The sequence below is a fragment of the Streptomyces sp. NPDC005496 genome (assembly GCF_042872045.1).
In the GTDB taxonomy this organism is placed as follows: Bacteria; Actinomycetota; Actinomycetes; order Streptomycetales; family Streptomycetaceae; genus Streptomyces.
Genome location: NZ_JBIAJQ010000004.1, coordinates 790,652 through 842,185, shown reverse-complemented (window position 1 = coordinate 842,185; position 51,534 = coordinate 790,652). Strand labels below are relative to the sequence as shown.

The 51,534-nt window shown below is 72.6% G+C and carries 55 protein-coding genes and 1 riboswitch (1 of these 56 running past the window's edge); of the genes, 22 read left to right on the top strand and 33 right to left on the bottom strand.

What is annotated here, in order from left to right:
- Positions 1 to 405 precede the first annotated feature (405 nt).
- From ACFYQQ_RS16060 to ACFYQQ_RS16040, 5 genes are all read right to left on the bottom strand, one after another.
- Positions 406 to 1,419, bottom strand: a complete 1,014-nt coding sequence (locus tag ACFYQQ_RS16060; RefSeq protein WP_355780461.1) for a hemolysin family protein — start codon at positions 1,417 to 1,419, stop codon at positions 406 to 408.
- The gene (locus tag ACFYQQ_RS16055; protein ID WP_355780458.1) at positions 1,416 to 2,756 is read right to left on the bottom strand and encodes a hemolysin family protein; all 1,341 of its coding nucleotides are present in this window, start codon (positions 2,754 to 2,756) and stop codon (positions 1,416 to 1,418) included. Before ACFYQQ_RS16055 ends, ACFYQQ_RS16060 begins: the two co-directional genes overlap by 4 nt.
- Positions 2,757 to 2,925: 169 nt before the next feature.
- A complete protein-coding gene (locus ACFYQQ_RS16050; RefSeq protein ID WP_355780455.1) occupies positions 2,926 to 3,351 on the bottom strand; it encodes a GNAT family N-acetyltransferase in 426 nt (141 codons plus the stop codon).
- Between the two features lie 271 nt (positions 3,352 to 3,622).
- Positions 3,623 to 6,190, bottom strand: a complete 2,568-nt coding sequence (locus tag ACFYQQ_RS16045; protein ID WP_355780451.1) for an ABC transporter permease — start codon at positions 6,188 to 6,190, stop codon at positions 3,623 to 3,625.
- Positions 6,191 to 6,197: 7 nt separating this feature from the next.
- Entirely contained in the window at positions 6,198 to 7,103 is a 906-nt protein-coding gene (locus tag ACFYQQ_RS16040; protein ID WP_355780448.1) for an ABC transporter ATP-binding protein, read from the bottom strand.
- 204 nt (positions 7,104 to 7,307) lie between these two features.
- Here ACFYQQ_RS16040 and ACFYQQ_RS16035 point away from each other — a divergent pair, with 204 nt between their 5' ends.
- Positions 7,308 to 7,547: a toxin-antitoxin system HicB family antitoxin gene (locus ACFYQQ_RS16035; protein ID WP_355780445.1), complete on the top strand. Its 240-nt coding sequence runs from the start codon at positions 7,308 to 7,310 to the stop codon at positions 7,545 to 7,547.
- 4 nt (positions 7,548 to 7,551) lie between these two features.
- The gene (locus tag ACFYQQ_RS16030; protein WP_355780443.1) at positions 7,552 to 7,926 is read left to right on the top strand and encodes a fic family toxin-antitoxin system, toxin component; all 375 of its coding nucleotides are present in this window, start codon (positions 7,552 to 7,554) and stop codon (positions 7,924 to 7,926) included.
- Positions 7,927 to 8,120: 194 nt separating this feature from the next.
- Here ACFYQQ_RS16030 and bioD read toward each other — a convergent pair whose 3' ends face one another.
- The 3 genes from bioD to bioB are packed head-to-tail and all read right to left on the bottom strand — an operon-like array spanning position 8,121 to position 11,344.
- Positions 8,121 to 8,846: a dethiobiotin synthase gene (gene bioD, locus ACFYQQ_RS16025; RefSeq protein WP_356164642.1), complete on the bottom strand. Its 726-nt coding sequence runs from the start codon at positions 8,844 to 8,846 to the stop codon at positions 8,121 to 8,123.
- 1 nt (position 8,847) lies between these two features.
- Positions 8,848 to 10,128, bottom strand: coding sequence for an adenosylmethionine--8-amino-7-oxononanoate transaminase (locus ACFYQQ_RS16020; protein ID WP_388904777.1), 1,281 nt, complete (start codon positions 10,126 to 10,128; stop codon positions 8,848 to 8,850).
- Positions 10,121 to 11,344 (bottom strand): biotin synthase BioB, encoded by a 1,224-nt coding sequence (gene bioB, locus ACFYQQ_RS16015; protein ID WP_355787406.1) that lies wholly within the window; start codon positions 11,342 to 11,344, stop codon positions 10,121 to 10,123. The genes ACFYQQ_RS16020 and bioB overlap by 8 nt, the downstream gene beginning before the upstream one ends.
- Positions 11,345 to 11,506: 162 nt before the next feature.
- Between bioB and ACFYQQ_RS16010 the strand changes: the two genes are divergently transcribed.
- Positions 11,507 to 12,640, top strand: a complete 1,134-nt coding sequence (locus tag ACFYQQ_RS16010) for an 8-amino-7-oxononanoate synthase (RefSeq protein ID WP_355787409.1) — start codon at positions 11,507 to 11,509, stop codon at positions 12,638 to 12,640.
- Between the two features lie 45 nt (positions 12,641 to 12,685).
- Here the strand turns inward: ACFYQQ_RS16010 and ACFYQQ_RS16005 are convergent, their stop codons facing one another.
- Together ACFYQQ_RS16005 and ACFYQQ_RS16000 are read right to left on the bottom strand one after the other, a co-directional pair.
- A complete protein-coding gene (locus ACFYQQ_RS16005) occupies positions 12,686 to 12,910 on the bottom strand; it encodes a DUF397 domain-containing protein (protein WP_355787412.1) in 225 nt (74 codons plus the stop codon).
- A 9-nt stretch (positions 12,911 to 12,919) separates the two neighbouring features.
- Positions 12,920 to 13,777: a helix-turn-helix transcriptional regulator gene (locus ACFYQQ_RS16000; protein ID WP_355787415.1), complete on the bottom strand. Its 858-nt coding sequence runs from the start codon at positions 13,775 to 13,777 to the stop codon at positions 12,920 to 12,922.
- Positions 13,778 to 14,026: 249 nt separating this feature from the next.
- On the opposite strand from ACFYQQ_RS16000, the gene ACFYQQ_RS15995 reads away from it, so the two are divergent.
- On the top strand, positions 14,027 to 14,479 hold the full coding sequence (locus ACFYQQ_RS15995) for an ATP-binding protein (protein WP_355787418.1): 453 nt from the start codon (positions 14,027 to 14,029) through the stop codon (positions 14,477 to 14,479).
- Between the two features lie 84 nt (positions 14,480 to 14,563).
- Here ACFYQQ_RS15995 and ACFYQQ_RS15990 read toward each other — a convergent pair whose 3' ends face one another.
- From ACFYQQ_RS15990 to ACFYQQ_RS15975, 4 genes are all read right to left on the bottom strand, one after another.
- Positions 14,564 to 15,097 (bottom strand): DUF6328 family protein, encoded by a 534-nt coding sequence (locus tag ACFYQQ_RS15990; protein ID WP_355787420.1) that lies wholly within the window; start codon positions 15,095 to 15,097, stop codon positions 14,564 to 14,566.
- Between the two features lie 79 nt (positions 15,098 to 15,176).
- Positions 15,177 to 15,650, bottom strand: a complete 474-nt coding sequence (locus ACFYQQ_RS15985) for a C40 family peptidase (RefSeq protein ID WP_355787422.1) — start codon at positions 15,648 to 15,650, stop codon at positions 15,177 to 15,179.
- A gap of 3 nt (positions 15,651 to 15,653) precedes the next feature.
- Positions 15,654 to 15,850, bottom strand: a riboswitch (cyclic di-AMP (ydaO/yuaA leader).
- A gap of 335 nt (positions 15,851 to 16,185) precedes the next feature.
- Positions 16,186 to 16,494 carry a hypothetical protein gene (locus tag ACFYQQ_RS15980; RefSeq protein WP_356164631.1) on the bottom strand — a complete coding sequence of 103 codons (309 nt, stop codon included), beginning with the start codon at positions 16,492 to 16,494 and terminating at the stop codon, positions 16,186 to 16,188.
- Between the two features lie 7 nt (positions 16,495 to 16,501).
- Positions 16,502 to 17,137 (bottom strand): ATP-dependent Clp protease proteolytic subunit, encoded by a 636-nt coding sequence (locus tag ACFYQQ_RS15975; protein ID WP_356164629.1) that lies wholly within the window; start codon positions 17,135 to 17,137, stop codon positions 16,502 to 16,504.
- Positions 17,138 to 17,304: 167 nt separating this feature from the next.
- Here ACFYQQ_RS15975 and ACFYQQ_RS15970 point away from each other — a divergent pair, with 167 nt between their 5' ends.
- A complete protein-coding gene (locus ACFYQQ_RS15970) occupies positions 17,305 to 17,580 on the top strand; it encodes a type II toxin-antitoxin system Phd/YefM family antitoxin (RefSeq protein WP_355779370.1) in 276 nt (91 codons plus the stop codon).
- A 745-nt stretch (positions 17,581 to 18,325) separates the two neighbouring features.
- On the opposite strand, the gene ACFYQQ_RS15965 is transcribed toward ACFYQQ_RS15970, so the two are convergent.
- Positions 18,326 to 19,354, bottom strand: coding sequence for an ABC transporter permease (locus tag ACFYQQ_RS15965; RefSeq protein ID WP_356164627.1), 1,029 nt, complete (start codon positions 19,352 to 19,354; stop codon positions 18,326 to 18,328).
- A gap of 156 nt (positions 19,355 to 19,510) precedes the next feature.
- Between ACFYQQ_RS15965 and ACFYQQ_RS15960 the strand changes: the two genes are divergently transcribed.
- From ACFYQQ_RS15960 to ACFYQQ_RS15925, 8 genes are all read left to right on the top strand, one after another.
- Positions 19,511 to 20,140 carry a TetR/AcrR family transcriptional regulator gene (locus tag ACFYQQ_RS15960; protein WP_355785195.1) on the top strand — a complete coding sequence of 210 codons (630 nt, stop codon included), beginning with the start codon at positions 19,511 to 19,513 and terminating at the stop codon, positions 20,138 to 20,140.
- Positions 20,141 to 20,329: 189 nt separating this feature from the next.
- Positions 20,330 to 20,632 (top strand): urease subunit gamma, encoded by a 303-nt coding sequence (locus ACFYQQ_RS15955; protein WP_028808600.1) that lies wholly within the window; start codon positions 20,330 to 20,332, stop codon positions 20,630 to 20,632.
- Between the two features lie 15 nt (positions 20,633 to 20,647).
- Positions 20,648 to 20,959, top strand: coding sequence for an urease subunit beta (locus ACFYQQ_RS15950; protein WP_355785192.1), 312 nt, complete (start codon positions 20,648 to 20,650; stop codon positions 20,957 to 20,959).
- A complete protein-coding gene (locus ACFYQQ_RS15945; RefSeq protein ID WP_356164624.1) occupies positions 20,952 to 22,673 on the top strand; it encodes an urease subunit alpha in 1,722 nt (573 codons plus the stop codon). The genes ACFYQQ_RS15950 and ACFYQQ_RS15945 overlap by 8 nt, the downstream gene beginning before the upstream one ends.
- Positions 22,673 to 23,347 (top strand): urease accessory protein UreF, encoded by a 675-nt coding sequence (locus tag ACFYQQ_RS15940; protein ID WP_388904776.1) that lies wholly within the window; start codon positions 22,673 to 22,675, stop codon positions 23,345 to 23,347. The genes ACFYQQ_RS15945 and ACFYQQ_RS15940 overlap by 1 nt, the downstream gene beginning before the upstream one ends.
- Before the next feature lie 215 nt (positions 23,348 to 23,562).
- Positions 23,563 to 24,246: an urease accessory protein UreG gene (gene ureG, locus ACFYQQ_RS15935; RefSeq protein WP_355794774.1), complete on the top strand. Its 684-nt coding sequence runs from the start codon at positions 23,563 to 23,565 to the stop codon at positions 24,244 to 24,246.
- The gene (locus ACFYQQ_RS15930; protein WP_355794776.1) at positions 24,243 to 24,995 is read left to right on the top strand and encodes an urease accessory protein UreD; all 753 of its coding nucleotides are present in this window, start codon (positions 24,243 to 24,245) and stop codon (positions 24,993 to 24,995) included. The genes ureG and ACFYQQ_RS15930 overlap by 4 nt, the downstream gene beginning before the upstream one ends.
- Positions 24,996 to 25,132: 137 nt before the next feature.
- A complete protein-coding gene (locus ACFYQQ_RS15925; RefSeq protein ID WP_356164620.1) occupies positions 25,133 to 26,728 on the top strand; it encodes an alpha/beta hydrolase in 1,596 nt (531 codons plus the stop codon).
- A gap of 55 nt (positions 26,729 to 26,783) precedes the next feature.
- Here ACFYQQ_RS15925 and ACFYQQ_RS15920 read toward each other — a convergent pair whose 3' ends face one another.
- From ACFYQQ_RS15920 to ACFYQQ_RS15905, 4 genes are all read right to left on the bottom strand, one after another.
- On the bottom strand, positions 26,784 to 27,509 hold the full coding sequence (locus ACFYQQ_RS15920; protein WP_355784332.1) for a lysophospholipid acyltransferase family protein: 726 nt from the start codon (positions 27,507 to 27,509) through the stop codon (positions 26,784 to 26,786).
- Positions 27,510 to 27,609: 100 nt separating this feature from the next.
- Positions 27,610 to 28,836, bottom strand: a complete 1,227-nt coding sequence (gene rocD, locus ACFYQQ_RS15915; protein WP_355784329.1) for an ornithine--oxo-acid transaminase — start codon at positions 28,834 to 28,836, stop codon at positions 27,610 to 27,612.
- Positions 28,833 to 29,663: a dimethylargininase gene (gene ddaH, locus ACFYQQ_RS15910; RefSeq protein WP_355784326.1), complete on the bottom strand. Its 831-nt coding sequence runs from the start codon at positions 29,661 to 29,663 to the stop codon at positions 28,833 to 28,835. The genes rocD and ddaH overlap by 4 nt, the downstream gene beginning before the upstream one ends.
- 122 nt (positions 29,664 to 29,785) lie before the next feature.
- Complete coding sequence (locus ACFYQQ_RS15905; protein WP_355784324.1) at positions 29,786 to 30,289, bottom strand: Lrp/AsnC family transcriptional regulator; 504 nt, start codon at positions 30,287 to 30,289, stop codon at positions 29,786 to 29,788.
- Positions 30,290 to 30,411: 122 nt separating this feature from the next.
- Between ACFYQQ_RS15905 and ACFYQQ_RS15900 the strand changes: the two genes are divergently transcribed.
- The 4 genes from ACFYQQ_RS15900 to ACFYQQ_RS15885 all read left to right on the top strand — a co-directional run bounded on the left by ACFYQQ_RS15900 (position 30,412) and on the right by ACFYQQ_RS15885 (position 34,646).
- The gene (locus ACFYQQ_RS15900) at positions 30,412 to 31,167 is read left to right on the top strand and encodes a response regulator transcription factor (RefSeq protein ID WP_355784320.1); all 756 of its coding nucleotides are present in this window, start codon (positions 30,412 to 30,414) and stop codon (positions 31,165 to 31,167) included.
- A gap of 10 nt (positions 31,168 to 31,177) precedes the next feature.
- A complete protein-coding gene (locus tag ACFYQQ_RS15895) occupies positions 31,178 to 31,573 on the top strand; it encodes a hypothetical protein (protein ID WP_355784317.1) in 396 nt (131 codons plus the stop codon).
- Between the two features lie 33 nt (positions 31,574 to 31,606).
- Entirely contained in the window at positions 31,607 to 33,349 is a 1,743-nt protein-coding gene (locus tag ACFYQQ_RS15890; protein ID WP_355784315.1) for a cation acetate symporter, read from the top strand.
- 91 nt (positions 33,350 to 33,440) lie between these two features.
- Positions 33,441 to 34,646, top strand: coding sequence for a histidine kinase (locus ACFYQQ_RS15885; protein WP_356164611.1), 1,206 nt, complete (start codon positions 33,441 to 33,443; stop codon positions 34,644 to 34,646).
- Positions 34,647 to 34,712: 66 nt separating this feature from the next.
- Here the strand turns inward: ACFYQQ_RS15885 and ACFYQQ_RS15880 are convergent, their stop codons facing one another.
- The 5 genes from ACFYQQ_RS15880 to ACFYQQ_RS15860 form a co-directional block, all read right to left on the bottom strand.
- A complete protein-coding gene (locus tag ACFYQQ_RS15880) occupies positions 34,713 to 34,871 on the bottom strand; it encodes a hypothetical protein (protein ID WP_356164609.1) in 159 nt (52 codons plus the stop codon).
- A gap of 84 nt (positions 34,872 to 34,955) precedes the next feature.
- Complete coding sequence (locus ACFYQQ_RS15875; RefSeq protein ID WP_355795853.1) at positions 34,956 to 35,909, bottom strand: cytochrome c oxidase assembly protein; 954 nt, start codon at positions 35,907 to 35,909, stop codon at positions 34,956 to 34,958.
- Positions 35,910 to 36,073: 164 nt separating this feature from the next.
- Positions 36,074 to 37,099 carry a 6-phosphofructokinase gene (locus ACFYQQ_RS15870; protein ID WP_355792023.1) on the bottom strand — a complete coding sequence of 342 codons (1,026 nt, stop codon included), beginning with the start codon at positions 37,097 to 37,099 and terminating at the stop codon, positions 36,074 to 36,076.
- Between the two features lie 201 nt (positions 37,100 to 37,300).
- Positions 37,301 to 38,029, bottom strand: a complete 729-nt coding sequence (locus ACFYQQ_RS15865) for a glutamine amidotransferase (RefSeq protein WP_121408719.1) — start codon at positions 38,027 to 38,029, stop codon at positions 37,301 to 37,303.
- A gap of 15 nt (positions 38,030 to 38,044) precedes the next feature.
- A complete protein-coding gene (locus tag ACFYQQ_RS15860) occupies positions 38,045 to 39,283 on the bottom strand; it encodes a MurT ligase domain-containing protein (protein ID WP_355792021.1) in 1,239 nt (412 codons plus the stop codon).
- A gap of 153 nt (positions 39,284 to 39,436) precedes the next feature.
- Here ACFYQQ_RS15860 and def point away from each other — a divergent pair, with 153 nt between their 5' ends.
- Positions 39,437 to 39,976, top strand: coding sequence for a peptide deformylase (def, locus tag ACFYQQ_RS15855; protein ID WP_356164606.1), 540 nt, complete (start codon positions 39,437 to 39,439; stop codon positions 39,974 to 39,976).
- A 25-nt stretch (positions 39,977 to 40,001) separates the two neighbouring features.
- Here the strand turns inward: def and ACFYQQ_RS15850 are convergent, their stop codons facing one another.
- Positions 40,002 to 40,646, bottom strand: coding sequence for a TetR family transcriptional regulator (locus tag ACFYQQ_RS15850; RefSeq protein ID WP_356164604.1), 645 nt, complete (start codon positions 40,644 to 40,646; stop codon positions 40,002 to 40,004).
- A 169-nt stretch (positions 40,647 to 40,815) separates the two neighbouring features.
- On the opposite strand from ACFYQQ_RS15850, the gene ACFYQQ_RS15845 reads away from it, so the two are divergent.
- A complete protein-coding gene (locus ACFYQQ_RS15845) occupies positions 40,816 to 42,042 on the top strand; it encodes an acyl-CoA dehydrogenase family protein (RefSeq protein ID WP_356164602.1) in 1,227 nt (408 codons plus the stop codon).
- 36 nt (positions 42,043 to 42,078) lie between these two features.
- Here the strand turns inward: ACFYQQ_RS15845 and ACFYQQ_RS15840 are convergent, their stop codons facing one another.
- The 3 genes from ACFYQQ_RS15840 to ACFYQQ_RS15830 are packed head-to-tail and all read right to left on the bottom strand — an operon-like array spanning position 42,079 to position 44,901.
- A complete protein-coding gene (locus ACFYQQ_RS15840; protein WP_356164600.1) occupies positions 42,079 to 42,609 on the bottom strand; it encodes a cupin domain-containing protein in 531 nt (176 codons plus the stop codon).
- Between the two features lie 7 nt (positions 42,610 to 42,616).
- A complete protein-coding gene (locus ACFYQQ_RS15835; RefSeq protein WP_355783756.1) occupies positions 42,617 to 43,831 on the bottom strand; it encodes a cytochrome P450 in 1,215 nt (404 codons plus the stop codon).
- A complete protein-coding gene (locus tag ACFYQQ_RS15830; RefSeq protein WP_355783753.1) occupies positions 43,828 to 44,901 on the bottom strand; it encodes a type III polyketide synthase in 1,074 nt (357 codons plus the stop codon). The genes ACFYQQ_RS15835 and ACFYQQ_RS15830 overlap by 4 nt, the downstream gene beginning before the upstream one ends.
- A 198-nt stretch (positions 44,902 to 45,099) precedes the next feature.
- Here ACFYQQ_RS15830 and ACFYQQ_RS15825 point away from each other — a divergent pair, with 198 nt between their 5' ends.
- Complete coding sequence (locus tag ACFYQQ_RS15825) at positions 45,100 to 45,774, top strand: transcriptional regulator (protein ID WP_355783750.1); 675 nt, start codon at positions 45,100 to 45,102, stop codon at positions 45,772 to 45,774.
- 39 nt (positions 45,775 to 45,813) lie between these two features.
- Here the strand turns inward: ACFYQQ_RS15825 and ACFYQQ_RS15820 are convergent, their stop codons facing one another.
- The 5 genes from ACFYQQ_RS15820 to ACFYQQ_RS15800 form a co-directional block, all read right to left on the bottom strand.
- The gene (locus ACFYQQ_RS15820; RefSeq protein WP_355783747.1) at positions 45,814 to 46,053 is read right to left on the bottom strand and encodes a DUF6213 family protein; all 240 of its coding nucleotides are present in this window, start codon (positions 46,051 to 46,053) and stop codon (positions 45,814 to 45,816) included.
- A 25-nt stretch (positions 46,054 to 46,078) separates the two neighbouring features.
- Positions 46,079 to 47,464 carry an NADP-dependent succinic semialdehyde dehydrogenase gene (locus ACFYQQ_RS15815; RefSeq protein ID WP_355783744.1) on the bottom strand — a complete coding sequence of 462 codons (1,386 nt, stop codon included), beginning with the start codon at positions 47,462 to 47,464 and terminating at the stop codon, positions 46,079 to 46,081.
- Between the two features lie 109 nt (positions 47,465 to 47,573).
- Positions 47,574 to 48,038, bottom strand: coding sequence for an NUDIX domain-containing protein (locus ACFYQQ_RS15810; RefSeq protein WP_355783741.1), 465 nt, complete (start codon positions 48,036 to 48,038; stop codon positions 47,574 to 47,576).
- Complete coding sequence (locus tag ACFYQQ_RS15805) at positions 48,035 to 49,573, bottom strand: ATP-dependent DNA ligase (RefSeq protein ID WP_355783738.1); 1,539 nt, start codon at positions 49,571 to 49,573, stop codon at positions 48,035 to 48,037. The genes ACFYQQ_RS15810 and ACFYQQ_RS15805 overlap by 4 nt, the downstream gene beginning before the upstream one ends.
- An 84-nt stretch (positions 49,574 to 49,657) precedes the next feature.
- A complete protein-coding gene (locus ACFYQQ_RS15800) occupies positions 49,658 to 50,596 on the bottom strand; it encodes an NAD(P)/FAD-dependent oxidoreductase (RefSeq protein WP_355783734.1) in 939 nt (312 codons plus the stop codon).
- A gap of 77 nt (positions 50,597 to 50,673) precedes the next feature.
- Between ACFYQQ_RS15800 and ACFYQQ_RS15795 the strand changes: the two genes are divergently transcribed.
- Together ACFYQQ_RS15795 and ACFYQQ_RS15790 are read left to right on the top strand one after the other, a co-directional pair.
- Complete coding sequence (locus ACFYQQ_RS15795) at positions 50,674 to 51,297, top strand: XRE family transcriptional regulator (protein WP_355783731.1); 624 nt, start codon at positions 50,674 to 50,676, stop codon at positions 51,295 to 51,297.
- Between the two features lie 86 nt (positions 51,298 to 51,383).
- Positions 51,384 to 51,534 carry the beginning of an NADPH:quinone oxidoreductase family protein gene (locus ACFYQQ_RS15790; RefSeq protein ID WP_356164591.1) on the top strand. 827 nt of this gene lie beyond the right edge of the window, so the window shows 151 of its 978 coding nt (coding positions 1-151); its start codon is at positions 51,384 to 51,386; the stop codon falls past the right edge of the window.

The following is a 51,534-nucleotide window of genomic DNA, read 5'->3' as shown; positions in this document are numbered from 1 at the left end:
CCGGCTCCGGTGACCGCGGCCGCAAGGCACGTCGGCTGCGCGGGGCCCACCGGTCCGGGGCGGGGGCGCAGGAGAGGCCCCCCCCCCCCGCCGGGGCCCCCCCCCCCCCCCGGCACCCCCCCCCCCCCCCCCCCCCCCCCCCCCCCCGGCGCCCCCCCCCCCCCCCCCCCCCCCCCCCCCCCCCCCCCCCCCCCCCCCCCCCCGCCGCCGCCCCCCCCCCCCCCCCCCCCCCCCCCCCCCCCCCCCCCCCCCCCCCGGGTCCGTCCGTGCGCACCGAGGGATCAGCCGCACACCGTCGGTTCGAGGCCCCCGGTAGCGGCCCGCCCCGGGGCGGCCGGACCGGAGCCCGGCGCGCACCAGGGACCCGGCGTGCACCGGGCCCCGGTGGCGATCAGCTTCCGGACCTCACACCGGCTGGCCGAACAGTTCGCGCAGGACGTCCTCCATGGTCACGAGCCCCGAGAGACGGCCGTCCTCGCCGAGGACCGCCGCCAGGTGCGTACGGCTTCGGCGCATGGCCGTCAGGACGTCGTCCAGCGGGGTGTTCTCCCGGACCCGGGCGATCGGGCGCATGTCCCGCACCGAGAACGGCAGGTCGCGAGGCATCGCGTCCAGCGCGTCCTTGACGTGCAGGTACGCGACGATCCGGCGACCGTCGTCCACCACGGGGAAGCGGGAGAACCCGCTCTCGGCCGACAGCCGCTCCAGCTGCTCGGGCGTGACCCCCACACTCGCGTAGACCACGCTCTCCAGCGGCAGTACGACGTCGCGCACCGGCCGCCGGCCGAGCTCCAGGGCGTCGTGCAGCCGCTCCCGGGCGCGGTCGTCGATGAGGCCGGCCTCGCCGGAGTCCGCGACCAGGCGGGCCAGCTCGTCGTCCGAGAACGTGGCCGTGACCTCGTCCTTGACCTCCACCCGGAGCAGCTTCAGCAGCCCGTTCGCGAAGGCGTTCACCGAGAAGATGACCGGGCGCAGTCCACGGGCCAGCGCGACCAGCGGCGGGCCCAGCAGCAGCGCGGTCCGCACCGGTTCGGCTAGCGCGACGTTCTTCGGGACCATCTCGCCGAGCAGCATGTGCAGATACGTCGCCAGGGTCAGCGCGATGACGAACGAGACCGCGTGGCCCGCGCCCTCGGAGACGCCCACCGCGTGGAACACGGGCTCCAGCAGGTGCGCGATGGCGGGCTCGGCGACCACGCCGAGCACCAGTGTGCACAGGGTGATGCCCAGCTGCGCCGCCGCCAGCAGCGCGGACACGTGCTCCAGACCCCACAGCACGCTGCGGGCACGGCGGTCGCCCTCCTCGGCGTGCGGCTCGATCTGGCTGCGGCGCACGGAGATCAGGGCGAACTCGCCGCCCACGAAGAAGGCGTTCACGACGAGCGTGGCCAGGCCGATGAGCAGTTGGACGGCGGTCATCGTGCCTCCTCCTTGTGTCCGGCGCCCTGCCCGCTGCCGGGCGCGTGCAGCAGCACCCGGGCGGCGCGGCGGCCCCCGGCGTCCGTCACCTCGAGCAGCCAGCCGGCCACCTCGACGGTGTCGCCGACGGCCGGGATGCGCCCGATCTCGGCGGCGACGAGGCCGGCCAGCGTCTCGTACGGGCCGTCCGGCACCCGCAGGCCGACGCGTTCGAGCTGGTCGGTGCGGGCCGATCCGTCGGCCGAGTAGAGCGTGCGGCCCTCGCCGTCCTCGCCGGCCGGGGCCAGGTCGGGCGTCTCGTGCGGGTCGTGCTCGTCCCGCACCTCCCCGACGACCTCCTCGACGATGTCCTCCAGCGTCGCGACGCCGGCGGTGCCGCCGTACTCGTCGATGACGACGGCCATCGTGCGCTTGCCGGCCAGCCGGTCCAGGAGCCGGTCGACGGTCAGGGACTCCGGCACGAAGAGCGGCTCGCGCGTGATCTGGGCGATCGACGTGCGGGCCCGCAGCCCCGCGGGCACCGTCAGCACGTCCTTGATGTGCACGACACCGACCACCGAGTCGAGGTTCCCGCGGTAGACCGGGAACCGGGACAGGCCGGTGGCCCGCGTCGCGTTCGCCACGTCCTCGCAGGTCGCCTGGACGTCCAGGGCGATGACCTGCACGCGCGGCGTCATCACGTTCTCGGCGGTGAGATCGGCGAGGTTCAGGGTGCGGACGAAGAGCTCGGCGGTGTCCGGTTCGAGCGCGCCCGCCTTGGCCGAGTGGCGGGCCAGCGCGACGAGTTCCTTGGGGCCGCGCGCGGACGCCAGTTCCTCGGCCGGCTCGATGCCGAAACGGCGCACCAGGCGGTTCGCGGTGTTGTTCAGGTGGGTGATGAACGGGCGGAACGCGGCACTGAACCAGCGCTGCGGGCTCGCCACCCGTTTGGCGACGGCGAGCGGCGAGGAGATCGCCCAGTTCTTGGGCACCAGCTCGCCGACGACCATCAGGAAGACCGTCGACAGGGCCGTTCCCAGCACCAGCGCGATCGAGTGCGAGGCGCCGCTCGGCACGCCCATGGCCTCCAGCGGGCCGGCGATCAGCTTGGCGATGGACGGTTCGGCGAGCATGCCGACGACCAGGTTGGTCACCGTGATGCCGAGCTGCGCGCCGGACAGCTGGAACGTCAGGTTGCGTGCGGCCTTGAGGGCACCGGAGGCGCCCCGCTCACCGCGCTCGACGGCGCGTTCCAGCTCGCCGCGCTCGACCGTGGTCAGAGAGAACTCCGCCGCGACGAAGGCGCCACAGGCCACGGAGAGCAGGATCGCCACCAGGAGAAGGAGCACTTCGGTCATCGGGTCACCTCCGTCCCATGATCGGCCAGGGGCGGGGGGATCGCGCGATGTCGGAGACCGGGGGGACGGCAGTGCCGCGTACCGGGAGGTTCGCCCATGGGCGGACGCTCACACCTTTCCATGCGGGAGAACGGCTGATGGGTCAATGGTAAAGGATGGGCAAAGTGGATCAGTCCGTGAGGGGCTTGACCCACCTGCGCCAGTGTTCCTCGGGCGTGTACCCCGCAGCGCGCCAGGCATGATGCGCGGTCTCGTTCCGCTTCAGCACCATCGCGTCCCCGCGGCGCCCGCCGAGCCGTACGAACCGCTCCTCGGCCGCCGCCAGGAGCGCCGAGCCGATGCCCAGCCGCCGTCGCCGGGGGTGCACCGCCAGTCGGTACAGATGGCAGCGCCAGCCGTCGAAGCCCGCGATCACCGTGCCGACCAGTTCCCCGTCGCGTTCCGCGAGGATCAGCGCCTCGGGATCGCGGAGGAGCAGCCGCTCCACGCCGTCCCGGTCGTCACTGATGCTCGCGCCCTCGGCCGCCGTCTTCCAGAAGGCGAGCACGCTGTCCAGGTCCTCGGCCGTGGCGGCCCGTATCCGCAGATCGGTCATGCCGCGATCCCACCACGGGCCTCCGCGCGCGACACGGGAATTCCGCGATCCGGACGGCCCGCGCACGTGTCCGGGACTCCCGCCGGGGAGGTACGCCACCTGGCAGGTGTCCGGGTTCACGAATCCGGGCAGCACCGCCGGGACCGGGTCCGTGGTCCGCGCCCGTGCGACGGGTCCCACGACCTCAGGGCGGACGCGGCGCCGGCCTTCGAACCCGGGCAGGCGCCTTACGCGCGGTGCGGCGCCAGCCCGGGCCGGGGCGCGGCCCCTGTCACTCGTGTGCGATGGCCGCGAGCACGTTCATCCGTGAGGCCCGCAGCGCCGGGAGCAGCGCCGCGACGATGCCCACGACCGCCGAACCGACCACCACCGCCACGATGGTGCTCCAGGGGATCGCCAGCGCCGTCATGCCCTGAAGGGCGAGCACCTGCTGCACGCACAGCCCCCAGACCAGCCCGAGCGCCAGGCCGAGGACCGCACCGAAGACGGCGATCACCACCGACTCCAGGCGGATCATCCGGCGCAGCTGACGCCGGGCCAGCCCGATCGCGCGCAGCAGTCCGATCTCGCGGGTGCGCTCCACCACCGACAGGGCGAGGGTGTTGACCACTCCGAGCACGGCGATGACGATCGCGAGCCCGAGCAGCGCGTACACGAGGTAGAGCAGCACCGCGATCTGGTCGTGGATGAGCTTCTTGTAGTCGGCCAGATCGCGCACCTGCACCTGCGGATACGGATCGAGCGTCCGCTCCAGGCCCGCGCGCAGCCCGTCCGCGTCGGTGCCGGCCCGCGCGTTCACGTACAGCGCGGAGTCCTGCCCGTCGGGCACGTACTTCTCTATGGTCCCGAAGCCGAAGTACAGGCCGCCCTGCACGCCGAAGCCCTCGGCGGACTCCTGCGCGGTGAGGGCGGCCACCTCCAGCTCGGTCGTGCGCCCGCCCGGGAACTCGACGGGGACCGTGCCGCCGACGCGGACGCCGTGGTCCTCGGCGAACTCGGCGTCCATGCCGATGTGGCCGTCCGCGAGTGCCGCAGCCGTGTCGCCCCGGGCGTAGGTGATGTGGGCGACCTCGTCCAGCCGCGGCTCGTAGGCGGCGGCGGTGGTCTCGACGCGCTTGCCGTCCGGGAGCCGGACCGCCACGGGGGTGAACCGCTGCCGTACGACGAGCCCGGCGCCGTCGGTGGCGCGGACCTTGTCGGTGATCTCCTGGGGGAACGGCAGGAAGTTGCTGTTCTGCACCACGAAGTCGGCGCCCAGGGTCTTGTCGATCTGCTGGTCGAAGGACTTGCTCATGGACGCGCTCGCCACCGACATCCCGCCGACGAGGGCGAGGCCCACCATCAGGGCCGCGGCGGTGGCACCGGTGCGCCGCGGGTTGCGCAGCGCGTTGCGCTGGCTCATCCGGCCGACGGAGCCGAACAGGGCCGGGAAGGCGCCGCCCAGCACCCGGATCACGGGCCGCACCAGCAGCGGGCCGGCGATCACGGTGGCGACGAGGGTGAGGACCACCCCGAGCCCCAGCAGGGACGCGGCCGACGAGGTGTCGGTCGCCGTCACGCAGCCCACGAGGGCGGCGGCACCGGCCACGCCGACGACCCCGCCCACGATCGCGCGCGTCCGCAACGGCCGTCCCACTCCGGCGATCTCCGCGTCGGCGAGGGCCGCCATCGGGGAGACGTGCGCCGCGCGGCGGGCCGGGAGGTACGCCGCCAGGAAGGTGACGCCGACTCCGACGACGTACGCGGAGACGGGGGTCGCCCAGCCGATCACCATCTCGGTGGACTTCAGGTTCATCCCGAACACGCCCATGAGCTCGATCAGTCCGGCCGCCAGGCCGATGCCCGCGGCGAGACCGAGCGTCGAGCCGACCAGGCCGAGCAGCGTCGCCTCCGTCAGCACGGAGCGGCGCACCTGCCGCCGGTCGGCTCCCAGTGCCCGCAACAGGCCCAGTTCGCGGGTGCGTTGAGCGATGAGCATCGAGAAGGTGTTGACGATGAGGAAGACGCCGACCAGGACCGCGATCCCGGCGAAGCCCAGCATCACGTACTTGATCACGTCGAGGAAGCCGCCGAGTTCCTCGGCCGCCGACTCCGCCTCCTCGCCGGCCGTCTGCAACTCGTATTTGTCCGTGCCCAGTTCGGCGGCGATGCGCCGCTTGAGCGCGTCGTCGCTGACCCCCGGCTCGGCGGTCACGGCGATACTGGTGACCACTCCGGCGCGGCCGAGCAGCTTGGACCGGGCGGTCGGCGCGTCGAGATAGACGAGCGCGGCACCGGGGTTGGTGGTCGTGAAGGTGGCGATCCCGACCACCCGCACCTTGAAGGACCCGGGCCGGGCGAGCACCGTGAGCGTGTCGCCGATCCTCACGTGCTTGTTCTTCGCCGTGTCCGCGTCGAGGAGCGCCTGCCCCGCTCCCTCCGGCGCGTGCCCGGAGGTCAGTTTCACCGGGCTGCGGTCGGTGACGAACCAGTCGGTGGCGATGGTCGGCGCGCCCGTGGTGGGCCCGACCGACTCGTTCTCGCTGTCGACGACGGTGATGTTCTCGACCGACACGTCACCGTGCGTGGTCGCCACCCCGTCGATCCCGGCCACCCGGTCGGCGAGCGAGGCCGGCACGGTGGCGGTCGCCCCGGACGGGATCTGCGATGTCAGGTCGTCCCGGGGTGACACGGTCACGTCGGCGGACGTCGAGGCGAAGAGCCGGTCGAAGGTGCGGGTGACGGTGTCCGAGAAGATCAGGCTGCCCGCGACGAACGCGACGGACAGGATGACGGCCAGCGCCGAGAGCAGCAGCCGTCCCTTGTGCGCGAGGAAGCTCCGCAGTGTCGCCTTGAGCACGACCGCCTCAGTCCTTGTCGAGGGTGACGTCGCCGGAACCGCCGTCGGAGCGCCGGTCTCCGGGGGCGGACGGGTCGTCCGGATCCCGCTGCGCCACCACCGGCGGGGCACCGGCGGCGGCCGGATCGGTGAACGCGGAGCGGGCGGAGTCGAAGCGCTTCATGCGCTCCAGCACCGCCTCGGCGGTCGGCCGCGCCATCTCGTCCACGATCCGCCCGTCCTCCAGGAACAGCACCAGGTCGGAGTGGGCGGCGGCGCCCGGGTCGTGCGTGACCATCACGACGGTCTGCCCCAGCTCGTCCACCGCCTCGCGCAGGAAGCCGAGCACCTCCAGCCCGGCGCGCGAGTCGAGGTTGCCGGTCGGCTCGTCCGCGAAGATCAGATCGGGGCGGGAGGCGAGGGCGCGGGCGCAGGCCACGCGTTGCTGCTGGCCGCCGGACAGCTGGGCGGGCCGGTGCTTGAGACGGTCGCGCAGCCCGAGCGTGTCGATGACCCGGTCCAGCCACTGCTGATCGGGCTTCTGGCCGGCGATGTCCATGGGCAGCGTGATGTTCTCGGCGGCGTTCAGGGTCGGGATCAGGTTGAACGACTGGAACATGAAGCCGATGCGGTCCCGCCGCAGCCGGGTCAGCTCGCGCTCCTTGAGCCCGGTGATCTCGGTGTCGCCGAGCCACACCTGCCCGGCCGAGACGGTGTCGAGCCCCGCCAGGCAGTGCATGAGCGTGGACTTGCCGGAGCCGGAGGGGCCCATGACGGCGGTGAACCGGCCGCGCGCGATCGCCACGTCCACCGAGTCGAGGGCGAGCACGGTCGTCTCGCCGGAGCCGTAGGCCTTGGTCAGACCGCGGGCGCCGGCCGCGATCCCGTCGGCCTCCGCCCGTCCTGGCGCGTGCTCCGCTGCGGGTGTGGACAAGGCCGCCTCCCAGACGTCCGACGTGCCGGTTCCATGTCGGGCAGAGCGTAGTGTGACCGGGGGCACACCCGGTATCCCCCCGAGGTGCCGGTCGTTCTCCGCCCCAGGTCGGGCCCCCGACACCGATGTAAGGGGCACTTTCCACCCCTGGGAGGACCTCAGGGGCCCTTGCCGCTGCTAGCACTTCGGCGCTAGCTTCGAGGTATGGCGAAGACCCAGCTGAACGTGCGGGTGGACGAGGGCACCGCCCGTGCCGCCCGCGAGCGTGCCCTGGAGCGCGGCATGAGCGTCAACCGCTACATCGAAGAGCTGGTCAGACAGGACACCGGCGAGGCCGGCCACACCTTCGTGGACGCCGCCGCCGACTTCATGAAGCAGTACGAGACCGTCTTCGCCGAGGAGTTCGGCGCGGAGCGTGAGGGCAAGCGCGAAGGTCGTCGTTGATCCGTTGAGCCATCTCAGAATCGATCTCGCCTGGCTCCTCATGATCGCCGAACAGAAGACGCCAGGAGATCCCCAGGTCACCGACTGGGGCGCACTCGTCGCCGCCGTCAGCAGGCACGAGGCGGAGATATTCGGCACCCCCGTCTACGACACTCCGCACGACCGAGCCGCGGCCCTGCTGCAACTCCTTCTGCACGTACCGGCGTTGGAGCGGTCCAACGCGCTGTTCGCGTCGGCCGTCGCGTACGCCTACCTCGTCGCCGGCGGCGTCAAGGTCGTCATCTCGCCCGAACAGGTCCGCGATCTCGCCCGGTTGGTGAAGAGCGGCGAGGCCACGGTCCAGGAGATCGCCCACGAACTGCGCCAGTGGAGCCTGTGAGCTGTCCCGTGCGCCCCGTCCGGACCGCCGGGCGCCGCCCGGCACGCACGAGAAGCCAGGCAGCCGCAGGCCGTTCCCCTGTATCGGGACCACTTCCCACGGCCCGGCCGCGAAGCCCGGGTCACGGGGCGCTGCGAACGGGGCCCGGTCCCGGGACGACCGGCGGCCGCCTCGGGACCCGGACGGACTCGCGGCTACGGAGCCTCGGCGGCCGTGAAAGCGTCCGCGTCCCACGTCCCGTGCAACCGGGGGGCCAGCCAACTCGGCGCCGCCGTGCGGAAGTCGGCGGGGGCCAGCGAACCCGCCCCGGCCGCGAGCGCCCCGAGCAGCGGCGCCCCGGACACCACGGGCAGGTCCGCGAGGTTGCAACGGCACGCCAGATCCGGGGAGTCGGGCCAGCTGCCGATCACCACGCCCGCGAGGTCGAGCCCGCGCTCGCGCAGGGCGAGGGCGGTGAGCTCGGTCGTGTTCAGGGTGCCGAGACCGGCCGAGGCGACGACCAGCACCGGCGCGTCCAGGAGCCGCGCCGCGTCCGCCAGCGTGCCGCCCGCCTCGTCGAAGCGGACGAGCAGACCGCCCGCGCCCTCGACCAGGACGAGGTCGTGCTCGGTGGCCAGCTTGGCCGCGGCCTCCGCCACCTGAGCGGGCCGTACCGGCGAAAGGCCGGCCCGGCGGGCGGCCGTGCCGGGTGCCAACGGCTCGGGGAACCGGGCGAGTTCGAGCGTCGTGACGCCGCCAGCGAGGCGCGCCGCCTCGTCGGCGTCGCCGCGCTCGTCCGGACCCACGCCCGTCTGGGCGGGCTTGAGCACCGCCACCGACCGGCCCGCCGCGACCGCCGCGGCGGCGACGGCGGCGGTCGTGACGGTCTTGCCGACCTCCGTGCCCGTCCCCGTGATCACCAGTACCGCTGTGTCCCGCATGTCATCCCTCCCGTGCCGCCGCGCACACCGCGCGGGCGATACGTTTCACGTCCGCGTCGCCGGTGACGTACGGCGGCATCGTGTAGACGAGGTCGCGGAACGGCCGCAGCCACACGCCCTCGCGCACGGCGGCCCGCGTCGCCGCCGCCATGTCGACGTCGTGGTCCAGCTGCACCACGCCGATCGCGCCGAGCACCCGCACGTCCCGCACCCCCGGCAGCTCCGCCGCCGGCGCGAGCCCGTCGCGCAGGCCGGTCTCGATGCGCTTGACCTCGGTCTGCCAGTCCTGCCCGAGCAGCAGGTCGATGGAGGCGCACGCCACGGCCGCCGCCAGCGGGTTGCCCATGAACGTGGGCCCGTGGGCCAGCACCGGGACCTCGCCGCGCGAGATGCCGTCGGCGACGCGCGCCGTGCACAGTGTCGCCGCCATCGTCACGTACCCGCCGGTCAGCGCCTTGCCGACGCACATCACATCCGGCGTCACCCCGGCCTGCTCGGCCGCGAACAGCGTGCCCGTGCGGCCGAACGCGGTCGCGATCTCGTCGAAGACCAGCAGCACGTCGTGGGCGTCGCACGCCTCGCGCAGCACCCGCAGATACTCGGGGGAGTGGAAGCGCATCCCGCCCGCGCCCTGCACCACCGGTTCCACGATCACCGCGGCCAGCTCGTCCGCGTGCCGCCCGATCAGCTCACGCAGGTGCTCGGCGTACGACTCCTCGTACGCGGCCGGGGGCGCGTCGGCGAAGACCTGGCGCTGGAGGACGCCCTGCCACAGCTCGTGCATCCCGCCCTCGGGATCGCACACGGACATCGGCTGCCACGTGTCGCCGTGGTATCCGCCGCGCCAGGTCAGCAGCCGCTGCTTGCCGGGACGGCCCAGCGAACGCCAGTGCTGGAGGCACATCTTGACGGCGACCTCGACCGAGACCGAACCGGAGTCGGCGAGGAAGACGTGCTCCAGGCCCTCCGGAGACATGTCGACAAGACGCTTCGCCAGCCGCACGGCGGGCTCGTGGGTGAGCCCGCCGAACATGACATGGCTCATCCGGTCCAGCTGGCCGCGCACCGCGTCGTTCAGGACCGGGTGGTTGTAGCCGTGGATCGCCGACCACCAGGACGACATCCCGTCGATCAGCTCGCCCGAACCGTCGGCCATCCGCAGCCGCACGCCGCTCGCCGACTCCACGACGAGCGGCGTCTGACGGCCCGGCATCGGACCGTAGGGGTGCCAGACGTGCCGCCGGTCCAGGTCGAGCAGTTCCGGCACGGACAGCTCAGGCATTGGGCGCGAGGTCCGTTCCGGCACCCCGTCGGCGGACCGCGACGAGGTCGGTCCGCGCCTCGCTCGCCTGCGGCGCGGCGGCCGACCCGCAGACACCGCCGCCACCGCCGCCCTCGTGCGACCCGCAGCCCGCCTCGGCGTGCGACCCGCAGCCCGCGCCCTCGTGCGAGCCGCAGCCCGCGCTCTCCCGGGAACCGCACCCGCCGACCGGCGCGCGGTGCTCGGGCAGCGTGACCTCGCCCGCACCCTCCACCTCGAAGCCGGCGTCCGCGATCATCTCCAGGTCGGCCTTGCCTGCCTGGCCCTCGCTGGTGAGGTAGTCGCCGAGGAAGATCGAGTTGGCCAGGTGCAGCGCGAGCGGCTGCATCGTGCGCAGGTGGACCTCGCGCCCGCCGGCGATCCGGACCTCGACGTCGGGGCAGACGAAGCGGACCATCGCCAGGATGCGCAGGCAGCGCTGCGGGCTCAGGTTCCACTCCTTGGCGAGCGGGGTGCCCTCGAACGGGATCAGGAAGTTCACCGGAACGGAGTCCGGGTCCAGCTCACGCAGCGCGTAGACGACGTCGACCAGGTCCTCGTCGCTCTCGCCCATGCCCGCGATCAGGCCGGAGCACGCGGACAGTCCCGCCGCGTGCGCCTTCTGCACCGTGTCCACGCGGTCGGCGTACGTGTGCGTGGTCGTGATATCCCCGTACGTCCCCTCGGACGTGTTCAGGTTGTGGTTGTAGGCGTCCGCGCCCGCCTCGCGCAGCCGCTCGGCCTGCCCGTCGGAGAGCAGCCCCAGGCAGGCGCACACCTCGACGCTCTCGTTCTGGTCCTTGATCGCCTTGATGGTGTCGGAGACCCGGTCCACGTCACGGTCCGTCGGACCGCGCCCGCTCGCCACCAGGCACACGCGCTTGGCGCCGCCCGCCAGGCCCGCCGCCGCGGCCTGCGAGGCCTCGTCGGGCTTGAGCCAGGTGTACTTCAGGATCTCGGCCTTCGAACCGAGCCGCTGCGAGCAGTAGGAGCAGTCCTCGGGACACAGACCGGACTTGAGGTTGACCAGATAGTTGAGTTTCACCCGTCGGCCGAACCAGTGACGGCGCACCTTGCCCGCCGCCGCCACCACGTCGAGCAGCTCGTCGTCGGACGTGGCCAGCACGGCCAGAGCTTCGTCCCGGGTCGGCAGCTCGCGCCGAAGCCCCTTGTCCACCAGCGTGTTCAGCAGGTCCATGAGGTCCGATCCTTGCCTATGCGACCGCCCGGGGCCAAGGAGAGTTTGCACAACAGAGACCGTTCGAGGTGTGGGTATTGCCACATCCTGGGCGGCGGGCCGGGCGGCTAGGGTCTGTGCACTGTCCACAAAACGACCTCATCAGGGCCCGGAGGCGCCAGCATGGCCGCATCGCCGTTCGCGTGGATCGACGAGCAGGCGGAGCACCGCCGCCGGGCGGGTCTCGTCCGCACCCTGCGCCCGCGCCCCGCCGACTCCCCGCTCCTCGACCTCGCGAGCAACGACTACCTGGGCCTCGCCCGCCATCCGGAGATCACGGAGGCGGCGGCCGAGGCCGCGCGGCGCTGGGGCGGCGGCGCCACCGGCTCCCGGCTGGTCACCGGCACGACGGAGCTGCACGGCGAACTGGAGCGGGAGCTGGCCGACTTCTGCGGCTTCGAGTCCGCGCTCGTCTTCTCCTCGGGGTACGCCGCCAACCTCGCGGCCGTCACGGCGCTCGCGCCGCACGGCTCGCTGATCGTCTCCGACGCGGGCAACCACGCCTCGCTGATCGACGGCTGCCGGCTGGCCCGCGGCACGACACAGGTCGTCGCGCACGGCGATCCGGACGCGGTCCGCAAGGCGCTCGGCACCCACGAGGGGCCGGCCGTCGTCGTGTCGGACACCGTCTTCTCGGTGGACGGGGACGCGGCACCGCTGGCCGGACTCGCCGCCGCCTGCCGGGAGTACGGGGCCGGTCTCGTCGTCGACGACGCGCACGGCCTCGGCGTGCTCGGCGAGGGCGGGCGCGGTGCCGCGGAGGCGTCCGGTCTGGCGGGCGCGCCCGACGTCGTCGTCACCGTCACGCTCTCCAAGTCGCTGGGCAGCCAGGGCGGCGCGGTCCTCGGACCGGCCGCGGTGATCGACCATCTGGTCAACGCGGCCCGGACCTTCATCTTCGACACCGGCCTCGCACCGGCCGCGGCGGGCGCGGCGCTGGCGGCGCTGCGGCTGCTGCGCCGTGAACCGGAGCGGGCGGCACGCGCCCGGCGGGTGGCGGGCACCCTGCACACCCGGCTGACGGCCGAGGGCCTGGAGGCGGTCCGGCCGGACGCCGCGGTGGTGTCGGTGCGCGCGCCGTCCCCGGAGCGGGCGGTGGCGTGGGCGGCCGGCTGCCGGGAGGCGGGTCTCGCCGTCGGCTGCTTCCGGCCGCCGTCCGTGCCGGACGGTGTTTCGCGCCTGCGGCTGACCGCCCGCGCGGACCTCGCCGAGGGACAGATCGAGCACGCCGTACGGGTGATCAGCCGGACGCGGTGAACGCCCCGGGGACCAGCCCGGTGCGGCGAGGCGGGTGGTGCGGGCTCAGCCCAGGGCGGCGATGAACCCCTCCCAGGCGGCCGGGGCGAAGAGCAGGGCGGGCCCCGCGGTGTTCTTCGAGTCGCGGACGGCGACCAGCCCGGCCCAGGGGCCCGGTCCCGGTCGCGCGGTCTCCACGCAGTTGTTCATCCCGGTGCTCCGGCTGCTGCGCAGCCAGCGCACGCCGTGCAGGGACGTGCTGGAAGGTACGTACCGAGGCAGTGCGGACATGAAGACTCCTCACGCGCCGTCACGTATCGCGGCGATGTAATCCACGGACTCCTCGGGCGAAAGGGCGTGGATCCGAAGGGTGTTGAAGGCCTCCGTATAGGCCTGGAGGTCTTCTTTCCGTTCGAGATGGAGGCTACTCGTCATGTGGTCAAGAACAACCACATCCAGATCAGAAGTGTTCGGAAATGAGAAGATTACGAAAGGCCCGGTGATTCCGATGTGGGCTCCGGTCGCGAAGGGGAGGACCTGGAGGCGCACGTGAGGAAGGTGCGCCGCCTCCAGCAGCCGTTCCAGTTGGCGTTCCATCACCGCAGGTCCGCCGACCGTCCGCCGCAGCACCGCCTCGTCGAGCACGGCGCTCAGTTCCAGCGGCGCATTCGAACACAGCACGTCCTGACGGGCCAGCCGTACCTCCACGAGCGTGTTCAGCTTTCCGTCCTCCAGCCCCTTCACGGCCGCCCGGGTGACCGCTCGGGCGTACTCGGGTGTCTGCAGCAGGCCCGGTACGACGGACGTCTCCAGCGTGCGCATGGTGCTGGCCTGCGACTCCAGACTGATGAAGTCCCGGTACGCAGGCGGGAGTACACCGCGGTAGGCGTGCCACCAGTGGTCGCGCCCGCCGCCCTCGGAGCCCGCCAGCCCGATCAGCAGCTCCCGCAGCCCGGGGTTCTGCACGCCGTAGGCGTCGAGGAGCCGGCGCACGTCCGGCGGCTTCGCCCCGCTGGTGCCGGTCTCGATCCGGCTCACCTTCGACTGGTGCCACCCGACGAGCCGGGCCGCCTCGCCGCTCGTGAGTCCCGCCCGGGTGCGCAGGGCGCGCAGTTCGGCGCCCAGCTTGCGGCGCCGCACCGCTGGACCGTGTCGCATGGCCGTCTCCTTCCGCCCGGTGAGCGGCGTTCACGGCGACGGTAGAGGATGAGCCCGGGACCCGGCCAAATGGGTTCGCTCGCCGCAGAGTTCACCGCTTCGAGCGACAGATATATGCATATCTTGGTGGATGGCGCCCGTGAGGCGTGCGGTGATGGCAGTCTGGCGCGAAGCACCAGTCCGGGACCGTACTCGAACCATCCGCTCCGTGTCGGACTACGGGTCCCGTGGGAAAGGGACGACGTCGCCATGGCAGATCACCAGGAAGCATCCGTCACTCTGCCGAGCGATCCCGCCTCGGTCTCCGCGGCCCGGAACTACGTCACCGGCGTGCTCGCCGAGTGGGGTCTGCCGGGTGACTCCGACATCGCCGAGACCGTACGCCTGATCGTGTCCGAACTCGCCACCAACGCCGTCCAGCACACGCTCGGGCAGTCCCCGACCTTCACCGTCGACGTCGTGCTCGACCGCGACGAGCAGCTGCGCATCGGCGTCACCGACAGCCACCCGCGCTTCCCGAAGCGGCTGCCCGCGGCCGTCCAGCAGGACAACGGCCGCGGTCTCGTGATCATCCGCTGGCTCACCGCCGAGTGCGGCGGAAAGATGAGCGTGCGGCCCACCCGGGAGGGCGGCAAGACGGTCGCGATCGAGCTCCCTTGGTCCCTCCCGGCCCAGCCGGTCACGGCGGGACAGGAACCTTGACGCGGCACCCGGCCACGCCGTCCCCGCGTACGCGTCGCGCGCCCCGTCCGGAGACGCTCCCCGCCGCCGGGGCCCTCAGGGCCGTCACCGGCGCCCCATCGGCCCGTCCTGCCCCTGTTTGCCCACCGGGGCCCCCTTCGCCCTCAGAGAGCGCCTTACGAGCCTGGGCAGGACGCCCCACAGCGTCACGCAGACGGCCAGCGTCCCCGCCGCCGCGGCGATCCCCGCCCCCCGCCCCAGCGTGACGTCCACGACGAGCAGCACGGAGCCGGTGAAGGCCAGCGTCAGGACGCACAGCCCTGCGGAGGCGAGAGCGGAGGAGACCCGCACGATGGTGGCCTTGGCGTTCTGCTGGAACAGCGACCGGTGCAGGGCGGCCGGCGCGACGAACAGGGCGGCGGCCAGCACGGCGAGCAGCAGCGTGGTGACGTACGTGGCGCGCTGCACCGTGTCGAGCGACGGGAACCGCTGGGTGAACGCCAGGGTCAGCAGGAACGCGAAGAGGATCTGCACGCCCGTCTGGACGACGCGCAGTTCCTGGAGCAGTTCGGCGAAGTTGCGGTCCGCGCGCTCCAGGGACGTCTCGTTCCGCGCGGAGTGAGGGTGTCGGTCGGCCATGGACGGACGTGTATCCGCTTCCGGCCCCGGTCACGCCCTCGGAGGGCGACGGCGACCGCCGCCGCCCTCTACGGGCGGGTCAGCCGACCCGGCCGTACCAGACGCTCTTCGTCCAGATCTTCGTGAGCTTCACGACCTCTCCGGTCTTCGGCGAGTGCCAGATCCGTCCCTTCCCGGCGTAGATGCCGACGTGGTAGACGTTCCGGCCCGAGTGGAAGAACACGAGGTCTCCGGCCTTGCGGTGCGAGGCGGAGACGTGATGGGTCTTGTTGTACTGCGCCGCGGCCGTACGAGGCAGCTTCTTGCCCGCCTTCTTGTACGAGTAGAGCGTGAGCCCGGAGCAGTCGAAGCGGCGCGGCCCCGTCGCGCCGTACTTGTACGGAGCACCCTTCTTGGAGGCCGCGATCTGGAGTGCCTTCGTCGCCGTCGAGGCCGCGGCGGCGTCGGATGCGACGCCGGGGACCACGAGGCTGCCGCCGACGGCGGCGATGGTGAGGGCCGAGGCCGTACCGGCCCGGGTCCACAGCGACGGGACACGATTGAGCGCAGTCATGCGCAACCCTTCGTCAGCCGCCTGTGAAGGATGACCTGTCGGATTCGGGCTGGCGAAGTTGCCCGGCCGCGGTGTGCGGCTTCACCCCAAGGACCACGCGGATTGCTCCGGCGGCCCGTCGTGCTGGGTCCTCCACTCCTGCCGATCCACTTCTGTCGACCGGTCATCCGGGCGGCGGCAGGACTCGGCGTCCGCCCGGACCGCCCCGCCGCTGCGGCGGGGGCTTGTCGTCGGAGGGATCTTCACTCATGGATGTCGGAAAATCCGAACGGAACCGGGGATTTGTGGGGTTACTCACCACTCACCCGTTCGGGTGGACACCCCCCATTTCGAACGGGGGTTGGGGGTGTCGACCATGCGCGCACCTGCGGCGGAACGCCTCATTCCGCCCTTGGTGTACGCGCGTTGCGCAACTCGGGAGGGCTGGAAAAAGGGGGCGCGTCTACGCCGTTGGGGGGTACGCCTTTTGGTGCGTTTGTGTCCCGGGCCGGACACCGCGCGCCGGCGGCGGGGACCGGCCCGGGATGGGGGTGCGTCAGTTGTCCGCCGGGGGCGGCAGGGTGACCCTGGCCGCTCGCCGCTCACCGTCCAGGACCCGCAGGGCCTGGGCCAGGGTCGGCGCGTGGACCTCGCTCTCGCCCCGCTGGTGCATCAGAGTGAGCGCGTCCCGCAGTGCGGCGGCTTTCACGACCAGCGCCTGGGCGGCCCGCAGGCCGCGGTAGGTGTCCCCGGGGCGGGCCGGATTGATCCGGCCCAGCAGGTCGACGACGTCGAGGTAACGGTCGATCAGCTCCGCCTCGGCGCGGGTCAGCGCGGGCAGGGGAGGCAGTTCGGGCGGCAGCATCGGCGCCTCACCTTCCGCCGGTCGCGGGGCGCGAGGACCGGTGGCGCGGCACGACCCGGTCGACCAGCCCGTACGCCACCGCCGCCGGGGCGTCCAGGACCGTGTCCCGCTCGATGTCGGCGGCGATCCGCTCCCGGCTCCGCCCCGTGTGCCGCGCGAGCAGCTCCTCCAGCGTGTCGCGGGTGCGGGCCGTCTCCGCCGCGTGGATGAGCAGATCGCTCGCCCGTCCCCGCACCGGCTCGGCGGCCGACGGCTGGCGGACGAGGACACGCGCGCCCGGCAGCGCGAGCCGCTTGCCCGGGGTGCCCGCGGCGAGGAGCACGGCGGCCGTCGACGCGGCCTGGCCCAGGCAGACGGTCTCCACGTCGCAGGACACCTGCCGCATCGTGTCGTAGATCGCCGTCATGGCGGTGAACGAGCCGCCGGGGGAGTTGATGTAGAGCGAGATGTCCCGGTCCGGCGCCCGGTGTTCGAGGTGCACGAACTGAGCCGTCACGTCGTTCGCCGACGTGTCGTCGATCGGCGTCCCGAGGAACACGATCCGTTCGTCGAGCAGCTTCGCGTAGGGATCCGGTGTCCGGGGGCCCGCGCCGGGGCGTCCGGTGAGGTCGGGCGGGACGTGGCGGGCGGACGGTTCATTCATGGCTCGCGCCTCCTCTGAAAGAACTCCTGTAAAAAATGTACAGGGCGTACAGAAGAGGGCCGAGGTTCCTGGCTGACAGCGAAAAGGGGGAGCCGCGTGCCCGCCGGTCGAGTAAGGGCGGATCGCGCACCCTGAGGGGCCCGGAACCCCGGTCTAAGCTGGGGAACATGGCCTACGAGATTCCGGTGACGCAAGCCAGGGCTGAACTCGCCGATCTGATCAACCGCGTGGTGTACGGCGACGAGCGCGTCGTCGTGACGCGGCACGGGAAGCCGTTGGTCGCCCTCGTCTCGGCCGCCGACCTGGAGCGGCTGGAGAAGCTCCGGGCCACCGAGGACGAGCAGGTGGTCAGCGCGGTCTCCAACGTCCGCGAGATCAATCCCTCGCCTCGCGAGCGGCACCGCTTCGGCATCGCCGCCGAGCACCGCGGCCCCACTCCGTGACGCGCCCTCCGGACGCCCCACCGCACGGGTCGGCCGCGTCCCCCGTACGGGCGGGCCCCGCGCGGTGCGGTGGGCGCTTGCGCCTCGCCGGTACCGGTTCCCGTTCGGCCACCGGTCGCGTAGCTCGCGTATAGCCGGTTTCGGCGTGGTGCTGTGGGCGGTCCGCGTCTGGCCGGGTCATTCCGCCCGCACCGGCTTCTTCTCGGTCGCTGGACGCGTGGCCCCCTTACCGCGGGTTCCGCGCGGTGCGGTGGGCTGGCCGTGTCTCGCCGGTTCTGGCTCCCATTCGGTCGCCGGCCCCGTGCGGTGGCGGGCGCCGTCGAGCCCCGTAGGGCCGGTTCCGGCGTGGTGCTGTGGGCCGTCCGCGTCTGGCCGGGTCGGTCCGCCTGCCGGTGCCGGCTCCCGCCCGGCTGGGTCCCGCCCGGTGCGATGGGCCGTCCACGCTCGTCGGGTCAGCCCGCCGGTGCCGGCTCCTTCTCGGTCGCCGGTCGCGTGGCCCCCTTACCGCGGGTCCCGCGCGGTGCGTTGGGCGGCCGTGTCTCGCCGATCCCGGCTCCCCTTCGGGGGCCGGCCCCGTGCGGTGGCGTGCCGACCCCCGTACGGCCGGTTCCGGCGTGGTGCTGTGGGCCGTCCGCGTCTGGCGGGTCGGTCCCCCCTGCGGTGCCGGCTCGCCCGGCCACCGGTCGCGTGGCCCCAAGTGCAGCCGGTTGCCGCCGGTGCGGTGGGCCGTCCGCGTCTCGCCGGGTCAGCCCGCCGGAACCGGTTCCCTCTCCGTGGCCGGTCGCGTGGCCGTCCGGCGGCGCGTGAGGGACGCCCGGAGCAGCACGGCCCCGAGCCCCAGGGCGGCCCACCAGGTGAGCGTCAGCGCCGGCGTGGTCGCCGCGGCGCCGTCGAAGAACGACACGGAGCGCAGGAGCGACACCGCCGCGCCCGGCGGGAGCCACTGCCCCATCACGCCCACCGGCTCGGGCAGCAGTTCGGGTGCGGAGGCGGCACCCGAGAAGGGGTTGCCGAGCAGCACCACCAGCAGGGCACCCAGACCGATGCCGGGCGGCCCCGCGAGGGCGGCCAGACCGGCGACGGCGGCGCCCACCGCCAGGGTCGCCAGGCCGAAGGCGCCGGCCTCGGCCCACCAGTCGCCGGAGAGCGCCCCGAGCCAGCTGTGGACGAGAGCCGTCGCCACCAGGCCGACCAGGGCGGCGGCACCGACCAGGGACGCCACCGCACGGAACCCGCGCAGGCCGAGCAGCGTCACCACGGCGCCCGCCGCCACACCGGCCAGGGCCAGCGGCAGGACGGCGGCGCCCAGCACGGCGCCGCGCGGGTCGTCGGCGTCGGTGGGCACCACGTCCGTGACCGGGACCGCGGAGCCCTTCGGTGCCCGCTCCGCCATCGCCTGCTGGAGGAGCTGGGCGACGAGCGGACTCGCGGCGGACGCGGTGAGCAGCTCGGGTCCGTGCTCGGTGACGACCACCGCTCCGTATACGGTCCGGTCCTCGACGGCGCTCCGGGCGGCGGCCTCGTCGGGGTACCGGTGGACCTCGAACGCGCCCTCCCGGGACTCCAGTTGACGCTGCGTCTCGCCCGCGGCGGCGGCCGGGCCCGCCACGCCGACGGGGAGGTCGCGCGGGGCCGGCCGGGCGGAGGGCCAGGCGAAGGCCCAGAGCGCGAGAGCCACCAGGACCGGCACCAGCACGACGACCGCGACCATACGGCGGCCCTGCGGCACCGGCGGCGAGGTGGCGGCGGAAGGGGTGGTGGGCGGGGCGGACATGGTCTTCCTCGTTTCCACTGGACGGGGCGGGGAGTCCCGGTACCGGGCCCGGGCGCCGAAAATAAAAAGAATGATCGTTCGTTTTACCGAACGCCCACACTGTCGGACGGCGTCGGCGCCTTGTCAAGAAGGAACGTTCGTTTTACGTTGTCGGCCATGGCCCGTGTATCCCAGGAACACCTCGACGCCCGCCGCCGGCAGATCCTCGACGGCGCGGCGCTCTGCTTCGCACGCAACGGCTTCCACGCCACGTCGATGCAGGACGTCCTCAAGGAGGTCGACCTCTCCGCCGGGGCCGTCTACCGCTACTTCAGCGGCAAGGACGAGCTGATCGGCGCCATCGTCACCGAGGTGCTGGACGAGGTCAGCGCCACCTTCGAGGAGGCCGCCCGGCAGAGCCCGCCCCCGCCGCCCGACCTTCTCGTCGGGCAGGTCCTCGAACAGGTCCTGGGCGCGAGGCCCGCACTGGTCGACGACGGTGCCCTCGCCCTCCCGCGCCTCGTCGTCCAGGTGTGGACCGAGACGCTGCGCGACGAGGAACTCGCGGCGATACTCCTCCGGGGCTACGACAAGGTCCGGGCCGTCTGGGTGAGAGTCGTCGAGGCGTACCAGGACGCGGGCATGATGCCGGCCGACGTCCCGGCTGAGAGCGTCGCCCGGACGATGATCGCCCTGGCGCAGGGATTCGTCGCGCAGATGGCCCTGTTCGGCGCGACACCCGCCGGAGTCGCGCAGGAAGGACTCAGGGGCCTGATGAGTATGGGGGAGCCCAGCTCGCGGTCATGACCTGATCAAGGGCTGGTTAACGTAGCCGAAACTCCGTCCAACTAGCCTGCCGATCCACGCCACCAGGGGTTTCCGTATCCGGAGCGGGCACGATCACGCCATCTGCCTGTGTGTTACACCTATCCTGTCGCGGTGGCTGCGGCAATCGGACCCCGCACGGTCCGGAGCGAGACTGTGAGGTGGGACGCCGTGCAACTGACCCCGCACGAGCAAGAGAGGCTGCTGATCCATGTGGCCGCCGACGTCGCCGAGAAGCGCCGGGCCCGCGGGCTGAGACTGAACCACCCCGAGGCCGTCGCCCTCATCACGTCGCACATCCTCGAAGGCGCGCGCGACGGCCGCACCGTCGCCGAACTCATGTCCTCGGGGCGCAAGTTGCTCACCCGCGACGACGTCATGGAGGGCATCCCCGAGATGATCCACGACGTGCAGGTCGAGGCGACCTTCCCGGACGGCACCAAGCTCGTCACCGTCCACGACCCGATCGTCTGACGGGGGAGCGGCCCGATGATCCCCGGAGAGATCCTGTTCGCCGACGGACCCGTCGCCTTCAACGAAGGCCGCGAGGTCACCCGGCTCACCGTCCTCAACGCCGCCGACCGCCCCGTGCAGGTCGGCTCCCACTACCACTTCGCCGAGGCCAACCCCGGTCTTGACTTCGACCGCGCCGCCGCGCGCGGCAAGCGGCTCGACGTCGCCGCCGGCACCGCCGTGCGGTTCGAGCCCGGGATCCCCGTCGAGGTCGAACTCGTCCCGCTGGCCGGTGCCCGCGTGGTGCCCGGACTTCGCGGTGAGACCGGAGGTGCCCTCGATGCCTGAGCTGTCACGGGCCGCGTACGCCGACCTGTTCGGCCCCACCACCGGCGACCGGATCCGGCTCGCCGACACCGATCTCCTCGTCGAGATCGAGGAGGACCGCTGCGGCGGCCCCGGACGCGCCGGGGACGAGGCGGTGTTCGGCGGCGGCAAGGTCATCCGCGAGTCCATGGGCCAGTCCCGTGCCACCCGCGCGGACGGCACCCCGGACACCGTGATCACCGGGGCCGTGATCATCGACCACTGGGGTGTCGTCAAGGCCGACGTCGGCATCCGCGACGGCCGGATCACCGGCATCGGCAAGGCCGGCAACCCCGACACCATGGACGGGGTCCACCCCGACCTGGTCATCGGCCCCGAGACCGAGGTCATCGCGGGCAACGGACGGATCCTCACCGCCGGTGCCATCGACGCGCACGTCCACTTCATCTGCCCGCAGATCGCCGACGAGGCGCTGGCCTCCGGCATCACCACGCTGGTCGGCGGCGGCACCGGACCGGCCGAGGGGTCGAAGGCCACCACCGTCACGCCCGGTCCCTGGCACCTGGCCCGGATGCTGGAGGCGATGGAGCGGTACCCGCTCAACATCGGCTTCCTCGGCAAGGGCAACACCGTCTCCCACGAGGCGATGCTCTCCCAGATCCGCGGCGGCGCCCTCGGTCTCAAGCTGCACGAGGACTGGGGCTCCACGCCGGCCGTCATCGACGCCTCGCTCACCGTCGCCGAGCGGACCGGCATCCAGGTCGCCATCCACACGGACACCCTCAACGAGGCCGGGTTCGTGGGCGACACCCTCGCCGCGATCGCCGGGCGCGGCATCCACGCGTACCACACGGAGGGCGCGGGCGGCGGGCACGCGCCGGACATCATGACCGTGGTCTCCGAGTCCCACGTGCTGCCCAGCTCCACCAACCCGACCCGGCCGTTCACCGTCAACACCGCCGAGGAACACCTCGACATGCTGATGGTCTGCCACCACCTCAACCCGGCCGTCCCCGAGGACCTCGCCTTCGCCGAGTCCAGGATCCGGCCCTCCACCATCGGGGCCGAGGACGTCCTGCACGACCTTGGCGCCATCTCGATCATCTCGTCCGACTCGCAGGCGATGGGCCGGGTCGGCGAGGTCGTCATGCGGACCTGGCAGACGGCGCACGTGATGAAGCGCCGGCGCGGGGCACTGCCCGGCGACGGACGCGCGGACAACCACCGCGTACGCCGCTATGTCGCCAAGTACACGATCAACCCCGCCCTCGCGCAGGGACTCGCCCGTGAGATCGGCTCCGTGGAGAGCGGCAAGCTCGCCGACCTCGTGCTGTGGGAGCCCGCCTTCTTCGGCGTCAAGCCGCTCCTGGTCATCAAGGGCGGACAGATCGCCTACGCGCAGATGGGCGACGCCAACGCCTCCATCCCCACCCCGCAACCGGTCCTGCCGCGGCCGATGTTCGGGGCGATCGGGCGGGCCCCGGCCGCCAACTCGTTCAACTTCGTGGCACCGCTGGCGATCGAGGACGGGCTGCCCGAGCGGCTCGCGCTCGGCAAACGGTTCGTGCCCATCGAGTCGACGCGGGCGGTGACGAAGGCCGACATGCGGGAGAACGACGCGCGCCCGCGGGTACGGGTCGACCCCGACAGCTTCGCCGTGCACATCGACGGGGAGCTGGTCGAGGCGACACCGGCGGCCGAACTGCCCATGGCCCAGCGTTACTTCCTCTTCTGATGACCCGCGCGGCACTGCTCGTCCTGGCCGACGGCCGCTTCCCCGCAGGCGGGCACGCCCACTCGGGCGGCGCGGAGGCGGCCGTCAAGGCCGGACGGATCACCGGGGCGGCGAGCCTGGAGGACTTCTGCCGGGGCCGGCTGCACACCACGGGCCTGGTGTCGGCCGCCCTGGCCGCCGCGGCGGCGGCCGGAGCCGATCCGGGGGAACTGGACTCGGCCGCGGACGCCCGTACGCCCTCGCCCGCGCTGCGGGTGGCCGCGCGACGGCTCGGACGGCAGCTCGTGCGGGCCGCGCGGGCCGCCTGGCCGAGTCCCGAACTGGACGCCCTGGCACGGCGGTTCCCGAAGGGCGCGCACCAGCCGGTCGTCCTCGGGCTCGCGGCCAGGGCCGCCGGACTGGGACCGGAGGACGCCGCCCACTGCTCGGTGTTCGAGAGCGTGAGCGGTCCGGCGACGGCGACGGTCCGGCTGCTGAGTCTCGACCCGTTCGAGGCCACCGCCGTCCTGGCCCGGCTCGCCCCCGAGCTGGACCTGGTGGCCCGGGCGGCGACGGACGCGGCCCGGCGGGTGATCACCGACGGCACCGACGCCCTGCCGGCCGCCTCCGCCCCGCTGCTCGAGATCGGGGCACAGGCCCACGCGGCCTGGTCCGTACGGCTGTTCGCCTCGTGAACCGGCGACCCGCGTGACCTGGTGACCCGGCGAGCCCGACTCGGGTGACCCGGTCCCCCGGCGCGCGAGTCCGCGTCCCCCGCCGCCCCTGCCCGACCCGCCGTCCGAGGTTCCGCATCCCGGACGCCCTGCCCCGTACCGATCCGCACGGACCCGCCCGTCGGCCGGACGCGCCGTCCGTGCCGGAACGCGCCCACACGCACTTGGAGCCGCTCATGCACCTCGACCACTCCCACCACCACGACGGGCCCGCGGCCGTCGGAGCCGACGCCCACCGGGCCGACGGCAGCCGGCGCGCGCTGCGCATCGGGCTCGGCGGGCCCGTCGGCTCGGGCAAGACCGCGACCGTCGCCGCGCTCTGCCGGGCGCTGCGCGACGAGTTGTCCCTCGCCGTCGTGACGAACGACATCTACACGCGCGAGGACGCCGAGTTCCTGTTGCGGGAGGCCGTCCTGCCGCCCGAGCGGATCGCCGCCGTGGAGACCGGGGCCTGCCCGCACACCGCGATCCGGGACGACATCTCCGCCAACCTGGAGGCGGTCGAGGACCTGGAGGACGAACTGGGGAGCCTGGACCTCATCTTGGTCGAGTCCGGCGGGGACAACCTGACGGCCACCTTCTCCAAGGGCCTCGTCGACGCGCAGATCTTCGTGATCGACGTCGCCGGCGGTGACGACATCCCGCGCAAGGGCGGACCCGGGGTGACCACCGCCGACCTGCTCGTCGTGAACAAGACGGACCTCGCGCCCCACGTCGGCTCCGACCTGGGGCGGATGGCCGCCGACGCCAAGGCGCAGCGGGCCGAACTCCCCGTCGTATTCCAGTCCTTGAGGAGCGAGGCCGGGGTGGCGGACGTCGCGGCGTGGGTGCGCCGGCAGTACGCGGCGTGGACGGCATGACAGGAGTACGGGCCACCGCGCGGATCGAGGCGCGCGCCGACGGCAGAGGCGGCACGTCCCTGCCGGTGCTGGAGGGCGAGGGCCCGCTGGCGCCCCGCCGTACGCGCGCCCACGGCTCCGAGGCGCGCGTGATGATCGTCGGCGCGATGAGCGGCCCGCTGGGCGGCGACCACCTCACCGTCGAGGCGACGGCCGGCGAGGGTGCCCGCCTGCACGTGGGGTCGGCCGCCGCCACCATCGCCCTGCCGGGCCAGGCCAAGGGCGAGGCGCGCTACGACGTCCGGCTCACCGTCGCCGCCGGGGGTGAACTGCGCTGGATGCCCGAGCAGTTGATCTCCGCGAACGGCAGCGAACTGCACGTCTCCTCCCGCGTCGACCTGGCCGCCGGCGCCCGGCTCGTGTTCCGCGAGGAGCAGGTGCTCGGGCGCGCGGGTGAGGAACCGGGGCGGCTCACCAGCCGTCTCACCGTGCGCCTCGGCACGAGGACCGTGCTGGACCAGGAGCTGTCCTGCGGGCCCGGTGCACCCGGTGGCTGGGATGGCCCCGCCGTGCTGGGCGGTCACCGCGCGCTGGGCCAACTCGTCGTCGTACGACCCGAGTTCGAGGAGCAGCCGGAGGAGCCGCGACTGTTCGGGGAGAGCGCCGCGCTGACTCCGCTCGCCGGTCCCGCGGTGCTCGTGAGCGCCCTCGCGCCGGACGCGCTGAGACTGCGGCGGACGCTCGACGAGGCGCTGCGCGCACTGGGCTGACGGGGCCTGCCCCGCTCAACGGAGCAGCGCGCACCGGTTATCGGATTAGTAAAGAAGCCACGTGGCCTCTGTTCTCAGGGGTCTCACAGCAGAAAGGATCCCCGTACCAATCGCAACGATGTACGGGGAGGTCCCACTTGAGTGGTATCAGACCGACGAGGCGGGTGGCCGCGCTCGGTTCGGCCGGAGCGCTCGTCACCGCGACCCTGATAGCCGGAGCCGTCGCGGCGCCGTCGGCCGCGGCCGACGCCCGGCACGGTCAGGACCGGCAGGCCAGGGGTGCCGCGATCGCGGCGGCCAAGGCCGCCAAGGCCGGGATCGACTGGCAGGACTGTCCGGCGGACTGGGGCTTCGCCAAGCCGATCCAGTGCGGCTGGGTCACGGTGCCGCTCGACTACGCGCGTCCCAACGGCAAGCAGATCAAGCTCGCCGTCGACCGCATCGGGAACACCGGTACCAAGGAGGAGCGCCAGGGCGCCCTCGTCTACAACCCGGGCGGCCCCGGCGGCTCGGGCATGCGCTTCCCGACCCGGGTCACCAACAAGAACCCGATCTGGGCGAACGCCGCGAAGGCGTACGACTTCGTGGGCTTCGACCCGCGCGGCGTCGGCCACTCGGCCCCCATCTCCTGCATCGACCCGCAGGAGTTCGTCAAGGCGCCGAAGGCCGACCCGGTCCCGGACTCCGAGGCGGACAAGCGCGCCCAGCGCAAGCTCGCCGCCGAGTACGCGGACGGCTGTGCCGAGCGCAGCGGCGACATGCTGCCGCAGATGACCACGCCGAACACCGCGCGCGACCTGGACGTCATCCGGGCCGCCCTCGGTGAGAAGAAGCTCAACTACCTGGGCGTCTCCTACGGCACGTACCTGGGCGCCGTCTACGGCACGCTCTTCCCGGGCCACGTCCGCCGCATGGTCGTCGACAGCGTGGTCAACCCCTCGCGGGAGAAGATCTGGTACGAGGCCAACCTCGACCAGGACGTCGCCTTCGAGGGCCGCTGGAAGGACTGGGAGGACTGGGTCGCGAAGAACGACGCGACCTTCCACCTCGGTGACACCCGTGCCGAGGTCCAGGAGCAGTGGCTCAAGCTGCGCGCCACCGCAAAGAAGAGCCCGCTCGGCGGCGTCGTCGGACCGGCCGAGCTGATCGGCTTCTTCCAGAGCGCCCCGTACTACGACTCGTCGTGGGTTCCGATCGCGACGGTGTTCAGCAAGTACGTCGCCGGCGACACCCAGGCGCTCGTCGACGCCGCGGCCCCGGACCCGTCGGACATCGCCGGCAACAAGGCCTCGGAGAACAGCAACGCCGTCTACACCGCGGTCGAGTGCACCGACGCCAAGTGGCCCACCAGCTGGCAGAAGTGGGACCGGGACAACACGCGGCTCAACAAGGACTACCCGTTCATGACGTGGGCCAACGCGTGGATGAACCTGCCGTGTGCCACCTGGCCCGCCAAGCAGCAGACCCCGCTGAACGTCCGGACCGGCAAGGGTCTGCCGGCCGTCCTGATCGTGCAGTCCACGAATGACGCCGCCACCCCGTACGAGGGCGCCGTCGAGCTGCACAAGCGTTTCAAGGGCTCCCGCCTGATCACCGAGAAGGACGCGGGCTCGCACGGTGTGACCGGCCTGGTCAACCCGTGCATCAACGAGCGGGTGGACACCTACCTGCTCACGGGCAAGACCGACGCGGCCGACGTGACGTGCGCTCCGCACGCCACGCCCAAGCCGTAACAGCGCCCGGTTCACGACGAGGGGGCGGCCGGTACTCCGGCCGCCCCCTTCGCCGTCAGCTCAGCGGCAGCCGCGGGAACCTGCGGGCCCGCTCCGCCCGTTCCGCGCTCGCCTCGGCCTTCGCGACGGCCGCGTACGTGTCGACGTACTCCTGCTCGGAGAGCGTGAGGATGGCGTACATGATCTCGTCGGTGACGGCGCGCAGGATGGCCTTCTCGTTCTCCATCCCGGCGTAGCGGGAGAAGTCGAGCGGGGTGCCGAACCGGATCACCACGGGGTGGATCCTCGGGATCTTCTGGCCGGGCGGCTGCGCCTCGAACGTGCCGATCATCGCGCAGGGGATCACCGGCACGCCCGCCTTGAGCGCCATCACCGCGACGCCGACCTTGCCCTTGTAGAGGCGGCCGTCGTGCGAGCGGGTGCCCTCCGGGTAGATGCCTAGCAGCTCGTCCTTGGCCAGGACGCACAGTCCCTCGCGGATGGCCGCCTGGCCGGCCTCCTTGCCCGAGCGGTCCACGGGGATCTGCCCGACGCTGCGGAAGAAGAACGCGGTCAGCTTCCCCTTGATGCCGGGGCCGGTGAAGTACTCGGCCTTCGCGAGGAAGGTGATGCGCCGCTTGAGGATCGCGGGCATCAGGAAGTGGTCCGAGAAGGACAGGTGGTTGCCGGCGACTATGGCCGGGCCCGACGACGGCACGTGCTCCAGGCCCTCGATCCGAGGCCGGAACACCAGCCTCAACAACGGACCGAGAAGCACGTACTTGAGCACGTAGTAGAACACTCTGCCGCTCCTTCATTCCCCAGGGGAGCGATCAGTGTAGGCACGGCCGTCGCCGGGCGTAACCATCCCGGCGTCACGCTCTGTCGTCACGTGGCCGGTATCAGGCCCCGTGCGCCAGAACCTTCTCCAGAGCCCCGAGAGCGGACCCCAGTTCCTCACCGGTGACGGTCAGCGGCGGGGCGAGCCGGATGGTGGACCCGTGGGTGTCCTTGACCAGAACCCCCTCCCGCATGAGGCGCTCGCTGATCTCGCGGCCCGTGCCGATCGCCGGGTCGATGTCCACTCCCGCCCACAGCCCGCGCGCGCGGAAGCCCACCACACCCCGGCCCACCAGATCGTCGAGCCCGCCCCTGAGCACGACCCCCAGTTCGGCGGCCCGGCGCTGGAACTCGCCGGTCTCCAGCAGCTCCACGACGGCCGAACCGACCGCCGCGGACAGCGGGTTGCCGCCGAACGTGGAGCCGTGCTCGCCGGGACGCAGCACCCCCAGCACCTCGCGCCGGGCGACCACGGCGGACACCGGCACGATGCCGCCGCCCAGCGCCTTGCCGAGGAGCAGCATGTCCGGCACGACGTTCTCGTGGTCGACGGCGAGGGTGCGCCCGGTGCGGCCGAGCCCCGACTGGATCTCGTCCGCGATGAACAGGCACCCGGCACGCCGGGTCAGCTCGCGCACGCCGGTCAGATAGCCGTCGTCGGGGATGACGACGCCCGCCTCGCCCTGGATGGGCTCGATCAGCACCGCGGCCGTCGTCTCGTCGAGCGCGGCCTCCAGAGCGGCGAGGTCGTTGTACGGCACCACGCGGAAGCCCGGGGTGAAGGGGCCGAAGCCGGCGCGGGCGCTCTCGTCGGTGGAGAAGCTGACGATGGTGGTCGTACGGCCGTGGAAGTTGCCCGAGGCCACGACGATCGTCGCGCGGTCCGCCGGGACGCCCTTGACCTCGTACGCCCATTTGCGGGCCGCCTTGACGGCGCTCTCCACCGCCTCGGCGCCCGTGTTCATCGGCAGCACCATGTCGAGGCCGGTCAGTTCGGCCAGCGACTCGGCGAACCGGGCGAGCCGGTCGTTGTGGAAGGCGCGGGAGGTGAGGGTCAGCCGGTCGAGCTGGCGGTGCGCGGCCTCGATCAGGGCGGGGTGGCGGTGGCCGAAGTTGAGGGCCGAGTAGCCGGCCAGCATGTCCAGATAGCGGCGGCCCTCGACGTCCTCCACCCAGCTGCCCTCGGCACGGGCGACGACCACCGGCAGCGGGTGGTAGTTGTGCGCGAGGACGGGTGCCTCGGCGCGGATGACGTCGGCGGAGGTGCGCGCGGGGGCGGGAGCGGTCATGAGCGGATCTCCTGAGTGCAGCACTTGATGCCACCGCCGGCCTTGTGGAACTCCGAGAGGTCGACGGGGACGGGGGCGTAGCCGTGGCGGTCGAGCTGGTCGGCGAGGGCGGTGGCGCGCGGCGAGATGAAGACGTGGCGGCCGTCGGATACGGAGTTGAGCCCGAACGTCATCGCGTCCTCGCGGGTGGCGATCACCGCGTCCGGGAAGAGGCGCGTCAGCACCTCGCGGCTGCCGGGCGAGAACGCCTCCGGGTAGTACGCGATGTTCGCCTCGCCGCCGCCCTTCCCGTCGTCCAGCACGAACAGCGCCGTGTCCAGATGGTAGAAGCGCGGGTCCACCAGCTGGAGGCTGACGACCGGGACGCCGAAGAACTCCTGGACCTCGTGATGGGCCTCGCGGGTGGTGCGGAAGCCGGTGCCCGCCAGGACGTAGTCGCCGACCGGCACCAGGTCGCCCTCGCCCTCGCACACCGATTCCGGGCGGTAGACGTCGAAGCCGGCCGTCTTGAACCAGCTCTCGTAGGCCAGGGACTCGGGCCGGCGCTGCGGGGCGAGGAAGTACGAGCCGAAGACCCGGCCCGCGAGGACGAGCGCGCAGTTCGCCGCGAACACCATGTCCGGGAGGTCGGAGACGGGGTCGACGACGTCGACGGTGTGGCCGTGGGCGCGGTAGGCGCGGATCAGCGCCTGCCACTGCCCGTGGGCGAGACCGGGGTCGACATGATGGTCCGGATGCATCCACGGATTGATGGCGTACTGCACGGCGAAGTGTCTGGGTTCGCAGACGAGAAAGCGCCGGGGGCGCGGCACACGGCTGTCGGGCACAGAGAGGTTCCTCCGCTTCCTGCGGTGTCGACTGGGATGCTTCCACGGTAGGAATGAGGGGATACAGGCGACAAGTGTGGAGAGCTGCGCGTGTGCGCAGCATTGCTGCGTGATCGCGGTGGTCAGCGCATGTTTGCTGCGTCTTCCGGGGCGGCGTGGGTCGCCCCCGCCTCCGGAGCCTCCGGCAGCAGGTGGGACAGCACCATGTAGCTGATCGTCTTCCGGATGAACGGCTCGGTCCTGATCCGCTCCAGCACCTCCTCGAAGTGCTCCACGTCCGTCGCCCGTACGTGCAGCAGCGCGTCCGCGCCGCCGGTCACGGTCATCGCCGCGGTGATCTCCGGATGGTTGCGGACCACCTCGGCCAGCCGCCGGGGCGGGGCCGCGCCCTCGCAGTACACCTCGACGTACGCCTCGGTGCGCCAGCCGAGCGCCGTCGGCTTCACCGTGGCCGTGAAACCCGTGATCACCCCGGTCTCCCGCAACCGGTCGACCCGGCGCTTGACCGCGGTGGCCGACAGCCCGATCACCGCCCCGATCTCCGCGAAGGTGGCCCTGGCGTTCGCCATCAGAGCCGTGATGATCTTGCGGTCGAGGTCGTCGAACACGGCGGGCTTGCTGTTCATGGCGGCACTGTATCCAGCACGGGCCCGGCACCGGGTCCGCCGCCGCACCCGCGCCCCGGACGGCGGGAACGTCCGCGCCCGCACATGTCCACGCGTACGAATTCCTCTTACACTCCACCTTCATGCTGCGCGCGCTCGCCGTCGACGACGAACAACCCTCCCTCGAGGAGCTCCTCTACCTGCTGAACGCCGATCCACGGGTCGGCAGCGCCGAGGGGGCGAGCGGTGCGACCGAGGCACTGCGCCGGATCAACCGCGCGCTCGAATCGGGACCCGACGGGCCCGAGGCCATCGACGTGGTCTTCCTCGACATCCACATGCCCGGGCTCGACGGACTGGACATGGCCCGCCTGCTCACCGGGTTCGCCAAGCCGCCGCTGGTCGTGTTCGTCACCGCCCACGAGGGCTTCGCCGTCCAGGCCTTCGACCTCAAGGCCGTCGACTACGTGCTCAAACCCGTGCGCCGGGAGCGGCTCGCGGAGGCGGTCCGGCGCGCCGCCCAGCTCATGGACGCCGCCCCGCTCATCCCCGTGCACGAACCCGACCCGGACCACATATCCGTCGAGCTCGGCGGAGTCACCCGCTTCGTCGCCGTCGAGGACATCACCCACGTCGAGGCCCAGGGCGACTACGCCCGCCTGCACACCGACCAGGGCAGCCACCTCGTGCGCATCCCCCTCTCCACCCTGGAGGAGCGCTGGCGCTCCCGCGGATTCGTCCGCATCCACCGGCGCCACCTCGTGGCCCTGCGCCACGTCGACGAACTCCGCCTGGACGCGGGCACCGTCAGCGTCCTGGTCGGCGCCGTCGAACTCCAGGTCAGCCGCCGTCACGCCCGCGAACTGCGTGATCTGCTGCTGCGCCGGACCGCGGGCTGAGGGGGACGGCGTGCCGCAGGACCCCACCGAACGCCGGGTCGTCGTCACCGGAGTGCCCCGGCGCACACTCTCGCACGCCCGGCTGCGCTCGCGCGGACGGTACCCGCACGCCGCGGGCTCCTACCGGCCGAGGACCGAGATCGACGAGCAGACCACGCTCGGGCACACCTACGTCCGTTCCCTCATGCGCAGCCAACTGCGGGCCGCCCTCACCGTGTTCGCCGTCCTGGTGCTCCTGATCGGCCCGCTGCCCCTCGTCTTCGCCGCGCTGCCCGACGGAGCGGGCGCGGAGTGGGCGGTGCTCGGCTTCGGCCTCTACCCGCCGCTGGTGCTGCTGGCCCGCTGGTACGTGCGCCGGGCCGAACGGAACGAGAAGGACTTCGTCCGGCTGGTCGAGGACCGCTGAGATGACCCCGTACACGAGAACTGGCCGCGCCCGGTGAACCAGAGCTACGCCGTCCCCGCCGTCGCCCTGGTGGTCCTCGCGACCGTCCTGGTCGGCGCCTTCGGACTGCGCATCTCCCGGACCACCTCCGACTTCTACGTCGCCTCCCGCACCGTCGGGCCGCGGCTCAACGCCGCCGCGATCAGTGGCGAGTACCTGTCCGCGGCCTCCTTCCTCGGCATCGCGGGGCTCGTCCTGGTCCAGGGGCCGGACATGCTCTGGTACCCGGTCGGCTACACCGCGGGCTACCTGGTGCTGCTCCTCTTCGTGGCCGCGCCGCTGCGCCGCTCCGGGGCGTACACCCTGCCCGACTTCGCCGAGGCGCGGCTCGCCTCCCAGCCGGTCCGGCGGCTGGCCGGCGCCTTCGTCGTCGGAGTCGGCTGGCTCTACCTGCTGCCCCAGCTCCAGGGAGCGGGGCTCACGCTGGCGGTGCTCACCGACGCGCCCGACCGCTTCGGCGGGCTGCTCGTCGCGCTCGTCGTGGTCGCGACGGTCGCCGCGGGCGGCATGCGCAGCATCACCTTCGTCCAGGCCTTCCAGTACTGGCTCAAGCTCACCGCGCTGCTGGTGCCCGCCCTGTTCCTGGTCCTCGCCTGGCAGGGCGACGGCGCGCCCCGCCACGCCTTCCAGGAGCCGGCCGCGTTCCGCGAGCAGCGCGTCGTCCACGTCGACGACAGCCTCGACCTGGACCTCGCCGAGCCGCTGGCCGTCACGGTCACCGGCACCGTCGACGGCCGCCGGCACACGCGGGAGCGGCTGCGGCTGCCGGCCGGCGTCCACCACATCGCCCAGGGCACCCGGCTGTCCTTCGCCGCGGGCACCCCGGTCCCCGCCGCCGGCCGCGCCGACGACGGCGGCATGTCGACCTCGCTCGCCCCGGGCCGCGAGGAACGCCCCCTCTACGCCACGTACGGCCTGATCCTCGCCACCTTCCTCGGCACCATGGGACTCCCGCACGTCGTGGTCCGCTTCTACACCAGCCCGCACGGGGTCGCCGCCCGCCGCACCACCGTCGCGGTGCTCGGCCTCATCGGCGCCTTCTACCTCCTGCCCCCGGTCTACGGGGCACTGGGCAGGCTGTACGCCCCCGAGCTGACCGTGACCGGGGACGCCGACGCCGCCGTCCTGCTGCTCCCCGACCGCATGATCGGCGGCCTCGGCGGCGACCTGCTGGGGGCACTGGTCGCGGGCGGCGCCTTCGCCGCGTTCCTGTCCACGGCCTCCGGACTCACCATGGCCGTGGCGGGCGTCCTCACCCAGGACGTGCTGCCCGCCCGCGGAGTACGGCACTTCCGCCTCGGGACGGTGCTCGCCATGGCCGTACCGCTGGCGGCGAGCATGCTCGTGGGCGGGCTGCCCGTGGCCGACGCGGTGGGTCTCGCGTTCGCGGTGTCCGCGTCCTCCTTCTGCCCGCTGCTCGTCCTCGGCATCTGGTGGCGGCGGCTGACCCCGCCCGGCGCGGCGGCCGGGATGCTGGTCGGGGGCGGCGCCGCGTTCGTGGCCGTCGCCGCGACGATGGCCGGCTACCCCGGCACCGGCACCCTGCACGCGCTGCTCGCCTGGCCAGCGCTGTGGTCCGTACCGCTCGGCTTCCTCACCATGGTGCTGGTGTCCCTGGCCACGCCCGGCCGGGTGCCCGCGGGGACCGCGGCGATCCTGGCCCGCTTCCACCTGCCGGAGGAGCTGTCCGAGCCGCGGCGCACCGCCGTACCGCACCCGAAGGAGGCCGAGGCGTGAGCAGTGCACGGGGGACCGGCCCGGTCCCGGCAGCGGGCGGGACGCCGCCGAAGGCGCTGAGCGCGCTCCCCCACGGGGCGGGGGCACGGGCGTGAGCGGCTTCCTGGCCGGCCTGTGCGTCGCCGTACTGCCCCTGCTGGCCGCCGGCTTCTGGCTCGGCAGGCGCACCTCCCGGCCCCGCAGCCTCGGGGGCCTCGGCACACCCGTCGAGCACGCCACCTTCCAGACCCTGCACACCGCCTCCCTCGCCGCACCCCCGCTGCGCGCCGGCCTCACCGGGGAGACGGCCCGCAAGTCCGCGCGGCGGCTGCGCACCCTGCTCGGCACGGACGCCCTCTGCCTCACGGACCAGGAGAGCGTCCTCGCCTGGGACGGGGTGGGGGAGCACCACCGGGGCGAGATCATGGAACGGCTCGCAGGCCCGCTCGACTCCGGCCGCGGCGAGGCGTTCCGGCTGAGCTGCGCCACGCCCGACTGCCCCCTGCGCTGGGCCGTCGTCGCCCCGCTCACGGTCGACGACCGGGTGCACGGAGCCCTCGTGGCCTGCGCGCCCGGCGAGTCCGCCGTCCTGGTCAGGGCCGCGGCCGAGGTCGCCCGCTGGGTCTCGGTCCAGCTGGAACTCGCCGACCTCGACCGCTCCCGCACCCGCCTGATCGAGGCCGAGATCAAGGCCCTGCGTGCGCAGATCTCCCCGCACTTCATCTTCAACTCGCTCGCGGTGATCGCCTCGTTCGTGCGCACCGACCCCGAGCGCGCCCGCGAACTGCTGCTGGAGTTCGCGGACTTCACCCGCTACTCCTTCCGCAGGCACGGCGACTTCACCACCCTCGCCGACGAGCTGCACGCCATCGACCACTACCTGGCGCTCGTCCGCGCCCGCTTCGGCGACCGGCTCTCCGTCACCCTGCAGATCGCCCCCGAGGTGCTGCCGGTCGCGCTGCCCTTCCTCTGCCTCCAGCCACTGGTGGAGAACGCCGTCAAGCACGGGCTGGAGGGCAGGACGGACAAGAGCCGCATCAGCATCACCGCCCAGGACGCCGGTGCCGAGGCGCTGGTCGTCATCGAGGACGACGGGGTGGGCATGGACCCCGCACTGCTGCGCCGCATCCTCGCCGGCGAGGTCAGCCCGTCGGGCGGCATCGGCCTGTCGAACGTCGACGAGCGGCTGCGCCAGGTCTACGGGGACGACCACGGCCTCGTCATCGAGACCGCCGTGGGCGCGGGCATGAAGATCACGGCCCGGGTGCCGAAGTACCAGCCGGGCGTGCACTCCGCGGGACGGCTGCCCGGCGACTGACGGCCGGGGGAGGCGCCCCCGGACCCGGTCCCCGGGACGGCCGGCTGCCGGCCCGGGACCCGCGCCTCAGGTGGTACGGGTGGCCACCATCCCCAGCGTGATCAGACCGAGCACGACCCAGCCGAACCACAGCCAGCCGTTGCTCCCCAACGCCACCGTGTAGGCCGTCACCGCGACCAGCCCACCTATGGTGAGCACCCCCATGGTCTTCGTGGAACCGGGCATCGCGACACCCTCCTCTGGTTCGTCCACCTCCATGGTGCCCCGATCCGGCGCGGAACGGGTCACCCGGGACGGGAGAGGGCCGGTTCAGCGCCCCCGCGCGTCCAGCGAGGCGAGGTAGGCGTTGTAGGCCTCCAGCTCCTTGTCGCCGTCGCGGTCGGCGGCCCGGTCGGTCCGGCGGGCCTGCCGCTGCTCGGAGCCGTACCACTGGAAGAGCAGCGCGAGGAGCACCAGCACCGAGGGGATCTCGCTGAACGCCCAGGCGATGCCGCCCGCCGCGTTCTGGTCGGCGAGCGCGTCGATGCCGAGCGAGGCGGGCGGGTTCTCGTACGTCTTGACCATCGGCGCCGACGCCATCATCAGCGCGATCCCGAAGAAGGCGTGGAACGGCATGCCCGCGAACAGCTCCAGCATCCGCATCAGGTAGCCGGGCCGGTGCGGGCCGGGGTCGACGCCCATGATCGGCCAGAAGAAGACCAGGCCGACGGCGAGGAAGTGGCACATCATCGCGACGTGACCGGTCCTGGACCCCATCAGGAAGTCGAAGATCGGCGAGAAGTACAGGGCGTACAGACTCGCGATGAAGAGCGGGATGGTGAACGCCGGGTGCGTGATGATCCGCATGTAGCGGCTGTGCAGGAACATCAGCAGGATCTCGCGCGGCCCCTTCTGCCCGCGGACCCCGGCCACCGGCAGCGCGCGCAGCGCCAGCGTGATCGGCGCCCCGAGCAGGATCAGGATCGGCGACAGCATGCTGATCACCATGTGCTGCACCATGTGCACGCTGAACATGACCATGCCGTAGTCGTTCAGCCGGGTGCACATCATGAGCAGGACGGTCAGCACGCCGACGACGAAGGACGCGGTCCGGCCGGGCGACCACGTGTCCCCGCGCCGTGCGAGGCGCACGACGCCCCATCCGTACAGGCCGAGCCCCAGCAGGCAGGCGACGAGGAAGAAGGGGTCCGGGGACCACTCCAGGCCGCGTCCCAGCGTGAACGGCGGCAGATCCGTCGACATGCCGTGCCCGCTGTGATCCATCCGCCGGCTCCTGTTTCGTGGGGGTGCCCTCCCGGCCCTTTTACGGCTCTGGGTGGGGTTTGTGCGCTGTCTGTCCGCACCAGAGTAGAACTGCCCCCGGTCGCGGCTGCGACCGGGGGCAGGACTTCGCACGAGTGGGACGGAACCCGGGCATCTCCGGCGGGTCAGAGAACGACTTCCGCCTCGGCGTAGCGCTCGTCGGGCACCGTCTTCAGCGTCTCGACCGCGTCCGCGAGCGGCGCCATCACGATGTCGGTGCCGCGCAGCGCGGTCATCATGCCGAACTCGCCGCGGTGCACGGCCTCCACGGCGTGCCAGCCGAACCGGGTGGCGAGGACACGGTCGTACGCGGTCGGCGTGCCGCCGCGCTGGACGTGCCCGAGGATCACCGGGCGGGCCTCCTTGCCGAGGCGCTCCTCCAGCTCCAGGGAGAGCTGGCGGGCGATGCCGGCGAAGCGCTCGTGCCCGTAGATGTCCTTGCCGCCCTCGTCGAAGCTCATCGTGCCCTCGCGGGGCTTGGCGCCCTCGGCGGCCACGACGATGGCGAACCGCTTGCCGGCCTCGAAGCGCTCGCCGACCTTCGCGGCCAGCTCCTCGATGTCGAAGGGGCGCTCCGGCACGACGATGGCGTGGGCACCGGCCGCCATGCCGGAGTGCAGCGCGATCCAGCCGGTGTGGCGGCCCATGACCTCCACGATCAGCACGCGCTGGTGGGACTCGGCGGTGGTCTTCAGCCGGTCCAGGGCCTCGGTGGCGACGCCGACGGCCGTGTCGAACCCGAAGGTGACGTCCGTGACCGCGATGTCGTTGTCGATGGTCTTGGGGACACCGACGATCGGCAGCCCGCTGTCCGACAGGAGGCGGGCGGCCTTCAGGGTGCCTTCGCCGCCGATCGGGATGATCGCGTCGAGGCCCAGCTCGGCGACGTGTCCCTTGGCCCGCTCGACGCCGTCACGCAGATGCGCCGGCTGGACCCGGGAGGAACCGAGCATGGTGCCGCCGCGAGCGAGGATGCCGCTCACCGCGTCGAGGTCGAGCTTGAGGTAGTCGCACTCCAGAAGGCCCTTCCAGCCGTCCCGGAAGCCGATGACCTCGTCGCCGTGGTCGACGACGGCACGATGCACGACGGACCGGATGACGGCGTTCAGACCGGGGCAGTCGCCGCCGGAGGTGAGGACACCAATGCGCATAGCCCGAAATACCTTCTCCACGTGGGCCGGGGACCGGACCACGTTGTCCGGCTGGATCCCCGCCACCCTACCGGCGGGAGGGGGCGGGGACGCACCGGGCGTCCGCCTGCTGGACGCCCCCGCACAGGTGAGCGGAACCCGTGCCAGACGGGCTCTGCTGAACCGTTTCGCGGGGGCCGCGGGCGGACGGCGCGCCGTGCCTCAGGCGGGCTGCTGGGCCGCCGCGATCCGCTCGGACCGCAACGCCTCGTACCACCGGTCGTCGATCGGCGGCAGCGCGTTGACGTCGAGCGCCAGCTTCAGCAGCAGGTCGGCGATCAGCGGGTTGCGGGCCAGCACGGGACCGTGCATGTAGGTGCCGAAGACCGTGTCGTTGTACGCGCCCTCGGTGCCGTCGCCGGTGCCGTTGCCCTTGCCGAGCCGCACGTTCGCGAACGGGCGCGCCGTCGGGCCCAGGTGGGTGATGCCCTGGTGGTTCTCGAAGCCCGTCAGGGGCGGCAGGCCGAGACGCGCGTCGATGTCGCCGAGCACGTCGCCGACGCACCGCTCGCCCTCGCCGCGGGTGGAGACCACGTCGAGGAGACCGAGGCCGGGCTCGCGCTGGCCGAGGTCGTTGATGAACTCGTGGCCGAGGATCTGGTAGCCCGCGCAGACGGAGAAGACGATCGCCCCGTTGCCGACCGCGCGGTGGAGACCGCCGTCGCGGCGCAGCCGCTCCGCCGCGAGGCGCTGCGGCCGGTCCTCACCGCCGCCGATCAGGTAGATGTCGCCCGAGGTCGGGATCGGCTGGTCGCTGCGCACGTCGAGGCGGGCCACGTCGAGGCCGCGCTGACGGGCCCGGCGCTCGACGACGAGGGCGTTGCCCTGGTCGCCGTACGTGCTGAGCAGGTCCGGGTAGATCCACACCAGCCGCAGTTGGTTGTCAGTCATGGTCATCCTCTTGGGTCAGTTTCCGACGCGGCGGCGCAGGTCCTGGAACGCGGTGTAGTTCGCGATGACCTCGATGCGTCCCGGCGGTGCCGCCTGCACGGCCTGGTCGAGGTTCTCGCAGACCTGGAAGTGCTGGTTGGCGACCTCCAGACGCACCGCGAGGTCCAGCTTCCGGTCGCCGACCACGAAGATCGGGTGGCCGGTGAGCCGCGTGTAGTCGACGTCCCAGAGCCAGGAGGTGTCGGTGCCGTCGGCGCCGCGCGCGTTCACCGACAGGATGACCGGGGTCGGCGGCGGGTCGATCAGCGAGAACGTCTCCAGCCAGCCCGCCGGGTTCTTGGCGAGCAGCAGCCGCAGGTCGCGCTGCATGAACTGCACGACGTCGTAGCGTCCGGCCACGGCCTGCACCTGGTACATGCGCTCCAGGGCGACCTGGGGCGGCACGCCGAACACGGCGGCGACGGCGGCGGAGGAGGCGGCGTTCGCCTTGTTGGCGCGGCCGGGCAGCTGGAGGTGGATCGGCCAGCTGGAGCCGTGCGGGTCGAGGACGTAGTCGCCGGAGAGCGCCCAACTCGGCGTGGGGCGGCGGAAACCGCACTCCCCGCAGAACCAGTCGTCGCCGGGGCGCTGCATCACACCGCCGCAGGACGGGCAGGACCAGGCGTCGTCCTTCCACATCTGGCCCGCGGCCACCCACACCACGTTCGGCGAGGAGGAGGCGGCCCACACGACCAGCGGGTCGTCGGCGTTGGCGACCACGACGGACTTGGTGCCGGCCAGGCCCTCGCGCCAGTGCTCGGCGAGCATGCGGGTCTCGGCGGCGCGGTCGAGCTGGTCGCGCGAGAGGTTGAGCAGCGCGATCGCCTTGGGGTCGGTGTCGCGCGCGACTCCGGCCAGGTACTTCTCGTCGACCTCGATGACCGCGAACTTGGCGTCGGAGCCGCCGGCCAGCGCCGAGGTGATCCCGGCGGGCATGTTCGCGCCCAGCGCGTTGGAGACGACCGGGCCCGCGGCGCGCAGCGCCTCGGCGATCAGCCGGGTCGTGGTGGTCTTGCCGTTCGTGGCCGACACCAGGATCACGTCCAGGTGTGTGGCGAGCCGGGCCAGCAGGTCGGGGTCGAGCCTGAGTGCCACCCGGCCGCCGATCACCGATCCGCTGCCGCGTCCAGCGGCACGCGAGACAGCCGCGGCCGCCTTGCCCGCCGTCACGGCCAGCTTGGCCCGCGGCGTCAGCGGGTCCGAGTTGCCTGACATCGTTCTCGATCCTCCTTGCGTACGCGCCGCGCCTCTGCCCCCGGCACCGTGTGGCCCTCAGCCTATCGAGATCCACTCACGTGCCCGAATCGCGGCACCGTCACGGTGCCCGCGCGACATTCGCGCGACATTGAGGACCGTACCCTTGCCGCCATGCGACAAGGCTCCATCCCGGGCGCCCGAGGGCGAGTCCGGCCCCTCACCCTGCTCGGCGACCCCGTCCTGCACGCCCCCTGCCGGGACGTCACGGACTTCGGTCCCCAACTGGCCGGGCTGGTCGAGGACATGTTCGCGACGATGTACGCGGCCCAGGGGGTCGGCCTCGCGGCGAACCAGGTCGGGGAGCCGCTGCGGGTGTTCGTGTACGACTGTCCCGACGACGAGGACGTCCGCCATCTGGGACACGTGGTGAACCCGCGGCTCGTCACGGCGGACGGGGTGGTGCTGCGCGGTCCGGAGGGCTGTCTGTCGCTGCCGGGACTGGAGGCGGGCACCGAGCGGTACGACCACGCGGTCGTCGAGGGGTTCACGGTGACCGGTGAGCCGGTCGCGGTGCACGCCACCGGCTGGTTCGCCCGGTGTCTGCAGCACGAGTGCGACCACCTCGACGGCCTGGTGTACCCGGACCGGGTCACGGGGTGGCGGCGCCGCCGGGTGCTGCGCCGGGCGGCGCGGGCCTCCTGGGCGCGCTGAGGCCGCTCGGGCGCCCGTCGCGGGGTCAGAAGCCGGGGCCGCCCGCCTTGTCGCCGGCGGCGGCCAGCCGGCCCCACAGCAGGTCGGCGAGGCTCCGTACCAACTCGGAGCGGGGACAGGGCCGTTCGCCGAGCCACCAGTCGCCGGCCGCGTGCATCATGCCGACGATGCCGTGTCCCCAGACCCGGGCGAGCTGCTGGCTGCCGGGGCCGAGGTCGACGCGTTCCTCGATGACCTCCGCGAGCTCCTCGCCCATGCGGCGCAGCAGGGGAGCTGAGTGCAGGCCGACGTCGAAGCCCTGCTCGCCCGGCTGTCCGGCCTCCGCCGGATGCATCAGGAAGCGGTACACCTGCGGGCGGGCCTCGATGGCCGCCAGATAGGTGTCCAGTGTCTTCTCGACGCGCTCCCTCCGGTCGGCCGGGGCGTCCAGTGCGGCCCGCAGCGCTTCGAGGAGGGCGTCCGTGTGCCGCTTGGCGAGGGCCGCGTAGAGTCCGCCCTTGTCGCCGAAGTGGCGGTAGAGGATCGGCTTGGTGATCCCCGCCTCCGCGGCGATCGCGTTCATCGAGGCGCCGGGGCCGTCGCGGAGCACCACCCGGTCGGCGGCCTCCAGCAGCTCGCGCCGGCGGCGGTCGGCGGACCTCTGCTGATCGGTCCGCTGCGTGGTCTCCATGTGCTCTCCCCACCCGTGCTTATTTGGTGACGCCTGCGCAAACTAACACTCACAGGCGTCGTCGGATCGAACGGGCTGCCGAACGGGATCCGGGAGTTGACTTTTCCTACCGGCCGGTAACAGACTCGCGTTACCGCAAGTAACACGCGATTGCAGCGCTGGAGGGGTCATGGCCGAGTTCACCATGGAGCTCAACGACGAACAGAAGGAGGTCCGGGACTGGCTGCACGGCTTCGCCGCCGACGTCATCCGCCCCGCGGCCGCCGAATGGGACGAGCGTGAAGAGACGCCGTGGCCGGTCATCCAGGAGGCGGCGAAGGTCGGCATCTACTCCCTGGACTTCTACGCGCAGCAGTACTTCGACGCCACCGGCCTCGGCATCCCGATGGCGATGGAGGAGCTGTTCTGGGGCGACGCGGGCATCGCCCTGTCGATCGTCGGCACCGGCCTCGCCGCGGTGGGCGTCCTCGCCAACGGCACCGAGGAGCAGATCGGCACCTGGATCCCCCAGATGTACGGCGACGCCAACGATGTCAAGGTCGCCGCGTTCTGCTCCTCCGAGCCCGACGCCGGCTCCGACGTCGCCTCCATGCGCACCCGCGCCGTCTACGACGAGGCCAAGGACGAGTGGGTCCTCAACGGCACCAAGACCTGGGCGACCAACGGCGGCATCGCCAACGTTCACGTCGTCGTCGCGGTCGTCGACCCCGAGCTCGGCTCCAAGGGCCATGCCTCCTTCATCGTCCCGCCGAACACGCCCGGCCTCTCCCAGGGCCAGAAGTTCAAGAAGCACGGCATCCGCGCCTCGCACACCGCCGAGGTCGTCCTGGAGAACGTCCGGGTCCCCGGCTCCTGCCTGCTCGGCGGCAAGGAGAAGCTCGACGAGCGCTTCGCCCGGGCCCGCGAGCGCGCCAGGAAGGGCGGCGAGCGCGTGAAGAACGCCGCGATGGCCACCTTCGAGGCGTCCCGCCCGGCCGTCGGCGCCATGGCCGTCGGCACCGCCCGCGCCGCGTACGAGGAGGCGCTGGAGTACGCCAAGACGCGCGAGCAGTTCGGCCGCCCGATCATCGACAACCAGGGCGTCGCCTTCCAGCTCGCCGACATGCGGACCTCGATCGACGCGGCCCGCCTGCTGGTCTGGCGTGCCTCCTGGATGGCGGTCAACGGCAAGCCGTTCACCGCCGCCGAGGGCTCGATGTCGAAGCTCTTCGCCAGCGAGACCGCCAAGAAGGTCACCGCCCAGGCGCTCCAGATCCTCGGCGGCAACGGGTTCACCCGGGAGTACCCGGTGGAGCGCATGCACCGCGACGCCGCGATCTACACCATCTTCGAGGGCACGAGCGAGATCCAGCGCCTGGTGATCGCCCGCACCCTCTCCGGGATGCCGATCCGCTAGGCCGTGTCCGGCAAAGCGCCGGCCCCCTCCGGCGGCTCAGCGGTGTCTGAGGGGCGTCAGCTGCTCGATGTCGTAGCGCGAGCGCAGCTCCTCGATCGCCGCGTGGTCGGGGGGACCGCCCGCCGACAGGATCTCCAGCAGCTCCTCGAAGTAGTGCTCGTGATCCGGCGGCGGCGACGCCTGGAAGAACATCTTCGCGGGCGTGTCCGTCGGGTTCGCGAAGGCGTGCGGGCACCCCGGCGGCACGACGATCACCGTGCCCGGGGTCGCCCGCACGATCCCGTTCCCCGTGCCGGACTCCCACCGCTGCCAGTGGTCCGGGGTCCGCACCCGGGGCTCGAAGGCGAGCACGTCCAGCTCGCCTTCGAGCACGTAGAAGAGCTCCTCGCTGCGCGTGTGCACATGCGCCCCCACGTCGAAGCCCGGCGGCACGACCACCTCGAAGCTGGACGCGCTGCGCGAGTGGGTGCCCGTCACCTTGAAGGTCACGTGCTGGGCGGGGGTGCGCACCGTCCGGCCGTGGCCGGGCGGTACGAGGAGCCCCTCGGGCGGGGTGAGCGCCGTCATGAGCCGGTCACCAGGTCACGGGCAGGGCCTCGGGCCCCCGGATGAGCGCGCCCCGGCGGAACGGGACCTCGGCCGCCGGGATCGCGAGCCGCAGCCCGGGCACCCGGTCGACGAGCGCGTCGACCATCAGCTCCGACTCCAGCCGGGCGAGCATGCCGCCCACGCAGTAGTGCGGACCGAACCCGAAGGAGACGTGCGGGTTCGGACTGCGGGAGAAGTCGATCCGCTCCGGGTCCGGGAAGACGTCCGGGTCGCGGTTCGCGGCCAGGTACGACACGTACACCGCGTCGCCCTCCCGGATCCGGACGCCCCTGATGTCCACGTCCTCGGTGGCGATGCGCGACAGGCCCACCGCGCTGCGGTGCGGGATGTAGCGCAGCAGCTCGTCGATGGCCTGCGGCCGGATCTCCGGCTCGGCGCGCAGCCGCTCCCACAGGTCGGGGCGGGTCAGCAGGATGTAGAACATCTGCCCGCAGTTGTTGGTGACCGCCTCGCCGCCGATCTGGATGAGCACGGCGAGACCGACCGCCTCGTCCATGGTCAGCTCGTCCCGGCCCACCGCCGCGCCCAGCAGCGAACCGACGTCCTCGCCCGTACTGTCCCGCCGGTCGCCCACCAGCTTCGCGAAGTAGGCGCTCATCTCGTCCTTGGCCCGCTCGCTGACCTCGGCCCCGTGCGAGGAGGACAGGATCAGCTGGGTCCAGGTGTGCATGCTCCGCCGGTCCTCGGCGGGCACCCCCATCAGCTCGCAGATGACCGCGATGGGGAAGGGGCTCAGGACCGCCTCGGTGAGGTCCGCCGGCGGACCGTCCTGGATCATCTCGTCGACCAGGTCGCCCAGCATGCGGCGGGCGCTCTCGCGCAGCCGTTCCACCCCGCGGGCCGTGAAGGCCGCCGCGACCGAGCGGCGCAGCCGGGTGTGGTCGGGCGGGTCGGCGAAGCCCACCGCGCCCGCCGCCGGGATGAAGTGCGGCGCCAGCCGGGTGACCTGCCGTCCCATGACCGCCGCCCGGCTGAACCGGGGATCGTTGGCGACCATGCGCACGTCGTCGTGGCGCGTCACCAGCCACGCCCAGCCCTCGCCGTGCGGCAGCTGGATCCGGGTGACCGGGCCCTCGCGCATCAGCTCGGCCAGCACGGGGTCGAACTCCACGCCGGTCAGATGGAGGGCGGGCCAGTGCCGTACGGGCGGCAGCGCCCCGGTGATCGTCTGTTCCGTCATCCCGTCACCGTCGTCTCGTGGGCCGCGTCGTGCCAGCGGCCCAGGGCCATCTCGGCGGTGATGCCGGGGCCGAAGCCCGCGAGCAGCCCGCGCGAGGCGTGCTCCGCGCCGCCCTCGTCGAACAGCCGGCGCAGCGCGTCCAGGACCACGGCGCTGGCGATGTTGCCGTACTCCGTGAGGGTCGCCCGGCTGAAGCGGAAGGCCTCCGGCGGTACGCGGAGGAACGTGCTGAGGTCGTCGAGGATGCGCGGGCCGCCGGCGTGGATGATGTAGAAGTCCAGGTCGGAGGCGTTCCAGTCGTGCTGCCGCGCGAGCGCCTGGAGCGCCGGGGCGAGCGGCTCCATCGTGGTCGGCACCCGCTTGTCCAGCAGGAAGTGGAAACCGGTGGCCCGGACGTCGTACATGATCCAGTCCTCGGTCTTGGGGATCAGGTACGAGCCGTTGCGCTCCAGCCGGATGCCCGTGCCGCCCCGGCCGCGCACGGCGGCGGCGGCGATGCCGTCACCGAACAGGCCGTTGCACAGCAGGGAACCGACACCGAGGTCGGTCGGCTGGTAGCACAGCGAGCAGAACTCGCAGGCCACGATGAGCGCGTTGGCCTCGGGATAGGCCGTGCAGAAGTCGTGCGCGCGGTTGATGGCGGCGCCTCCCGCGGCGCAGCCGAGCTGCGCGATGGGAATCTGCCGGGTGTCGCTCTCGAAGCCCATCTCGTTGATCAGCCAGGCAGTGAGCGACGGCATCATGAAACCGGTGCACGAGACGTAGATGATCACGTCGACGTCGGTGGCGAGGAGTTCCGCGTCGTCCAGCGCCCGCTGCACGACCGCGGGGACACGGGCCTTGGCCTCGCGCTCGTAGACCTTGTTGCGGTCCTCGAAGCCGGGGTGCCGCAGCGTCTCCTCGATCGGCTGGACGATGTGCCGGGTGCGGACCCCGGTGTTCTCTATCAGCCGTAGTGCCAGCGGGAGTTGGGGATGGTCGGGGTGACGGGAGCGGGCCAGCTCCAGCGTCTGCTCCATCGTGATGACGTGTTCGGGGACTGAAACCGCGGGTCTGCACAAAGTCGCCATGTCGAAGCGCCTACTTTCGCTTCCGGGGAACGCTTCGTCCCCCGGCGGAAGGGTGGTTCACCACGGAACGGTGGTGTCCCCACGATCACCCGGGGGCGCCCGGATATCGCGTCGGACTACTCCAGACCGGGGAACACGCGGACGGCGTGGCAACCTGGTCACGGGGGTCACGGGGCAGCCGGACCGAAGGAGTGGGCGATGACGCGGACCGCCGGGGAACTGCTGGAGAGCACCACGGGCGAGCTCGCTCCGGACCCGCACGCCAACCGGCTGCTGCCGGTGATCACGCGGGGCGCGGCCCGGCGCTCCACGCTCGCCGCGCTCGCCCTGGAGCAGCGGCACGTGATCGCCGCGGACCGGCGGGCGTTCCTGCATCTGGCGGGGCGGTCGGCGGGCGAACCGGCGAGCGCGGCCTTCTTCGAACTGCTCGCCGAGGGCGAGGCGCTGGCGCAGGAGCGGCTCGGCGCGTACGCCGCCGCGTGCGGGGCGGACGAGACGAGCGCGGCCGCCTACGAGCCGCTCGCGGACTGCCAGGCCTATCCCGCGTACGTCGCCTGGCTGGCCCTGAACGCGTCGCCGTCCGACGTCGTCCTCGCGCTCAGCGCCAACTTCGCGGCGTGGGGCGGCTATTGCGCGGCGATCGCCGAGGCGCTGCGCCGCCACCACGGTTTCGACGACGAGGCGTGCGCGTTCTTCGACTTCTTCGCGGAGCCCGCCCCCGAGCTGGAGCGCCGTGCGTCGGCCGCCGTCCAGGAAGGGATCGACGTCGGCCGGATCGACGAGGACAGGGCGCTGCGTCACGGCCGTCTGCTGCAGGGCTGCGAGGCCCGCTTCTGGCACGCCCTGTGGGAACTCGACCAGCGGACGGCCTGACCGGGGGTCGGCCGTCCACGGAGGACGGCCGGCCCCCGGTCAGCCCACCGACGTACCGCTGCTGTGCGCGATGCAGGCGACGTCGATGCGGTCGGCGAGCTTGGCGAGTTCGATGGTGAGGGTCGCGACCGTGTCCTCGTCGAGTCCGTCCTGGCCGGCCTCCACCAGATGCAGCCACCGGCCGCCCACCGTGCGCAGCAGCTTGCTGACGTCCGCGGCCGACACCTGCAGCGTGCCGCGGTCGTCGACGATCAGGGGGAGGGTCACTTCGCGGTTCACACAGGGGATCGTAGCTGCCGGATGCTCACGCTCCGTGCCACACAGTGGTGATGTTGCAGAACTCTCGGATTCCGTGCCCCGACAGCTCACGCCCGTAGCCGGACCGCTTGACCCCGCCGAACGGGAAGGCCGGATGGGAGGCCGTCATCCCGTTGAAGAACACGCCGCCCGCCTCCAGATCGCGCACGAACCGGTCCACCTCGGCCTCGTCCCGCGTCCACACGTTCGAACTCAGACCGAACGGCGTGTCGTTGGCGATCTCGACCGCCTCGTCCAGGTCGGCGGCCCGGTAGAGCGTGGCCACCGGCCCGAACGCCTCCTCCTGATGGATACGCATCTCGGGGGTGATGTCGGCGAGGACCGTCGGCGCGTAGAACCAGCCGGAGCCCTCGGGCCGCTCGCCCCCGCACAGGACCGTCGCGCCGTTCTCCACCGCGTCGTCGACGAGTTCCTCCAGGTCGCCGCGGCCCTGCTCGGTGGCGAGCGGACCGACGTCCGTCCCCTCCTCCATCGGGTCACCCACCGTGAGGTCCTTCATGGCCGCGGCGAAGCGCTCGGCGAAGTCGTCGAAGACGTCCGTGTGGACGATGAACCGCTTGGCGGCGATGCAGGACTGCCCGTTGTTCTGGACCCGCGCCGTCACCGCCGTCCGCGCGGCCTTGTCGATGTCGGCCGACGGCATGACGACGAACGGGTCGCTGCCGCCCAGCTCCAGGACCGTCTTCTTGATCTCCTCACCGGCGACGGACGCGACCGCGCGGCCGGCCGGCTCGCTGCCGGTGAGGGTCGCCGCCTTGATCCGCGGGTCGCGCAGGATGTCCTCGACCGCGCCGGATCCGATGAGCAGCGTCTGGAAGCAGCCGTCGGGGAAACCGGCGCGGCGGAAGAGGTCCTCCAGGTAGAGGGCGGTCTGCGGCACGTTCGAGGCGTGCTTGAGCAGGCCCACGTTGCCCGCCATCAGCGCGGGCGCGGCGAACCGGACCACCTGCCAGAGCGGGAAGTTCCACGGCATCACGGCCAGCACCGGGCCGAGCGGCCGGTAGCGCACGATGACCCGGGACGCGCCGGAGTCGCGCGCCGCGGACTCGGGCGGCTCCTCGTCGGCGAGGAGCTCCTCGGCGTGGTCGGCGTACCAGCGCATCGCCTTGGCGCACTTCGCCGCCTCGGCGCGGGCCTGCTTGACCGGCTTGCCCATCTCCGTGGTCATCACCTGCGCGATGTCGTCCTGGTCCTCGTCCAGCAGGTCGGCGGCCCGGAGCAGCAGCCGCGCGCGCTCGGCGAAGGGGGTGGTGCGGTAGGTGCGGAACGTCGCCGCGGCGGTGGCGAGCCTGCGCTCGATCTCCTCGGCGCCCAGCGCGTCGTACGTCTTGAGTGTCTCGCCGTTCGCCGGATTCACCGTCGCGATGGGCATGGCCGACCTCCTGAGAGCGGGGCTGTCCTTCGACCCTCCCGCGCGGCGTGACAGGGCGCAACGCGGAGGGCTCCTTGCGGAGCCGGTGCCGTCGTGCGGACGCCGGCTCTCAGTCCGAGTGCTCCACGAGACGGTCGAGAAACGCCGACTGCGCCGGCACGATCACCGCCCGGGCCCGCTCCAGGCCGCACCACTCCACCCGGTCCAGCTCCGGGAACTCCTGGAGACGCCCCGACTTCGGGGGCCACTCCATCTCGAAGGTGCCGGGGACCATGTCGGCCGGGTCGAGGTCCGCCTCCATGGCCCAGGCCGTGACGATCTTGCCGTTGGACTGGCGCACCTCACCGAGCGGTGTCGCCTCGCCGTCGGGCGGCGGCAGCCCCAGCTCCTCCTGGAACTCGCGGCGCGCCGCGTCCCAGGACGGCTCGTCCGGCTCGTACTCGCCCTTCGGCACCGTCCACGCCCCGGCGTCGCGCCGCGCGAAGAACGGGCCGCCCATGTGGCCGAGGAGCACCTCGATCCCGGCCGCGGTGCGCCGGTACAGCAGGAGTCCCGCACTGCGCTTGGCGGTCACCTCGTCACCTCCGGGTGGGCCGCGAGCAGGGTGTCCACGGTGTCGGCCTCGGCCGGCGTCTTGTCCTCGCGGTAGCGCAGCACGCGGGCGAAGCGCAGGGTGACGCCGGCCGGGTAACGGGTGGAGCGCTGGAGACCGTCGTAGGCGATCTCGACGACGAGTCCGGGCCGTACGCGCACCACGTGGCCGTCGTCGTCGAGGGCCAGCTCCTGGAGCCGCTCCGTCTGCCAGGCGAGCATCGCGTCCGTCATGCCCTTGAACGTCTTGCCCAGCATCACGAAGGTCCCGTCGTCGGCGCGGGCCCCCAGATGCAGGTTGGAGAGCTTGCCCGTGCGGCGCCCGTGGCCCCACTCGGCGGCCAGCACCACGAGGTCGAGGGTGTGCACGGGCTTGACCTTCAGCCAGGCGGCGCCGCGCCGGCCCGCGCTGTAGGGGGCGTCCAGCGCCTTGGCCACCACGCCCTCGTGACCGCGGGCGAGCGTGTCCGCGAGGAACTCCTCGGCGGTGCCGGCCTCGTCGGGACCGGACACGAGGGCGCGCCGGACCCGCATGGGTTCGGGCACCAGCCGCGCCAGCTCGGCGTGCCGCTCGGTGAACGGCAGGTCCAGCAGGTCCTGCCCGTCGACGGACAGCGCGTCGAAGAAGACGGGGGAGACGGGCACCGCCGCGGCGGCCGTGGCCACGTCCACCCGTGAGCCGACCCGTCCCGCGATCTCCTGGAAGGAGCGCGGCCGGCCGTTCTCGTCCAGGGCGATGACCTCGCCGTCCAGGATGAAGCGCTCGCCCCGCAGCTCCAGCGCCGAGGAGGTGAGCTCGGGCAGCCGGTCGGTGATGTCGTCCAGCGTGCGCGTGTAGACCCGGACCTCGTCGCCGTCGCGGTGCACCTGCACCCGGATGCCGTCGAGCTTCTCCTCGACGGCGCACGGGCCCAGCTTGCCGACGGCCTCGGTGACGGAGCCCGCCGAGTGCGCCAGCATCGGCAGGACCGGCAGGCCCACGGTGAGGCGGAAGGCCTCCAGGGCGCCGGGCCCCTCGCCGAGCAGTGCCTGCGCCACCGTCTGCAGCGACCCCGCGAGCATCACGGCCCGCCGTACGTCCGCGGAGGGCGCCCCGGTCGCCAGGGCGAGCCCCTCCACGGCCACGGCGTCCAGGGCGCCCTGGCGCACCTCGCCGGTCAGCAGCCCGAACAGGAACCGCTGCTCCGCCTCCGTGGCCGCCGCCAGCAGATCACCCATCAGCCGCTTGCGCTCGGCCTGGGAGCCGGTGCCGGTGACCGCGCCGAGCCGGGTCAGACGGGCGTCCACGTCGCGCACGGTCAGCGTGGCCTCGGCGGCGGGCGGGACCGGCGTGCCGAGGAGCTTCCAGCCGACGCCGAGCCGCCCCTGCGGCAGCCGGCCCGCCAGATAGGGGATGACGACCGGCACGTCCTCGGCGTCGGCTTCGCGGAACAGCTCGGCGAGCAGAGCGATCTTCCGGGTGCGCGCCGAGGTGGCGGCGACCTCCTGGGACACGTGGGCGAGCCGGCTCAGCAGCATGCAGCCATGGTGCAACGGAGCCGCCCCGCGCACACCCCCAGGGGGCCTCCCGCGCGCCGCCCGGACACCGGCCGGCCGAGGTGCTCAGCCGCCGGCGACCGCCGCGTCGAGGTCCGCGAACAGCAGGTCGCCGTTGAGCGCGACCGCCGCCCGGTAGCCGGCGCCCGCCGCGTTGACGACCTGCTCGGCGTGGCTGGTCGCGTTGCCCGCCGCCCAGACGCCGGGCACGGTCGTGCGGCCCGTCTCGTCCACCACCGGGTAGGTGCCGAACGCCGTCTCGTGGTGCTCGGCACCCAGCCGCTCCAGGAGTTCGGTGCGCGGGGACATGGGGGCCCCGACGAAGACCACGGTGCGGTCGTGGACCGAGCCGTCGGCGAGGCGGACCCCGGTGAGCCGGTCCCCGTCGACCACGAGCCCGGCGACCTCGCCCGGCACGACCTCGACCCCGGCGGCGGCCAGCCGGCGCAGGTCGTCGTCCGCGAGCGTGTCCTCGTCCACCGTGTGCAGGAACAGCCGCACGTCCTTCGACCAGTGGCTGACCATCAGCGCCTGGTGGACGCTCATCGGGCCGGCCGCGAGCACGCCGAAGGACTCGTCGCGGACCTCCCAGCCGTGGCAGTAAGGGCAGTGCAGCACGTCGCGCCCCCAGCGTTCGGCGACGCCCGGCACCTTCGGCAGCTCGTCCACCAGGCCGGTGGCGACGACCAGCCGCCGCGCGTGCGCCGTGCGCCCGCTCGCGAGCGTCACGTCGAACTCACCCGTCCCGTCCCGGGCGACGTCCACGGCGCGGTCCCGGACCAGCTCCACGCCGTACCGCGCGATCTCCCGCCGTCCCTCGGCGAGGAACTCGGCGGGCGGCATGCCGTCGCGCGACAGATAGCCCTGCATGTGCGCGGCGGGCGCGTTGCGCGGTTCGCCGGCGTCGACGACGAGTGTGCGGCGCCGGGCCCGTCCGAGCACCAGCGCCGCCGACAGTCCGGCCGTGCCGCCGCCGACGACGACTGCTTCGTACCTCTCGGTCATGGTGACCACCTCCACCCAGACAGTCGCCCCGCACCTGCCGTCTTGACAAATGGCTTTGCCGAACCTGCAATACGGTCATGAACGACGACGAGGGAACGGGCGGGACGCGGGACGACGCGGCGGAGGCGGACGCCGTCCTCGCTGGGGTCGGGCCCCGGCTGCGGCGCATCCGCAAGGAGCGCGGTGCCACGCTCGCCGGGCTGTCCGAGGCCACCGGCATCTCCGTGAGTACGTTGTCGCGCCTGGAGTCCGGGCTGCGCAAACCCAGCCTGGAGCTGCTGCTGCCGATCGCCCGGGCCCACAAGGTGGCGCTGGACGAACTGGTGGGCGCGCCGCCGGTCGACGACCCGCGCGTACGGGCCAAGCCGATCCAGCGCCACGGCCGCACCCACTGGCCGCTCACCCGCCAGCCCGGCGGGCTCCAGGCGTTCAAGGTCCTCGAACCCGTCCGCCGCCAGGAGCCCGACCCGCGCACCCACGAGGGCTACGAGTGGCTGTACGTGCTCTCGGGCAGGCTCCGGCTGGTGCTCGGCGAGCACGACGTGGTGCTCGGCCCCGGCGAGGCGGCCGAGTTCGACACCCGGGTCCCGCACTGGTTCGGGTCGACGGGGGAGGGGCCGGTCGAGTTCCTGAGCCTCTTCGGGCCCCAGGGAGAGCGGATGCACGTCAGGGCGCGGCCCACCAGGCCTGCCGCGCCGTGACGCACGCGACTGTTCCCTGATCGGCAAGCGACCGCTTAGTATGCGGACGAGCCCGGTCAGACGAAGCAGTCCCGTGGAGGCCCCGCATGCAGGCATGGCAAGTGCACCAGAACGGCGAGCCGAGCGAGGTGATGCGGCTCGCGGACGTGGAGCGGCCGGTGCCCGGCCAGGGGCAGCTCCTGCTCAAGGTGCGCGCCGCGAACATCAACTTCCCGGACGCCCTGATGTGCCGGGGGC

Excerpts from the sequence above, each read along its gene's own strand:
- ureG (WP_355794774.1), top strand. The coding sequence starts at position 23,563 with ATGCACCTCGACCACTCCCACCACCACGACGGGCCCGCGGCCGTCGGA.
- ACFYQQ_RS15940 (WP_388904776.1), top strand. The coding sequence starts at position 22,673 with ATGACCCGCGCGGCACTGCTCGTCCTGGCCGACGGCCGCTTCCCCGCA.
- ACFYQQ_RS15960 (WP_355785195.1), top strand. The coding sequence starts at position 19,511 with ATGGCCCGTGTATCCCAGGAACACCTCGACGCCCGCCGCCGGCAGATC.
- ACFYQQ_RS16035 (WP_355780445.1), top strand. The coding sequence starts at position 7,308 with ATGGCGAAGACCCAGCTGAACGTGCGGGTGGACGAGGGCACCGCCCGT.
- ACFYQQ_RS16005 (WP_355787412.1), bottom strand. The coding sequence starts at position 12,910 with ATGTCCGCACTGCCTCGGTACGTACCTTCCAGCACGTCCCTGCACGGC.
- ACFYQQ_RS15880 (WP_356164609.1), bottom strand. The coding sequence starts at position 34,871 with ATGCCCGGTTCCACGAAGACCATGGGGGTGCTCACCATAGGTGGGCTG.
- ACFYQQ_RS15795 (WP_355783731.1), top strand. The coding sequence starts at position 50,674 with ATGAACGACGACGAGGGAACGGGCGGGACGCGGGACGACGCGGCGGAG.
- ACFYQQ_RS16060 (WP_355780461.1), bottom strand. The coding sequence starts at position 1,419 with ATGACCGCCGTCCAACTGCTCATCGGCCTGGCCACGCTCGTCGTGAAC.
- ACFYQQ_RS15965 (WP_356164627.1), bottom strand. The coding sequence starts at position 19,354 with ATGTCCGCCCCGCCCACCACCCCTTCCGCCGCCACCTCGCCGCCGGTG.
- ACFYQQ_RS15950 (WP_355785192.1), top strand. The coding sequence starts at position 20,648 with ATGATCCCCGGAGAGATCCTGTTCGCCGACGGACCCGTCGCCTTCAAC.
- ACFYQQ_RS15875 (WP_355795853.1), bottom strand. The coding sequence starts at position 35,909 with ATGGATCACAGCGGGCACGGCATGTCGACGGATCTGCCGCCGTTCACG.
- ACFYQQ_RS16000 (WP_355787415.1), bottom strand. The coding sequence starts at position 13,777 with ATGCGACACGGTCCAGCGGTGCGGCGCCGCAAGCTGGGCGCCGAACTG.
- ACFYQQ_RS16055 (WP_355780458.1), bottom strand. The coding sequence starts at position 2,756 with ATGACCGAAGTGCTCCTTCTCCTGGTGGCGATCCTGCTCTCCGTGGCC.
- ACFYQQ_RS15825 (WP_355783750.1), top strand. The coding sequence starts at position 45,100 with ATGACGCGGACCGCCGGGGAACTGCTGGAGAGCACCACGGGCGAGCTC.
- bioB (WP_355787406.1), bottom strand. The coding sequence starts at position 11,344 with ATGGACCTGCTGAACACGCTGGTGGACAAGGGGCTTCGGCGCGAGCTG.
- rocD (WP_355784329.1), bottom strand. The coding sequence starts at position 28,836 with ATGACCGCTCCCGCCCCCGCGCGCACCTCCGCCGACGTCATCCGCGCC.
- ACFYQQ_RS15900 (WP_355784320.1), top strand. The coding sequence starts at position 30,412 with ATGCTGCGCGCGCTCGCCGTCGACGACGAACAACCCTCCCTCGAGGAG.
- ACFYQQ_RS15845 (WP_356164602.1), top strand. The coding sequence starts at position 40,816 with ATGGCCGAGTTCACCATGGAGCTCAACGACGAACAGAAGGAGGTCCGG.
- ACFYQQ_RS15860 (WP_355792021.1), bottom strand. The coding sequence starts at position 39,283 with ATGTCAGGCAACTCGGACCCGCTGACGCCGCGGGCCAAGCTGGCCGTG.
- ACFYQQ_RS15830 (WP_355783753.1), bottom strand. The coding sequence starts at position 44,901 with ATGGCGACTTTGTGCAGACCCGCGGTTTCAGTCCCCGAACACGTCATC.
- ACFYQQ_RS15870 (WP_355792023.1), bottom strand. The coding sequence starts at position 37,099 with ATGCGCATTGGTGTCCTCACCTCCGGCGGCGACTGCCCCGGTCTGAAC.
- ACFYQQ_RS15905 (WP_355784324.1), bottom strand. The coding sequence starts at position 30,289 with ATGAACAGCAAGCCCGCCGTGTTCGACGACCTCGACCGCAAGATCATC.
- ACFYQQ_RS16050 (WP_355780455.1), bottom strand. The coding sequence starts at position 3,351 with ATGACCGATCTGCGGATACGGGCCGCCACGGCCGAGGACCTGGACAGC.
- ACFYQQ_RS16020 (WP_388904777.1), bottom strand. The coding sequence starts at position 10,128 with ATGCCTGAGCTGTCCGTGCCGGAACTGCTCGACCTGGACCGGCGGCAC.
- ACFYQQ_RS15815 (WP_355783744.1), bottom strand. The coding sequence starts at position 47,464 with ATGCCCATCGCGACGGTGAATCCGGCGAACGGCGAGACACTCAAGACG.
- ACFYQQ_RS15835 (WP_355783756.1), bottom strand. The coding sequence starts at position 43,831 with ATGACGGAACAGACGATCACCGGGGCGCTGCCGCCCGTACGGCACTGG.
- bioD (WP_356164642.1), bottom strand. The coding sequence starts at position 8,846 with ATGCGGGACACAGCGGTACTGGTGATCACGGGGACGGGCACGGAGGTC.
- ACFYQQ_RS15980 (WP_356164631.1), bottom strand. The coding sequence starts at position 16,494 with ATGCTGCCGCCCGAACTGCCTCCCCTGCCCGCGCTGACCCGCGCCGAG.
- ACFYQQ_RS15995 (WP_355787418.1), top strand. The coding sequence starts at position 14,027 with ATGGCAGATCACCAGGAAGCATCCGTCACTCTGCCGAGCGATCCCGCC.
- ACFYQQ_RS15985 (WP_355787422.1), bottom strand. The coding sequence starts at position 15,650 with ATGACTGCGCTCAATCGTGTCCCGTCGCTGTGGACCCGGGCCGGTACG.
- ACFYQQ_RS15840 (WP_356164600.1), bottom strand. The coding sequence starts at position 42,609 with ATGACGGCGCTCACCCCGCCCGAGGGGCTCCTCGTACCGCCCGGCCAC.
- def (WP_356164606.1), top strand. The coding sequence starts at position 39,437 with ATGCGACAAGGCTCCATCCCGGGCGCCCGAGGGCGAGTCCGGCCCCTC.
- ACFYQQ_RS15990 (WP_355787420.1), bottom strand. The coding sequence starts at position 15,097 with ATGGCCGACCGACACCCTCACTCCGCGCGGAACGAGACGTCCCTGGAG.
- ACFYQQ_RS15945 (WP_356164624.1), top strand. The coding sequence starts at position 20,952 with ATGCCTGAGCTGTCACGGGCCGCGTACGCCGACCTGTTCGGCCCCACC.
- ACFYQQ_RS15800 (WP_355783734.1), bottom strand. The coding sequence starts at position 50,596 with ATGACCGAGAGGTACGAAGCAGTCGTCGTCGGCGGCGGCACGGCCGGA.
- ACFYQQ_RS15975 (WP_356164629.1), bottom strand. The coding sequence starts at position 17,137 with ATGAATGAACCGTCCGCCCGCCACGTCCCGCCCGACCTCACCGGACGC.
- ACFYQQ_RS15970 (WP_355779370.1), top strand. The coding sequence starts at position 17,305 with ATGGCCTACGAGATTCCGGTGACGCAAGCCAGGGCTGAACTCGCCGAT.
- ACFYQQ_RS15850 (WP_356164604.1), bottom strand. The coding sequence starts at position 40,646 with ATGGAGACCACGCAGCGGACCGATCAGCAGAGGTCCGCCGACCGCCGC.
- ACFYQQ_RS15865 (WP_121408719.1), bottom strand. The coding sequence starts at position 38,029 with ATGACTGACAACCAACTGCGGCTGGTGTGGATCTACCCGGACCTGCTC.
- ACFYQQ_RS15805 (WP_355783738.1), bottom strand. The coding sequence starts at position 49,573 with ATGCTGCTGAGCCGGCTCGCCCACGTGTCCCAGGAGGTCGCCGCCACC.
- ACFYQQ_RS16010 (WP_355787409.1), top strand. The coding sequence starts at position 11,507 with ATGGCCGCATCGCCGTTCGCGTGGATCGACGAGCAGGCGGAGCACCGC.
- ACFYQQ_RS15930 (WP_355794776.1), top strand. The coding sequence starts at position 24,243 with ATGACAGGAGTACGGGCCACCGCGCGGATCGAGGCGCGCGCCGACGGC.